This is a genomic window from Ureibacillus massiliensis 4400831 = CIP 108448 = CCUG 49529, assembly GCF_000772965.1.
In the GTDB taxonomy this organism is placed as follows: Bacteria; Bacillota; Bacilli; order Bacillales_A; family Planococcaceae; genus Ureibacillus; species Ureibacillus massiliensis.
The window spans coordinates 1-54,340 of the sequence record NZ_JPVQ01000025.1 but is presented as its reverse complement, the minus strand read 5'-3'; the positions used below and the strand labels follow the sequence as shown (position 1 = coordinate 54,340).

Sequence of the window (54,340 nt, the reverse complement as noted above, 5' to 3'; positions counted from 1 at the left end):
TTGTGAGAGGGGCGAAAATTAGTTAACTTATTTTCCCTCTACTCGATTACTTTCGATTTTCTTATTGCTAATAAATTTTGTGAAATAAATAGTAAGTACAGGTAATTCGATTAAGTGCCCAACGACCAATGCTAAAGGTATTAATGTTGTTTGGGGTAAACTTTTCTTTAATAGTCATGTTTTATATATATCCCTAAATAAATTTAATAAGTAATATTACCACTTACATATAATTAAAGTACATTAGCTAATTTTTATAGTCTTATTAAATTAGTAAATATTAATATATAATAACTTACTTTAAATGAAAGCAATGAAGTTAAGGAGATTTAAAAATTGGTTTATTTTATAGATTTTATTTTATTAGGAATAGTATATGTTTTCTTAATTCGAAAATGGAAAAAAGTAAAGAATGGAAAAAGTGTAGCGCTTTTTTCAATTATGTATTTTTATATGGTGTTAGTATTATATGTTACTGTGATGCCTTTTACTATCCCATTTAGCGGTACAAACGATTGGTTTATGGAGACTGCCAATTTTATGCCATTTAGAGATTTAAGGTTAAAGTATGATGGTGCATTTCGCGAGATTTATTTAAATATCCTTATGATGTTTCCTTTTGGTCTATTATTTCCCCTCATTAAACAGAAGGGTTTCGTAAAAACAGTTTTTGCAACTTTTCTTTTTAGCTTTTTTATCGAAAGCTACCAATTGTTAAGTGTATGGTGGAACGGTGTACAAATGAGGATTTTTGACGTTACGGACTTGATTACCAATACACTTGGAGGAGCGCTAGGGTATATTGCATACAAAATATTTAGAGCTATGGTTAGAAAGTAAGCTGTTTATTTTGTATATAGTTTTAAAGAAGAACTAACGAGTCAAGTGAGTGTTATAATAAAAGATTTCAAATAAATAAAATAAGTAAACGGAAACGAAAGTGTTATTTTAGTTAAAAAATGAATTTTTAAGAATATTATTGACTCAAAGCAGAATTTGTCGTAACATTTATTTATGATATACAATTCATAAGTCGCAAGTTTTAAATAGTAAGGAGAAGTAACTCTCTTCTTACAAACCTTTAAGACTTAGTGCAGCAATATGAAAGCAAATAGAAATCTATTTGTTTCATAGACGCATGCGCTAAGTCTTTTATTTGTTTTTTGAGGTTTATAAATTGCTACATAGTGTGAAATGCATATTTACCTTTCTAATTAGAGTCATATAGTTTTTCCAAAATTGTTATTTCTAAATATGTTAAATCAATAAAATGAAGCATTATCAAATTTAAAGTACAGCTTCAAGTTAATGAAAAAGTTGTACAAATAAGGAGAGTGTGGATATGGAGTCTTCTAGAATTAAAGGTTTCTTTAAACTATCGATTGAAGAACGATTTGAAATTGTAACGATGGATAAAGGTTTAACAGAAGAAGAAAAAGCAATTCTATCCGGTAAGTCACCTTTTCCTATGACATTGGCAAATTCTATGGTGGAAAATGTTATAGGACAATTTAGTCTACCGATAGGAATTGCAGCAAATTTTAAAGTTAACGGGAAAGATGTCTTTATTCCAATGGCGACCGAAGAGCCTTCTGTTATTGCCGCTGCAAGCAATGCTGCGCGGACTTCTTATGATTTAGGAGGAATTTTTACGTCTTCAACAGGCTCCATCATGAGAGGACAAGTACAGGTTTTGGATGTTGTGGACCCTCACGCAGCAAAGTCAAGAATCTATGAAAATAAAGATAAAATCATTGAAACATGTAATTTGAAGGATCCAACTCTTGTGCAGCTTGGTGGAGGAGTAAAAGATGTAGAAGTACATCTTATTAATACTGTGAAAGAAACAATGCTTGTCATTCATTTAATCGTTGATACAAAGGATGCAATGGGTGCAAATGCAGTTAACACAATGGCTGAACATGTATCACCTTTAATCGAAAAAATAACTGGTGGTCGAGTTGTATTACGTATCATTACTAATTTAGCAGATAAGCGTTTAATCCGCGCAAGAGGTGTATTTTCAACGAGGGATCTTGGTGGAGAAGAGGTTGTTAAAAATATAGTAAGCGCCTATGAATTTGCTGATGCAGATCCTTATCGTGCTGCAACGCATAATAAGGGAATAATGAATGGAATTACTTCCGTTGTCCTTGCAACTGGTAATGATACGAGAGCGATAGAGGCTGGCGCTCATTCCTATGCGGCAAGAACTGGAAGATACCGTTCACTAACTACATGGGAAGTAAATCATGAAGGAAATTTAGTTGGTTCGATCGAGTTACCAATGGCGGTTGGAATCGTTGGAGGAGCAACTAAATCACATCCTGTAGCAAAAGCGGCTTTAAAGATAATGGGTGTTACATCCTCTGAACAATTAGCCGGAATGATCGCAGCGGTAGGGTTAGCAGAAAATTTAGCAAGCTTACGTGCTTTGTCAGCAGAAGGTATTCAATCGGGACATATGCGATTACATGCAAAAAATTTGTCCTTAATGGCTGGTGCCACTTTTGAAAATATAGATTTAATTGTACAAAAAGCCTTTGAGGAAAAAGATATTCGATTTGATCGAATTCTTGAAATTACAAAAGAAATTCAAAAGGAGGGGTGAGTCATGGTTTCACAAATAGATAAAAAGAAACCTGAGCTTGAAGAGTCTAAGGGGGAACATAAAGAGCAATATGTTGAAATTTTAGGTGACACCATTTCTGGAAACCAATTAATTACAGCCATTATTTTTAGTGTTTTAATCAGTTTGGCTGGATTTTTAATTGGTCAGTGGATTTTCCCACAAATAGCAGATGAGCAAATGGTAGATTCCTATTCTTTGTTGTTAGGGATTGCGGGTACAGTGATCATGCTTGTTATTAATTCATTTATTTTTAGACCAAAAAGAATATTAGTAGATGAAGAAATTTCGTATGAAAACATGGAAGAAGTGTTTAGTAGTTTACAGCTAGACATTGATGAAGAGCTCCGCTTAATTGAAGAAGATCCTACTACGAAAAAGGAACTAGAAGATTTAGGCGTTTTATCGATTTTCAACAGTAAAAGGAAGGAGGATTAACAGATGAGCGTTTTTATCATTGCATTTTTACTTGCAGTTCTTGGCGGTGTATTGTTTTCGATTCTTGGTTTTATTTCTGGTACCGATGAAACTGCAACCCTTGTCCCAACAACATTAATTGTCGTTCTATTAGGCGCTCCTCCTGAAGGTGTTCTTGCATTTTTCTTAGCGGCAGTACTTGCAAAGCATTTAACCCATTCGGTACCTACTGCGTTAATGGGTATTCCAGGTGACACATTAGCTGTTCCTTTACTTGACCATGCAACAACTCTTAGACGTATGGGGATGCCCCATGTAGCATTGAGAAAAATGCTTTCAGGTGGAATTATCGGTGCATTTATCGCTTTACCAACAGCAGTATTATTAGGACAATTTTTAGGTCAATTTGCAGATTTCTTCACAGCATCATCCGGAATTATCTTTACGTTAGCAGCAGTTTTAATTGCATATTTTTCTAAAGGGAAATGGGCAAGTGTATTAGTTATTATACCTTTTGCATTTTTCATTAAAAGTGTGGACCAACTTACTTTTGCAGCATTAGATCATCATTTATCTATTAACTTTTTCCTAGGAATTGCAGTTGGGCCTATGGTTTATGATATTTTAATTGCAGCTTCTTCAAGTGCGAGGTTGAATGTGCTACGAGATAAGCCAAAAGAATATCATCTGGCTCCTGAAACAAAATCATGGAAAGGCTATTTTCCCAATCCATTTAAAATTTTAACGAAACTTCAAAAGATACTTACAGCTATAGCGACTTTTATATCATCTCTAACATTTGTTTTTAGTCCAGTTGGAATGACGTCGTTAATGGGGGAAGCTGTTGGTTCACGTATAAAAGGGGCATATAAGAAATCGACAACAAGTCTTTCCGTCATGAATGGTGTAACAGAATCAACATATATTGCAGAAGCACTAATCCCTTTAATTGCATTTGGTATTCCATTGAGTCCAGTTGCTCTTGGACCTGCAGCAGCACTATTTAATGCACCTCCTGTGTTTACAACAGAACCGATCAATAATTTACACAGTTATTTAACATCATGGGACTTCTTCATTTTTGGTTTAATTGGAATTACAGTTGCATCACTCATTGCATATCCATTTACAATGAACTATGCACGTAAAGCAGCAGTATTAGTAATGAAACTTGTAAGTCAAGAAGCCATTGTTGCAATGTTCCTAGGGTTAACGACTTTATTAGCATTTTATGAAGCTGGATTTACTGGCGTCATTTTAACATTTACAGTTGCGATTGTCGGTGGATTACTAAACCGTGTATTAGGATTTGGAGCTGGAGCACAATTTATGGTTTACTATGCATCTGGCTTTATCACTTTACAACTTTTCGGAATTTAAGTTTACAAAATAAACCTCCTAGTAATGAAAAATTATTAGGAGGTTTATTTTTATTTTAAAAGGTATTAAATGTTAGGATTTATTGTCAGTTAATCAAAGAGCTATAGAAAATAAATTAACTACCTCCCACTTCAAACAGCTTGTAAGATTATGAATTGGGGGTAGTTGAATATATTAATCCTGACTATCAAGACAATATTCTAATTTTCTATTAATTGATTTATTCTCTACATACTTGTCCATACTTCATCATATATACAATATATTAAAGCATGAATATACAAATCTAGCAAAATAACGTATAATTGGGGTGTATAAATGGAAAGTAGTAGTAAAAAGAGGGAGGAGTATGACATGGCAGTAATAGAAACACCAGTAAGGCGTTCTAAAAGAAAAGTTGTTAGGAAATCAGCAATTGGAAAAATTAGTAGACCGCTATTAGATGCTGAAAAGGTTTATGCCATACGCTCTATAAACCCTAATTTAAAGACCTATTGTGGTGAGGAGCTTTCTAAAAGAGCTATAAATAGATATGATGAAATAATGAAAATGCTTGGTTTGGAGGACAACGAAGATTAATGGCTAGTCGGAAACAGAAGATTGAAGCAATAAAAAGGATCGCGATGATATCAGGTGCTGAAATGAATGACTTCCACTTAACAGCGGATGTTATTATTCTTGCTGAGGTATTTAGTGATCCTTTTGAATTCAATTCGGTTATAGAGATTATTATTAAAGAAATCGAAGAAACTGTTAAAGACCCTAGTCGTGGTGAAGATTTAAAATGGGATTTAAGAGATTTGAAGAAACTTAAATTTTACAGTGGTTTTAATCAATATCCACAGAAAAAGGACCTTCGTGTAGTTTATCAATTAATTAAGAACATTGTAGTTTACGGATTTGGACATCGATGGTTGCCAAAATCTATAGAGGAAAATGGTGTTCTTTTAGACACGAGCATATATGAAAAGATAAAGCAGAGGGCAGGAATAAGGTAATTTTGGACATATAATATATTCAATTAGCTATCTTTTGAAAAAATCATTTTTAGCATAAAATAAGAAAGATATGCTCAAGTTGTATACATAAGAAAAGTATTGATACGAAATTTCTTCGACCAACCATAGATTTAATCCCACTCCCTTCTATACGGAAGGGTTTTTGTTTTAGATTAAGTTTTTTACTCTATTACTTTAAACTATAAAGCATGCACTTACTAAAATTCTTTGAATATTTATAAAAACTTACAAAAATCTTCCTGAAACCTCCCGATTCTCCGAGAGTGAAGTATCTCCTATCTGCATTTTCAAGAATTAAGTTATCTAAATTTAGTGAACAATATGTCCCATTTAAATCTTGCAATTATGTATTCTTTTACTGGAAATATTGAAATGGCGAAAGAAATTCTTGAACCAAGATGGCTTCTTTTGTATTTACCTGTTTATCTTTTTGCAATTTGGGATAGTTACCGAACTACCGTGGATATGAACAAAGTCTTCATATTAGCAGAGCGGGAAAATGCAAATTATAATTCCTATTCTATTGGAGGTTTGGAAATTAATTATTTAGATAAAAGAAGGCCAGTAATGGCGATAATATGGTCCTTTTTCACACCTGGATTAGGTCAATTATATATCCACCGAGTGATAACTGCTATTTTTATAATGGCCTTTATGATTATTTTTGTTTATTTTTCAAATGTTCTAATAGCTGTTCATTACCTTTTTCTTGGAGAGATTAAACAAGCAACAGAAGTTCTTAACCCCCAATGGTTTTTATTTATCCCTTCGCACATAGGTTTTGCAGTTTATGATGCTTACATTAATACAGTAGAAAATAATAAACTATTTGAAAGTGAGCAACGTAAATTTCTACAAAAGAACTACCAACAATATCGTATTAAAATATCAGCATCAAATGAGGTGAAATAACTTGCAAATATTTTCCACATTTGAACACTCAATTTATATCGAATTAGCAATAACTGCTGTAGAGGAATTAGGGGTACAAAAGGAAAATATTCTTGCTGTACCGCTTATGAACAGGGTTCAAGAAAGAAAATTGTTCGATACTCTTCATCAAGCCGATGGAATTAGTTTGTTTGATAAAGGGGCAGCAATCGGAACAGCATTCTCAGTTATTGGAACATGTATCGGTTTCGTATTAGAATGGGGCCCGATTATTTGGGGATTAATAGGCGCAGCAATAGGATTTATAATTGGATTTATGATTGATTTCATCTTTTATAAAGTCATCCATAAAAGAAAAAGGGTATTAAAGGGAAAACACTCCGAAGTTGTTTTAGTAATTAATTGTCCTAATGAACTAGCGGATAAAGTGGAACAATTGCTATGGGATAATCTTGCATTGGGCGTAGCAAAATTAGAAGGTTAAATCATGAGAAACCTAAAACAACAGCTTGATCTTTACTTTGCACCGGGAGAGCTTGAGCTAATTTATGTGCTGAAGTCATTTCTTTTTAAACACTCGTAAATTTAAAAATTTAATATTGTCTTAAGATATTATTTAACTTCATTTTCATACAATCAATTAATTCAACTGGACTTTTAACTAAAGCTTCTGTACCGTAATTAATAAAATACTCAGCAAAATAGTGAAGATCATCCTCTGATATTTCACACTTTAAAAAACCAGTACCATTTTCTCTTAATTTCAATTCGCTATTAGGCCAGCTGAAGTTATTAAATTTTTCAATACCTTTACTCGTGAATTCAACATATAATAAGTTTTTTTATCTTTATTTATAAGTGTAAAACGGTTATTTAAATTAATATTTTCTAAGTTAATAGATTGAGTCTTTCCATCATATTTCAATTGTTTTATCCTGTCACATCGAAAAACACGATAGTCCTTTCTTAAAAAGTCATAAGCAGGACAATACCATTTTCCGTCCCTCGCGTAAATTCCAATAGGCTGTATACTTCTATTAGTGGATTTATCACTTGCTTCATAGTCTATATTAATGACAATCTGTTCTATGGATGCTTCTAATAATTGTTTTAGAAAAGGGATTTCATCTTTTTGGTGAATAGCGTAAAAATCAACTCGGTTGATCATCTTATCAATAGAATCTCTTACATCTCCTGAAAGATTTAAGTAAAATTTCTTTTTAATAGATTCATATTCAGTTTCAAAGGGTAGGGAAATGTAATGTCTTAATGCATGAATCGCAAAGAACATAGAAATTGCTTCATGTTCGCTAAAGGCAATTGGTGGTAAAATTCTTTCATTTAAAACTTGATACCCACCGTGAGGACCTATCTCAGAATATAAAGGTACTCCCATTTCACTCAATTCCTGCATATCTCTTAAAATGGTTCTCCTCGAAACTCCAAACTCCTGCGCTAATTCCCTTACAGTAAACCGCTTTTTACGATTTACCATCATAATAAGTTCGTTTAATCTTTTAGCTTTAGACATTTCTACCTCCAATAAAAAGAACGGTGACATTAGTTGTCACTATTATAGTTTATAATCTCCAATAGAAACAGAAAAATATCTGAATGTGGAGGTAAATAAATGTACGTAACGATTAAAGATTTTTTACAGGAATGGAATAGGGAAGCGCTGTTAACTGAAAAGGTTTTAAAAGATTTAACAGACGAATCATTAAAACAAAAAGTTTATCCAGAAGGCAGAACTTTAGGAAGAATTGCTTGGCATTTGACGACGACAATTCCGGACTATTTAGCAGAATTTGGCTTGAACATAGAGGAAGTAGAAAATAAAGAAAATGTTCCAACATCAGCCTCGGATATTTATAGAATTTTTAAAACGATTAGCGCGGTTGCAGCTAAAACTATAGAAGTTCAATGGACAGATGATGATTTAAAGAAAGTGCAAATTGCATTTGGAAGAGAAGAGTCAAATGCTCAAATTTTAATGGGGCTAATAAAGCATAATATTCATCATCGAGGTCAAATTACGGTACTAATGCGTCAAGCAGGCATTAAACCTTTTGGCGTGTATGGACCTCCTAAAGAAGATTGGGTCCATTTAGGGGTGGAAAATCCACCACTTTAATATTTGGTGTTCATCTCATAAGAACATATTTCTTGAATTAATAGACACTTAAAAAGGGGAATTAAATATGAATTTGACAATACTTAATAGCATTAGAACGAATAATTTTAATGATAACAATCTTATGCAAAAGATTTCAAAAATGTGGAGTGAAGCATCAAATTTATTAAACAGTCGAGATAAAGTGCTCTATGGTTTGTACTATAACTACGAAAATGATTATAAAGGGGACTATACTTTAAGCGTTGCGATTGAGGACATTGAAAACGAATCGTCGATTAGTATTCCAAATACACCATATAAGATTTTTAAAGTGGAGTCATCAGATGAATTTGGCATACTAAATACTTGGAAAGAAATATGGCGTCTTGAGGAAAAAGGAATTCTGGAAACAGCATACTTATATGATTTTGAAAAATATGATCCAAATGGTCAAATCGAGATTCACATTGCAATAAAATAGCTAATAAGGTAACGGAGTTCGCATTATCACATGAGATCATTTTTGTAAGTATCGTCTGATGACAGTACTTACAAAAATGATTGTTTTCAATTGCTAGTAAGTATTATTGATATTTTTTCAGTCATGAATTATACTTAATTTATACCAATATTTTCAAAACACGATTATACAATACATACCTTTCAAAGTGATGTAACGAGGCCATAGCTAAAGTAGAAGTAAAGAAAGGGATGGCATACTCGACATAGCTGTAGACGTTCTAAAAGATAAGTTGAATGCAAAGATATACAACATTTAGAAAAGAGTGAGTTTTAAATGTGGATTTTAGAATTACTCCGGATTTTCATTATAATTATTTTTCTAGGTGGGTTATTATATTATCTTCTGACGAATTTTTATGATCTATTTGATATCAATATTGAGAATTCACTATGGCTAGTGTATATAGCTATTTTTATCATCATTTTTGTAATCTATAGAAATATTTTTCAGTTTAAAGGATGGGCTAGAGCTGGTAGTAAGAAATTACCAGTTCAATTTACTGTTTTATTATTAAGTATTGCTATTCTTTTATTAATCTTTGTCTTCATTTGGGAAAAATTTTATCGTTCGTGATACTAATGCGACGATAAAAAGGATGAAAACATGAAGGGAATCTTGTGTTAAGTAGTTAATTATCTGGATACTTTGGATAATTAACTACTTTATTAAATTATCACAACAAAGTCATGAAGATAATAGAAAGGTTATGTACCAATTAGTATATATTAGTATTCTTATTTTATGTTACTATAGTAATATATTACATAGTTTTAGTGGATCTACGTCAAGATTTTGGACACACAAAAATTAAGTTTTTGTTCGATGCAACAACCATTCATGGAGTGTTCCACACCCCAATTAGCTTGTCAAAGTGAAAAGAGCCTTTGACAAACTAACTGGGATGTGGAGCGAGAAACCCATGGATGTTGCACCTGGAAAATGTGAAGAGAGGGATTTCTTTCACCTCTAAATTATGATGCGGCACGGCACAATTTTTCGAATGCATCCGGTGTTAAATAACCAATGCTGCCATGAATTCGTTTGCGATTATACCAGCCTTCAATGTACTTGAATAAGGCAATTCTCGCAGTCTCAAAGCTATCATACTGCGTTTGATAGACTTCTTCTTTTTTCAGTGTTGCGTGAAATGATTCGATACAAGCATTGTCGTAAGGACATCCCTTTCGACTAAATGACGGGATCATCTCATACTTCTTTAGGCGTTCCTGGAACGCTTCACTTGTATATTGGGTGCCTAAATCTGTATGCACAATGAGTCCTGGTCCAGGTTGCTGAGCTTGTACGGCATTTTCTAGGGCTTCTAGTACAATTTCTGTTGTCATTTTACGTGAGAATTTATGACCGATTACTTTTTTAGTATGAAGATCAAGTACCGATGCCAAATAACACCAGCCATGACGAATGGTATGAATATACGTGATATCAGCTACCCATTTTTCGTTGATGTTTGTCGTTGTAAAGTCTTGTTCGAGTATATTTTCACGTTCTTCCACTGGTTTCTGTGTTGGCGTCGGACGGTACTTTTTTGTCGTGTTTGATTGAATGCCTGCTCTTTTCATGATGCGTTGAATCCGATTAATCGTGCCAGTGTAGCCTTCGTTCTGAAGGATGACAAAAATCTTGGGTGCACCATATCGCCCCTTACTTTCTTGGTGAATGACACGAATTCGTTCAAGTAGCTGCTCATTCGCCACATGATAGCTGTTCGGTTGCTTATGAAAAGATTGATAATACGTACTTTTAGGCATCTTTAAAACACGACACATCAGCTGTACAGGATGATGTTCGCTTTCACTTGTAATATAGTCGATCAGTTCTTCGTTATCTATTTTCTCGCGAATATGGTCATAGCCTTTTTTAGGATTTCAAGCTCCTGTTTTAATCGAAGATTTTCCTTCTGGATGGCTTCAACTTCTGCCACAGTTAATTCTTGTGTACCTTCAATGGGAGAATATTGCTTAATCCATTTATAAATTGTGACTTCAGAAACACCATATTCGCTAGATAATTCACTGACACTTGTACCAGAGTGATAAAGCTCGATAACAGTTTGTTTAAATTCTTGATTGTATCGTTTTTGACTCATAAAACAGACACGTCCTCTCATTAGTTCAATAATAGTAACTTAATCGAGGTGTGTCCATACATCTATACTACATTCATTAGAATTTAAGGAGTGCATATGAAAGAATGAAAAAATTTCAATTAGTACAATTATCGGCTTGTCTGCGGTCCTTACACTAGGTGCATGCAGCAGTGAGGAACCAGAGAAAAAAAAAGACAAACGTAAGTGTTGAACAGTCAGAAGGCCAGTACGGTACTTACAATGTTGAAATGGGTAAACCATTTGAAGCTGTTCGTTCAACTTATAATGATCAGTCAAAAGCCAATGTAACTATCAGTAACTTCAGAATTGAATCTGACTTGAATGCAGAGGCAGAACAGAATGAAAAATATGATTACGCTGTTTTTGATGCAGTTGTTGAGAGTACAGGTGATGAGATTAATGATGATTTCATGCAAGAAGTTAGTTTCACATTTTACGATGAGAACGGAAAAGAAATTGAATCCTATGCACTTCGTGAAACTCAAAAAGTCACTTTTGAGCCTGCTGATTTAAGACCAAACGGCAAGAATGAAGGTACATTTGCGCTTGCCATACCTAAAGGTTCAGTTCCAAAAGAAATTCTGTTTGATACAAATTGGACGAGCGCAACTGGTAATACATACAAATATGTAATGCTTATAACGGGGGCCCACCAACAAAACGCGGAAAACATACGCTAAGCAAATTTAGACATGAATAAAGCCGATTCTTCCCACGCTAAGGAATCATCAGCTTTATTTTATAGGATAGGAGGACAAAGTGAATCTAAAATTGCTACTTTCTTCATATCAAAGGTGTATTTTCCAAGAAAATTGATATGGTCCTATCTTTTTTGTCACTTTAGGAGGTAATTCGCATTGATTTCAAGTGTTATTTTGCAACTATGGGTACCGTCAGGAAAATGCGGATTTACAACGCTAAGCCCATTTAAATACAAACTAAAAAAATAAGGTCACAAGTGGTTAATTTTTTATTCATCTGTCCGTTTTGAATAAAGTGAAATTGTATTTTACAGCAGATATAGTTAGATCATTGATATACCATACCTTAGACATTATTCCTTAGTCATTTTGTCTGAAGTACCTTGTTCATTGAGCTAAGTTTTTCATTTATCGAAGCTTCAATTGGTGGATGTAATTCTCCATCGTCAAACCTATAATCTAAAATATATATTTTAAAAAGAAAACTACCTATCATAAAGAGAATTAGTAAAGCTACGGCAATACACCCCCAAAAGGTTCCTTTTATAATAGTTCTAAAAGCTTTTGATTCGAGAATCCTATCTACCCAATTCAAATTTAATTCCCCTTTTCTCATTACAACCATGCCCTAGTCGCTTGTACGTGCCTTATTTGAAAAAATAAAAGATTAAATAGCTATTTATTGTATTGTAGTTCAATCGATGTCAATAAAAGTAATTAAAATATATGTAATTTTATTATAATCAAAATATCAAAAAAATCAAAATTTAAACCAATTTGTGTAAATAAAATCAAATCTAAGTAATCATTACACAACAGATGTATTTAAACTTAATCTTCAGAGTCACCCTATAATGTATGTATTTAACGAGATATCTAGATATATAAAGGGAAGAACACTTTTTTCTATGTTCTTCCCTTTTAAAGTAAATTATTTTAATTTATCTATTTTTTGAGCTATATCACCATTTATTACATCAACATCTTTTCCGTAAACTTGCTTTGCATATTCCCCCATAATATCCGCCAGGAACACTTTATCGTCACTTTGAATTTTTTCTAAATCATTTAAGTTGAAATCTTTGATTGTACCTTCAATCATTGTATATCCTTCTACTGAAAGATCTAAACCATTTGTTACATTATTGAAATATTCATCATGATATAAATCTCCATTTTCTGTTGGAACGCCTCCAATTGTCACCCATTCACTTGTATTGTTATCTATAGCTTTAATCTCAAAATCACTGATTTCAATACCATATTTATTAGCAAGTTGTTTAACCTCTTGTTCTGATAATGCACCGTTAAGTGTTATTAAAACTTCCACGTTTTCTTTCTTTAATTCCTTGACAAGCTCTCCTTGAAGCTTTTTATACTCATTTAAATCTTCTAAATTATTTATATTCTTTGTTACTCTTAATTCATTCTCAACTTGATTATCTTCGGATATTTCAGAGACTTCGCTCACATCAACACTTTTATTTTTCAATAGGGTTTTATTATTATTTTCTATTAGTTCACTTGCATCTGCCGTATTTGAAGCAAAATCATTATTTATATTGTCTAATAGTGCTGATGCCCCATAAGAGTAATTTTTTTCATGAATTACGTCATAATGAACTGCTTGATACTCCCAGTTAAAGTCTGAATCAGGACCATAGGCAGAACGTTGTTGTGTAAATCTGAATTTCCCACTACCACTCCTTTTATTTGAATCATACCAGGATGTGTGGAAATAGTAATTTGTATTAGCCCTTAAATTTTCATAAGGTTCGGTTTCGGTCGCTTCAATTTCTTCGCTAAGACCATTTTTATTATCATCATCTCGATCAAAGGATACATTAGGAATATTGGAAGCATACCAACCTGTATGGCCAATTTGATCATTAACATTTTTTATTTCAAATGTTTCATGATAATCAATATTAATTTTTTGAATTTGAGATGAATCAAACTTAATATCATTCCAATAGCCAACAGGTGTATAAGCATCCCCTTGATAAGAACCTGCAGTTGAACCTTTTACAGACCAATCAAATGATGCACCCACTGAAGAGTTTTCATCAAATATTGCAAATGCTGGTACTGCTGACGAAATGAATAATGCTGCTGTTATTGGCACAAGTATTTTTTTTGAAACTTTCTTTGGTATTTTAAACATAATATCACTTCTCCTTTAATGTTATTTTATTACATTTTATAGATTCTCTTAATAATATAGAAAACCCTTTTAATTTACATTTAATTTACAAAAAAGTGATACATTAACCTGCGAGGACCTGTGATCATACCAATAATTTACATCACCAAATGTAGATTTATAAACTAGGTTGGGGTACCGTCAGGAAAAGTAGTCTGTTATTTTTGCTTACTGATTATTGGTTTACATATATTTTTTCGAAGAGGACGTAGATTATCAACTGATTCAGATTCCTACATAGTCACCTGTCAAAGTAATGTGTTCACAGCATAATGGTGAAAGAGTATCAGCGAAACACTGAAAACATATGTTAAAGTATTGTTCAGAAACCCATCAATTAATGAACATGTAATAATAAAACTAGTTTTCTACCTTTCTGTATTCAATAATTGTTCATAAACTCTGTAAACAAATCTATGTTCATATATTCCCCTACCATTAAGTTATGTTACAATAAAAACAGAATAATCAAAAAAGGGTGAAATGAATGAAGGTAGGTTATGCGCGTGTTTCCACAGGCATTCAAAATTTAGATTTACAACTAGATGCGCTTAAAGAACATGGTTGTGAAGAAATATTTACAGATAAGATCAGTGGGGCTAAAGATAAACGACAAGGATTAGAAGATGCTCTCCGTTTTGTGCGAACTGGTGATACTTTAGTAGTTTGGCGTTTAGATCGATTGGGGAGAAATATGCAGCATCTTATTAAAATTGTCAATGATCTCAATGATCAAGGCGTTAGTTTTCATAGCCTGCAAGAAAACATTACGATGGATAAGGCTAGCGCTACGGGACAGCTTATGTTTCATCTCTTTGCGGCTTTTGCTGAATTTGAGCGCAATCTTATTCACGAACGTTCGGCAGCCGGACGTGCTGCCGCAAGAGCCAGAGGACGATTAGGAGGAAGACCGGAAAAGTTAGATAAGAAAGAATTAGAAATATTAAAGACGCTAGTGGCAAGTGGAACACCTATTACAGATATTGCTCAAATGTGGGGAGTTTCAAGAACAACTGTTTATCGATACCTAGAAAAGAAATAAATTGAACTTATGAAGGGACTGGAGGAAATGGTATTAAGAGGAAAAGAACTGCTTACAGGCGATCAAAGAGCAGAATTTGTAAGAATTCCGGCTGATATGACTGAACGGGAACTAGAAACCTACTATACGTTTTCGCAATATGATTTGGAAATTATTAAAAGACATAGAAGAGATCATAATCGTTTAGGATTTGCTGTCCAATTATGTGTATTGCGCTATCCTGGATGGTCTCTCACAGATGTTGAACCTATACCAGAATATGTAATCCAATATATAGCAAAACAAATAAATGCTAATCCTGATTCCTTTTCTTTATATGCCCAACGTGACCCAACCAAGTATGAACATATGGAAGAAATTCGACAGGTATATGGATACCAGAATTTTTCTGTAAGTACATATCGGGAGTTAGCTCAGTATCTTTTGAAACATGCTCTTCAAAATGGCAATTCCATGTATCTACTTCGAACTGTTCAAGAAGAACTCAGAAATCGAAAAGTAATTCTTCCGGGAATGACTACAATAGAGCGACTTGTGTGGGAAACCCGTCGGAGAGCAGAGGAAAAGATTTTTAAAACCTTAATTACCAATCTTTCACTGTGGCAAAAACATAAATTGGATAAACTTATAGATCCCTTTGTAGAAAGCAAGAAAACGCCATTAGCATGGTTGAAAGAACTTCCCGGCCAGTCATCACCTGATGCCTTTCTAAAAGTAATAGAGCGTTTAGAATATATTCGAGAGTTGAAACTTCCATTAAACATAAATGAAGTTCATCCTAATCGGTTACTCCAATTATCTCGTATTGGGGCACGTTATGAACCCCATTCATTTCGTAGGTTCAAAGAAAATAAGAAATATGCCATTCTTGTAGCATATCTAGGAACACTAAGTCAGGACTTAATTGACCAAGCAATTGAAATTCATGATCGGCAAATGATGATTTTACAATCGAAAGGTCGCAAAACACAAGAGGAAATGCAAAAGGAAAATGGAAAAGCAGTTAATGAAAAGGTTATTCATTTTGCAGATATTGGGGCTGCGCTTATTCAAGCACGAGATGAAGGACTTGATCCATTTAGCACCGTTGAAAAGGTAATGCCTTGGGATAAAATTGTTACCTCTGTTGAAGAAGCAAAAAAGTTAGCACGACCAATGGATTATGATTACCTTGACTTGCTAGAGAATAGATTTATTTATCTAAGAAAGTATACTCCCACTCTTCTTAAATCATTAGAATTTCATTCTACAAATGCAGCAGAACCATTATTACGTGCATTAAAAACATTGAATGAGATGAATGAATCAGGAAAAAGAAAAGTACCAGATGGAGCCCCATTAGATTTCGTCCCAAAACGATGGGAAAAGCATGTGTACGATGAGGAAGGAACAATTAATCGACATTATTATGAAATGGCTGCCCTAACGGAATTAAAAAATCATATTCGTTCAGGGGACGTATCTGTAGTCGGTAGTAGGCTTCATAAGGACTTTGAGGAGTACCTTGTTCCTAAAAATGAATGGACTACAACCAATCTTAAAGATACTAGATTGGCAGTTCGCTCATCAGCAGAGGAATACCTTAAGGAAAGAAGGAAAGCTCTAGCTGAACGCTTTACATGGGTTTCAAATAACCTTGATAGTCTTGAAGGAGTAAATATAGAAAAAGCAAAACTTAGGGTAGATCGTTTGGAAAAGGATACCCCAGAAGATGCACGAACTTTCAGTTTATCCTTATATAATATGCTTCCAAGAATCAAGCTAACTGATCTTTTAATGGAGGTAGCGCACTGGACAGGGTTTGACGAAATGTTAATACATGCTTCCACCAATCGCCCTCCAAAGGGAGAAGAAAAGGTCATTTTGATGGCTGCACTGATGGCAATGGGAACGAATATTGGATTGACTAAAATGGCAGATGCTACACCTGGAGTTACTTATCACCAGATGGCCAACGCCGCACAATGGCGATTGTATGATGATGCTATAAATCGAGCACAGGCAACTTTGGTAAATTTTCAACATAAGCTTGCTCTAGCCTCTTATTGGGGAGATGGCACCACATCTTCATCTGACGGAATGAGAGTACAAGTTGGTGTTTCATCGTTGCACGCCGAAGCAAATCCCCATTACGGGACAGGGAAAGGGGCAACCATTTATAGGTTTACAAGTGATCAATTTTCGTCTTTTTATACGAAAGTCATTAATACAAATGCGAGAGATGCAGTCCATGTCATCGATGGGTTACTTCATCATGAAACAGAACTAAATATTGAGGAACACTATACTGATACAGCGGGTTATACCGATCAAGTTTTTGGTTTAAGTCATTTGTTGGGATTTCGTTTTGCACCAAGGCTTCGTGATCTATCCGATGCTAAACTATATACCATTCAAAAACCAAGTGATTTTCCTGATCTAGAAAAATTACTTCGTGGACGGATTAACATAAAGGTTATTCAAGAAAACTTTGATGATATCCTCCGTTTAGCCCATTCGATTAGAGAAGGAAAGGTGTCCGGTTCACTTATTATGGGGAAATTAGGATCATATGCAAGGCAAAACAAGCTAGCTACTGCATTGCGAGAAATGGGAAGAATCGAAAAAACTATTTTTATCTTAGATTACATATCTAATGAAACACTTCGTAGGCGTATTCAACGAGGATTGAACAAAGGGGAAGCAATGAATGGCTTGGCAAGAGCATTATTCTTTGGAAAGCGAGGTGAGTTACGAGAACGAGGACTGCAAGACCAACTTCAACGTGCGAGCGCTTTAAACATTATAATTAACGCCATTAGTGTATGGAATACTGTATATCTTACCGAAGCAACAAATTTGTTGAAGGAAAAAGGAAATTTGCGAGAAGACTTACTAAAACATATTTCACCATTGGGATGGGAGCATATCAATTTTCTTGGTGAATACACCTTTGATACGAAGAAAATAGCTAGTTTAAATTCACTCCGTCCTCTTATCCGATAAAATTAAAGCCGATGATTCCTTAGCGTAGGAAGAATCGGCTTTATTCATGTCGAAATTTGCTTAGCGTATGTTTTCCGCGGTTTGTTGGTGGGACCCCATAACGGAATAACGAAATCTTAACGCCCTTGATTAGTTCAAGGGTTTTTTTGAGCGTTAACCGTTAACTAATCCATGCTAGAGTACGTAACTTGGATAATTATTAGGGAACATAAATAATACATTTCGCTTTCTTCATTTTCTAGTTTACATAATATCTATTATAGTAAGTTGAATCTCATTATTAAAGAATACTTTTAATATTGAGACGAAATTGAAATGTGCAAGGACAAATAGATATGGACACCTGAGACAAATGGTTTTGGACACCGAAAGTTTCCATATAAATCGTCTTGAAAAATAATGAAAAAATATGCGTTTCAGATTGTATGGAATCTTTTTATTGTAATATTTGCTTGTCTTAAAGCTATTTTTCTTTATTTTTTAGTTAAATAGTTTTAGACAACTTTGACAAATAGTTTTGGACACCAAAAATTTCCTGTTAAAATTTTGCGTAATCATAATAAATTTGACGCTTTCTGTACGAAGACAAGTACGACAAAAAAATCTAAACTACTTCCCTGACTTAATTTTGGCGATAATAATGTACAAGGACATAATTTTATATACAAATTTAACAAGAAAGTTTGTACAACTCTCTAATGGTAGAATTTATGACAAAAAAGTCTGTACAAAATAGACAAGAATCTTTGTACAAACTTTTTATAAAGTACATCAAATATTGTGGATCTATAATAATTTTAATGTTGGCAATAATTTTAATCATGATGAGTTCTTATGAAACTTCTAAGAAAACTACTGTGCCTAAGACTACAGAAAACAGAGTAGGTATCTAGCTCTTTTGCTTATCATGTATAAGAATATCTTTTCAAAGATGGTTGCTTCTGATTTAAAATAAACTTGTATTTGGGAACGTTTTTTACGTTTATTTAGTATACTTTATAAAAAGTTCTTGTCAGGGAAGTAAGGAATAAATTAGTGGAATTAGATTGAATTTTTCTTATTTCGATTTTTTAGTAACCAAACCAAACAAAAATTGAGAAAACCAAATAAACCAAGTAATATTTGAATTAAGCTTAATACAAAAAAAGCTGATGTTGGTAAGTACCATTCTCCCAAAATAATAGTTGGTATAACAGTGCACAAGAAAAATAAAGCTCCCATAGTGAAGGTTATTGTAAATATTTTGTTATCTTTCTTTATAAATCCATAAGTTGAAGCTATGCCATTTCCAATCCCAAAAACAATTACCCCAAATAAAGCTAAACTCGACCAATTATTAAATGGCATTACGCCTATCCACTCTTGCGGAAATGTATGGAAAACCCCTCTTTCTAAAAACATTAACACTGCCAAATAAAAAGCACCCAAAGATAATAATAAATTATAAGCGTTTAAAATATTTTTTAGTAGCATTTTCCCTATCCCCTTTCTATTAATTTAACAATATTAAATAAAAAAGTTCCCGAAAAAATGTTTGTTGCATTAACCTGCCCGATAGTGCAACAAACATTATCATTTTCTTTTACTTAACAAGAGGGTACAACTTCATTTTACAATCCAGCAATTTATACTTCTTGTTGAAAGCGTTAGGTATGTTTTGCGTATCATGTGTAACGAGTACAATGGTTTTATTATTTTTTTTCGCAAATTCTACAATAAAATTCATAATATCTTGAGCTAAATCCTGATTCAAAGAAGAAGTGGGCTCATCTAATAACAGAACACTCGGGTCGTTAATTAAGGCCCTTGCTATTGCAACTCGTTGTCTTTGCCCACCTGACAAAATACTCACTCCCTTATTCAGGATATTATCTATTTTGAGATTTTCAGCAACTTCTTGTATTCGACTTTGGCGTTCTTCACGCTTGTATTTCTTTGAGTAATATAGTGGTATTATTATATTTTCGTATACTGATGCATCTTCAATTAAAATGTAGTCCTGAAAAACAACCCCAAACATTTCATTCCGTAATACGGAAAGCTGCCCGCTATTGAGTTTTTTAACATCTTGGCCATTAAGTATATATTCTCCATCATAGTCTTTATCTAACAAACCAGCAATGTTCAAGAATGTTGTTTTACCAGATCCAGATTCCCCTGAAATGACAAGAAAATCTCCTTCATTTAGCTTGAAAGAACATTCATGCAAAACTTGTGTTTCTGACTCAGTGTTCTTATTGTAGACTTTTGATACATTTTCTAGATATAGTAAACTCATTTCAATAATCTCCTTTCAAGGACATCAATAGAACTTGCCTTATTAGCACTAGATATAGGAGGACTTCGAAAACAACAAAAATTAGTAATAGAATAACTAAAGTAATCCAAAATATAGGATTGATTTGAAATCCATTTAGAAAAGATACGATTAAGAAGCAAACTGAAATAAGCGTGAAGATAAATACTGAATTACGAACAAAGATGTGTTTTAGTGTCGCACCAGAAATGAGGTGTATAGTATATTCACGATAAAGTTTCTTGAATAGGCTATTATACATGATGATAAATGCTATAACTAAAGACGCAATAAGAAGCGCTACGACTGGATAAACAAAGAGTAAGATAAAGCTTACTTCTTTACTTTGATTACTGTTTGACTGCAAGAACAAGAAGCTATCTTCAAAAATTGCTTCAAACTGATTAACTAATCCTTCTTGTTTATCTAACTCACTGAACCTTACATTCTTTACTAACTCAATAATTTTCAATCCATCGTTGAGCTCAATCCATTTGTCCAACTGGTTAGTTTTTAGTAGAATTATAACTATCTCATCTTCGGGAAAATACTCAAATATCTTTTCATCAAATCCACTAAAATCAGTTGATTCAAATGTAGTTTGTTCTGGGAAATGCACATTAGCAAAATTAATTTTTTGTTTAATATCAGATTTTGCATATATCTTAGCGTATAATTCTTCATTGAATGCGTTGCCGATAACAATTACTGTAGGAAAACCAATCTGATTCGTAACTGTCTCCGAATAGAAGAAAGACTCTCCTCCTGTATTTAACAATTGGTTAATTTCATTAACGAGCTGTGCATTGGAAGACATATCATTTGCAATAGGAACTACAGTATATCCTTTTGAAGATTCTCCTACATTAAAACTATTATTTAGCTCACTCAGTAAAGAAGAAGATGCAGAAATAATGATCAGACATATTAGAAGAATTGATGTTTCAAACACAAGAAATAATTGTCTATTTTTAAACATATCTCGGAAACCAAGGATTAATGATTCAACCATAATACAATCTCCTCGTTAAATTTTCAGCATGTTTATAATTTATATAGAGATTGACCGATGTAAGAATTAAATTACATAGAAGCATAAACACTTGAATTTTCAAGAAATTCACTAAACTAAGATGATTGACACCTATAAATTCAAAATACAAAATAATTAAACATACTAAACCAGAAATAATTAAACTAATCCACAAACAACGACAAATAAAAATGCAAAGTTTGTACTTACATACCATTCCCCAACAAAATGCCAAGGCGGGTGCACAAAGCTAAATACAAATCCTCCTACAATCATTCCCCACCCTACAACAATCATTGAACCCCAACGTTGTAATAATTTAATCGGTTGGATTGTATAAAAAGCAAGGCCAAAAGCAGATAGTAATCCCCAAATTAAACCTTCTTTTGAAATTGCTAAACTATTCACATTTCCATGAGTCACAAGTAAAAATGTACCGATTAATGCTAATAAAACAGCTGTTATTTCTTTAAATCTTGGCATACGCTTTGCTAGTAAAATAAAATAACTCGTTACAAGGGCGGGTCCTAAGTATTGTAAAACTGTTGCTGTAGCAGCATTTGAATGATTTATTGCTGCTAAATATGTATACTGTACCCCGATCATCCCAACAATTCCGAACAATAATATTCCTAGTACATCCACTTTTTGTCGCCAAATATCAAAAATACGTCTTCCTTCAAAACGATAAGCGATAAGAATTAGAAGTACACCAGCTGATAATAATCTAACAGTTGTTAACCATTCGGTACTTATATGGAGTGACTGAAATAGATATTGAGATACAGTACCAGATACTCCCCAAAATGTAGCAGCAATTAGTACTAATAAGATCCCCTTGCCGCGATCATTTATTGCCATGTTGTTTCCTCCATTTGTTTTTGCAGAATGACATAATGTTAGTATTTTTTCTAATTTTTTTCAATAATAAAAATAATTTTGTTAAAAAAGGACTCAGAATGACCTGAGTCCTTTAAAAACTTATTCGTTGTTTTCTTTTGGCAATACTTTCACCAAAACTAAATCTCCATCATTAGATACATCTATTTTCAATGAACCATTTGAATATCTGTCTGCTTTTGTGAAGCTTGAAACGGCTAATGTCTCTTCAATGTGTTTTGCTGTTGTAATTTTAATAGTATCATCAGAATCAACGGCAATCACCGCATAAATTCTATGTGGATTTGCTTTTAATTCTTTGAGAGTTACGACTCCCCTTTTTGCTCTACTGCTTATTTCAATTTCCGAAACGCTCATCCGTTTTACTGCTCCACGATGAGTAATTACCATAATATCTTGTTCCGCACTTTTATTCAGCATATTAACAGAAACTAAATGATCATTATCTTTTAAGTTCATCCCTTTAACGCCGCCTGTTTTAACCCCTGTAACTGGTATTTCTTCAATATCAAAGCGCAAAGAATAACTTAAATAACTCGTTAATAATACCTCTTTATTATCTGATATTAAACCTGCAAAAATCATTTCGTCATCATTTTTAAGATTCATTGTTCTAACTGGTTTTGAATATCTAGTAACGGCATATTCACTAAGAGGGGAACGTTTTATTTGTCCACTTCTAGTCGCTGTTAAGATAAAGGTATTTTCTTGATCAAATCGTTCGATCCCTATTACTTCAATGATCTCTTCAGAGTCCTCAATCGGCACAATACTTGAAATGTGCTGTCCCAAATCCTTCCAACGAATATCCGGTAATTCATGTACAGGCTGATAAATATAGTTACCTTTATTCGTAAATAAAAGTAGGTGATGCTGTGTATTTAAAGTGGCCTCATAAAGAAGGTAGTCGGATTCCTTCATTGCAAAATCTTGTCCATTGGAAGCCGCATGAGAGCGAATGCTTGTACGCTTCACATAGCCATCTTTTGTTACAGTTACAACGACATCTTCACTAGGTACTAATACATCTAATGTAATTTTAATCTCTTGAATTTCAGCCTCAATATCAGAACGGCGTGGTTCAGCAAATCGCTTTTTAATATCGAGTAACTCTGATTTAATTACCTTAATCAATTGTTTTTCATTATTTATAATCTCTGTTAGCTCAATGATTGTTTTACGTAAGCTTTCATCTTCTGCACGAAGCTCTGTAATATCTGTATTTGTTAGTCGATATAATTGTAAGCTTACAATAGCTTCTGCTTGTGCTTCTGTAAAATCAAATTGTGCGATCAAGTTATCTTTAGCATCGCGTTTATCCTTCGATGCACGAATTGTCTTAATGACATCATCAAGGATCGATAATGCTTTCATCAATCCTTCTACAATATGTAGACGATCCTTCGCCTTCTGTAAGTCATATTCTGATCGTTTTGTTACAACTTCCTTTTGGTGATCAATATATGAATCTAACATTAAAGGTAGAGTCATCATTGTTGGACGACGATTGTGAATAGCAATCATATTAAAGTTATAGTTAATCTGTAGCTCGGTAGATTTATATAAGTAATTTAATATCCCTTGTCCATCCACATCTTTTTTCAGCTCGATCACAATTCGAAGTCCTGTTCGGTCGGATTCATCTCGAATATCAGCGATACCCTCTAGCTTTTTTTCAACACGTAATTCGTCAATTTTTTTAACAAGATGTGCCTTATTGACGTCGTACGGGATTTCTGTCACTACAATCTGTTCTTTGCCACCTTTAATTTGTTCAATAAAGGCCTTTGAACGAATAATGATCTTCCCTTTTCCTGTTTCGTATGCTTTACGAATACCTTCAGCTCCTTGAATTATGCCTCCTGTAGGAAAATCTGGTCCTTTGATAACGGTCATTAATTCATCGATAGAGCATTCAGGCTTTTCTAATCGCATCAAAGCTGCATCGATTGTTTCAGCTAAATTATGGGGAGGAATATCAGTTGCATAACCTGCAGAAATTCCTGTTGCCCCATTTACAAGTAAATTAGGAAATCTAGATGGTAAAACAGTAGGCTCCATATCCTGATCATCAAAGTTTGGAACAAATTCAACTGTTCTTTTCCCAATATCTCGTAGCATTTCTGAAGCAATAGCTGATAGTCTAGCTTCTGTATAACGCATTGCTGCTGGAGGGTCACCATCAACAGAACCGTTATTTCCGTGCATCTCTATTAGCATATGGCGAGCTTTCCAATCCTGGCTTAAGCGAACCATTGCTTCATAAACAGATGAGTCACCATGTGGATGGTAATTACCGATCACATGCCCTACTGTTTTTGCAGATTTACGAAATGGTTTATCGTGAGTATTTCCTTCATGGAACATTGCATAGAGTATTCGACGTTGAACGGGCTTTAAACCGTCGCGTGCATCTGGAATAGCACGATCTTGTATAATATATTTACTGTAACGACCGAACCGATCGCCCATCACTTCTTCTAAAGGTAATTCTTGAAATCGTTCGGCAGTAGTCATCCTTCTGTTTCCTCCTCATGCTGGATGAAGTCGGCTACTAATGTTGTATTATCTTCTTCCATCCCAAAATCAACGTTTGATTCAATCCATTTTCGGCGGGGTTCAACTTTATCACCCATTAATGTGGTTACACGTCTTTCTGCTCGTGCACCGTCTTCAATTGTTACGCGAATTAAAGTTCTAGTTTCTGGGTTCATAGTAGTATCCCATAATTGGTCAGCATTCATCTCACCTAGACCTTTGTAGCGTTGGATAATATACCCTTTACCTACTTTTTTGATCGCTGCTTGGAGTTCCTTTTCAGTCCATGCATATTCAATCACTTCTTTTTTGCCGGATCCTTTTGAAATTTTATAAAGTGGTGGTAAAGCAATATACACTTTCCCAGCGTCAATAAGTGGACGCATGTACTTATAGAAGAACGTAAGTAATAAAACCTGAATATGTGCTCCATCTGTATCCGCATCGGTCATAATAATTACTTTGTCATATGCAGCATCTTCCACAGTAAAATCAGGTCCAACGCCTGCGCCTATCGTATGAATGATTGTAGAAATTTCTTCATTTTTCATGATGTCTGATAACTTTGCTTTTTCGGTATTAATTACTTTACCGCGCAAAGGTAATATCGCTTGAAAAGAGCGATCACGCCCTTGTTTTGCTGAGCCACCTGCAGAATCACCCTCCACTAGGTATAATTCGTTTTTTGCAGCATTACGCGATTGTGCAGGAGTTAACTTACCAGATAAAAGTGTGCTTGCTTTCTTTTTCTTCCCACTACGTGCATCTTCTCTAGCTTTTCTTGCAGCTTCTCTAGCTTGTCCAGCACGAATAGCTTTTCGAACTAAATTCGCAGATAGCTCTGCATTTTCCTCTAACACATAAAGTAGTTTTTCTGAAACAACAGAATCTACAGCTGAACGTGCTTCGGTTGTACCTAATTTACTTTTCGTTTGACCTTCAAATTGAAGTAGACTTTCAGGTATACGAACTGAAACAACAGCAGATAAACCTTCTCGTATATCGGATCCTTCGAGGTTTTTATCTTTTTCTTTTAGTAAGCCGGTTTTACGGGCGTATTCGTTAAATACTCTTGTTAAAGCAGACTTTGCGCCTGTTTCATGAGTACCTCCATCACGTGTTCTTACATTGTTTACGAAAGATAAAATGGTTTCTGTATAACCATCATTAAATTGAAATGCAAATTCAACTTCAATATCATCTTTTGTACCTTCAACATATTTAACTGGATGCAAAACGTCTTTTTCTTCGTTTAAATATTCAACGAAAGCCTCGATTCCATTTTCATAATGGAAAATTTCATGTTGCCCTTCTCCACGCTCATCGAAGATTTCGATTTTTAAACCTTTTAATAAAAAGGCAGATTCCCGTAAACGTTCAGCTAAAGTATCATAATTATACTTTGTAGCTGAAAAAATTGTATTGTCTGGAAGGAAGCGAACGAGCGTTCCTGTTTCTTTTGTTTTCCCGATTACTTCCAATGTTGTAACGGGGTTACCACCGTTTTCAAAACGTTGGCGATAAACTTGTCCTTCTCGGTAAATCGTTACTTCTAAATATTTTGATAAAGCGTTTACAACTGATGATCCAACCCCATGTAAACCACCGCTTGTTTTGTATCCGCCTTGTCCAAATTTACCACCAGCATGCAAAATCGTGAAAATGACTTCAGGTGTTGGTTTTCCTAGTTTATGCATACCGGTTGGCATTCCACGACCATAGTCGCGAACACTAATGGAATTATCTTCATGAATTTTAACGATGATATGCGATCCAAATCCAGCAAGTGCTTCATCAACTGCATTGTCTACAATCTCGTAAACTAAGTGATGAAGGCCTCGACTATCAGTAGATCCAATATACATCCCTGGTCTTTTACGAACCGCTTCTAAACCTTCTAATACTTGTATGGCATCGTCATCATATGCGATCCCTGGCTGATTAATTGCCAAGATAAATCCCCTCCAAAAAACAAACATCCGTTCTATTTCTATTTTTATCGTACTGACTTTATGTTTAACTGTCAATAATTAACACGTCAAAGTAATTTTAATTGTATCAAACTCCAGAGGCTTTACACAAATAGAACTTTCATTGAGAATTTATTGTACCTAAAGAATCATATATGAGTAAATAATAAATACGACCCATTTAATCATTATCAACTTAATTTATTCACGATAATTTTTACTTTTTCCTTCATATTCATTCACTTTTTATTAAAAATTCTTTTGTAAGATTAAGTTATAGAAATTAATCAACACTAAGCATGATAAATGTAATGTCTTTTCTAATCGGTTAAAATGTGCTTCCGAATAGATTGGAAAAGGTGTAAAATATTAATGCTACATACTAGTACCAACTATAAATTTTGAAAGGAACAATCTATGGTTATTGCAATTATTTTAATTTGTGCTTATTTACTTGGGTCAATTCCATCCGGTTTGTGGATTGGAAAAATTTTTTACAAAACGGATATTCGTGAGCATGGCAGTGGAAATTTAGGTGCAACTAACAGCTTCAGAACATTAGGAAAAAAAGCAGGAATTGCTGTTACAATAATAGACATTCTGAAAGGAACTGCCGCTACACTATTACCCTTCATTCCGTATTTTTCGGATTCAGCAGTTCATCCATTAATCTTAGGAGGAATAGCTGTATTTGGACATATGTTCCCTATCTTTGCTGGATTCCGAGGAGGTAAAGCTGTTGCCACATCTGGAGGAGTACTGCTTGGTTATTCTTGGCCATTTTTTATAGTATTGATACTAGCGTTTATTATTGCATTGAAAATATCAAAAATGGTTAGCTTCTCTTCAATGGTTGCTGCTGTAGTTGGTCTTATTTATAGCATTGTAAATATGATTATCAATCACGATTATGCATTATTTATATTAATCGTTCTTCTGGCTTCGTTTATTTTTTATAGACACCGCGCAAATATTAAACGAATTAGAGAAGGTACAGAACCAAAAGTTAAATGGTTATAGGATCAAAACAAAGGGGATGGGCAGGTTGGAGATCTTTGTAACAAAAGAGGCATTTGTATGGTTTCAAAAAGAAATGGAAATAAAACATGGTGATTACATTAGATTTTACGCTCGTTACGGTGGGTCATCACCTTTTCATGAAGCATTTTCACTTGGTATGAATCGGGAAGAACCGAATGAAATAGGTACTGAAACGGTAATAGAAAATGTACATTTTTATATTGAAAAAGATGATGAATGGTTTTTCAATGAACATAATTTATATGTTACAATCGATACAAAAAATGACGAAATTGCATATGAGTATAAAAAGTAGTTCTCACAATAGTTAAGTAATGGAAGCGGTCAATCCAACTGGAATGACCGCTTTTTTATATTTAAAATCTGTTTACATTAACAATTTCTTTATCAAATCCGAGGGCTATGACCATATCATTATAGGCAACTAAAACTTCATCGTATAAAATATTAATTTTATCCTCATCTACTTCACCTTCGATATCAAATCTCGCTGCATGAAATTCATTGCCAAAAAGCGTTAATTTTTCTTGGAATGCTTTTACTTCAGCTGATTGTTTCACTTCTTCATTTGCATATGTATATACATTAAATGAATGTTGATTGGCTGTGAAGCGTTCGATTAAACTTGCTCGATCTTTCCCCTGTTTCCCTGCTACCCATCTTAAATCTTTCATATGATTTAATACATTTCTACCTTGTTGAATAAGCATTTCAAGAAAGCTATTTGACACTGCCATTTAATAACACCCTTTCTTTCCTAATAAATCGTTAATTACTAATTACATTTTATCACTTTTAAATAATGAGTACATAAAATGTGATTGTCTAAAAAAGAGCCTTTGTGAAGTAACAGAATATAATAAAACCAACCTTCGATTTTAAAGGTTGGTTTGCACGTTTCAATATTAATAAAGCATTTGTAGCAATCTACTATCTACTAAATTAGTATCTATAGGACAAACTTCTGAATCATGCCCATATTGCCACGCCCAAACATTGGCATCGCATTCTGGAGTAGCAGGGTTGTAATCAGGTGCATCTTCTACATTTGTTACGCCTAGATCAGGTTCTGCACTCCAAAGAACTGCCTGATTAGAAATCTTTTTATCTAATTGGACAGCCTCACAGTATGCAGTAGTAAAATTTCCCTCAGTTGAATCAAAATAAAATCCTGGTTTATAGTCACTGTTGTATAAGTAATTTACTAATCCTCTTATCCATGCACTATCTACTTCAAAAAATTGCTCAACATTCATAAAAATTGGACTTCCTTTTTGAATTCCGAGCCTTTTTGCGTGATATGCAGCTGTCATAGCAACAACACGACCTTGGTTTGCCCCTACTGCCCTTCTAAAGTCATTGTAAATTGGTAGTATTTTTGTTCCACTATTATGAAGAAGTGAAATCTCTTCTTTCGTTAATCCTTCAGATGAACCTTCAACTCTAGTTAAATATCTACCCCAATATTCAGGTTTTCCATAATTATTTAAAACACAGTCGTATAAAGACCTTGTTACAGCTTGAGATGAATCTACACCCCAATGAAAAGTAACCATTACATACCCTCTTTTCTTTTCTTATCTCTATACATATATATTTTGTGAATTTAATTAAGTGACTGATTATGTGGAGCTTTTGCAGAGTATGAATGACGTAATTTATCAAATTTCTTTATCTCTTTGGGCTTTCGACGCATATATTAAATGTAATCGAAAAATGACGAATGATTGTGCTTTTTGAAATGGTCTCTCTGTTTATTCAAAATATTAAAGGAGTGTAAGTAGTGACATTAAATTGGACAAAAGACGATATTCAAGATCAATCGGGTAAAGTAGTGATTGTAACAGGGGCAAATCGTGGTATAGGATTTGAAACTGCACAAATACTTGCAGAAAAAAATGCGACTGTCATATTAGCAGTTAGAGATTTACATAAAGGAAGGATTGCAAAAGAAAAAATAATATCAAATTTTCCTAATGCCAAAGTAGACGTGATGTATTTGGATTTAAATGATTTGGCAACGGTTAATAATTTTGTAGATGAATTTAAGGGGAAGTATCACTCTTTATCTATACTTATTAATAATGCAGGGATCATGTCACCTAAGCAACAGTTAACAAAGAACGGGTTTGAATCACAGTTTGGTGTGAACTATTTAGGACATTTTGCATTAACAGGATTATTATTAGATTTATTAATCAAAACAAGTAACTCGAGAGTCATATCAGTAGGTAGTTTAATAGCTCACAAGACAAAAGTAGAGTTCGGACATTTTAAGGGAACAAAGAAATATAATATGGCAAAGTTTTATGCACAAAGTAAGTTAGCATGTATGTATTTTGCAAAGCAATTACAGTCCTATTTTACTGACAATCGATTAAACGTATTAAGCATTGCCTGCCACCCTGGCATTGCGAAAACTAACATTTTTAATCGTCAATCGAGTAGAGCTAAGAGAGCTATTACAAATTTAGGGGTTAAGCTTATAGGACAGGAAACTCAGGGATCTGCATTACCTATTTTATTTGCTGCAACAGATGAGACGTTAACGGGTGGAGAATATATTGGACCATCCAATCGAAGAAAAGGAGACCCTAAGAAACTCGACATTTTAGATCAACTATATAAAAAGCATGTTGCTCAAAACTTATGGGATGTTTCTGAAATGTTTTGTGGAGTTAAATATCCTTTAAAAGTAAAGATATGAACCAAAACCCGAGGGCAGTCTTATGCTCTCGGGTAAATGCTAATTATCGATTATTTTCATAAACTATTTTACCGGCAACAACTGTTTTGATTGCCTTTGCTTGTAACATATCTTCGGAAGTCCCTTCGAACAAGTCCTTGTCAAATATCGAAAAGTCCGCATCATAACCGACTTTTATTAAACCTCTTTCGTGCTCTTTACAAATCGCATTTGCACTTCCTAAAGTATATAATTGGACTGCTTCGAATCGACTTAATTTTTCATCCGGTAAATAACCTTCATGATCATCATTCGGCCTTTTGCGTTCCACAGCAGCATAAATTGTTTTGATTGGATCAACGTCCTCAATTGGTGAATCGGTTCCATTTGCACACATAATGCCGCGGTCTAACAATTTTCTCCAAGCATAGGCCCATTCTAGACGTTCTTTACCTAGTCGTGCCTGAACCCACGGGAAATCTGAAGGGACAAACAGAGGCTGAATATCAATAACAATTGATAGTTTTTTTAAACGTTCAACTAAATCCTCACGTAATATACATCCATGAATTAAACGGTCTCTCTTTCCTTCTTGAACAGGGTACTTTTCTAACGCTTGGATAACTTGTTCAGCCCCAGCATCACCGATTGCATGAATAGCTACAGATTCATGATATTCACGTGCCATTTTAAGATAGGATTCAAGCTCTTCATTACTTTGAATCAACATACCGCTATTATTTGGATCGTCTGCATAAGGCTTTGACAAAGCAGCTGTCGAACCTCCTAATGCCCCATCTGCAAATAGTTTCATTCCTCCAGGTTCAATAAATGGCTCGTCGTAACTTATGTTATCCTTCATCATTTGCTCAAAAACGAAATTGTGACGTAAAAGATTCACTCGAAAATGATGCTTTTCACCAATTACGCGTTTATATGCAGTTAATGGATTCATATAATGACCAAAGTAGCTCATATCTTCTGAATGGCCACCTGTTAATCCTTTAGATAATAAATCATCAATAGCGAGATTAAGTGTCTTTGATAAATAATCAATATAGGCTTCACCTTCTTTTGGAATGGCAGCTTCTACTAAGTCCTTTGCCCTTTCAATTAAACGGCCATTTAAGGTGCCATCAACATTTCTACCGATTTTTCCACCGTCAGGATCCTCGGTAGCTTCGGTAATTCCAGCAATTTCTAATGCTTTTGAATTAACGAGTACTTGATGATGACAAATCCTTGTTAGCATCATTGGTTTATTCGTAATATTATCTAATTGTTCTAAGGTTGGAATTTTAGAATCGGAGAAATTATTTTCATTCCATCCTTCTCCAAACAACCATTGATCTGATGGTGTATGCTTGGCAGCTTCTCGTAATAATTCAAGCATTTCTTCTAAGGAGGCAGCGGTTGATAAATCTAAACGGGATATTTTTTCTCCATGAGAGATAATATGAAGATGACTATCTACAAACCCTGGATACATTGTAGCGCCGTTTAAGTCATATTTCTCATCAGCCTGTGATTCTAATACTGTGGCAGCGCCTATTGCAACAATTTTTCCGTCTTCTACTAGTACTGCCTCAACGGTTTCATTTTCCTTCTCCATTGTATAAATTTTACCACCATACCAAAGTTGCTTCATAAGTAATCTCCTTTTTTGATTTAATGATAATTTTAATGTCACATCTAAATGAAAAAGGCAAATCAAAGGAGATTTGCCTTATTTTACAATCTTACAATTTGAAAGCCTGAGATGCTTGCTTTAGTTCATCAGCCATAAGAGCTAATGTGTTTGCAGAGGCTGCGATTTCTTCCATCGTACCGTTTTGCTCTGCCGTTGCTAAAGCGATCTCTTGTGTATTATCTTTTGCTGTATTTGAAATGTTTGTTAAGTGAATAATATCTTCAACCATTTTATCGGAATGCGTTTTAATTTTCATACTTTCGTTTAAAATATTATGCATTTTATCGGATACATTTTCTATTGATGTAACAATTTTATCGAATTCTTGTCCAGCTTTTTCTACTAATGATTTTCCATCATTTACAGCTAAACTTCCATCATTCATCGCATTAATTGAAGTGGAAATTTCCAATTGAATTTGTTTAATCAATTCGCTAATTTGTCCAGAAGCTTGGCTTGATTGCTCTGCTAATTTTCTAACCTCGTCAGCTACTACTGCAAAGCCTTTACCGTATTCCCCTGCTCTAGCAGCTTCGATTGCAGCATTTAAAGCTAGTAAATTGGTTTGTTCTGCGATATTCGTAATGACTGATATAATATCGCCAATTTCAGTAGACTTTTTCCCTAATGCGTTAATTGTTGTTGTTGCAACGTTTGTCTTTTCATCTATAATTTTCATTTGATTGATCGAGTTATCAATTACTTGTGTCCCTGTTTTTGCAGCGATTACTGCTTTTTCTGCAATTTCATTTGTTTCTTCGATATTTGTAGAAATTGTAGAAATACCTTCCGAAATATCTGTTACAACATTTTTCGTCTTTTCTGTAATGTTAGCTTGTGATTCTGTGTTAGAAGCAATCGTTTGAATAGATGCTGCAATTTGTTCTGTAGATTGGGCTGTTTCTTCAGAGCTTGCCGTTAATTCTTCAGAGGCACTTGCTACCTGTTCAGAAGCTGTTTTAATGTCTGTAACAAGATGTTTTATATTTTCAACCATGACATTAAAGTTATGTGAAAGCTCTCCAAGTTCATCATGTGTTTTAACTGTTAAAGGTCTTACTGATAAATCACCGCTCGCCACCATATTCATTCGATAAGCGACTGAAATAATTGGTCTTGTAATACTACGTACGATGAAAATAGACAAGATAATAATGAGCACTGCTGTGATCCCAATAATAATAAAAGAAGTAACGGATATAGCTGATGTTTCGGAAAGAATGTCTTTTTCAGGTATTTCAATATTTAATCCATAACCCACAGAACTAATAGGTGCTGAGGCATATAAATATTTTTCATTTTTAAAGTTCACAGTGGAAATTCCACGTTCTACTAAACTATTATTTAAAACAGTAGTTAAATCGTTCCCAACTTGAGTTTCGTTAATTTGAACACCAAGAATTTCTTCGATAGGTGAAACTTGAACAACTCCTTGACTGTCAAGGAGAGTTAATTTAACATTTTGACGGTCTTCTTCATCAAGCGTTAATAATGTATTTACTAAAATTTCAAAATTTGCAGATCCAGCTAGAACACCCACGACTTCTCCCTCATCATTTTCAATTGGTGTAGCAGCAACTACAATACGATTTCCTGTTGCTTTTGAAACTAAAACATCGGAATAGTTGGATTCACCGTTTAGTGCCTTTGGTACATAAGCTCGATCGCTATAATCCGAACCAACACTATCAGGCATAGAATGGGCGATAACGGTTCCATCTGGATCGATAGTAAACATCGTTTCAAAAACTTCTGAACGTGCTTCAAGCATCTGTAAATATGGAATGATATTATCGGCATCCATTGATTTCATTACGTCACTTTTTGCGGCTATTTCCATTTCGGACATTTGAGCATTAAACCATTGATCCACAGATTCAGCTTTTGTTTCAACAAGCCCTAGTAGTGATTGTTTTTCTTTTTCTATTAAAATATCACTATTAATTTTTTGAATAATAAATGTGACTACGAGTAATGGAATAATCGAAATAGCGAAAAACCATATAATAAAACTAGTTCGAATGCTCCTTTTACGTATAGAGTCTTTTTGTTTGTTCATGTTGATCCCCCTTGTTTTTGGAAAAAATGTGTCGAAATTATTAAAATTATTTAAATAAATTATAACAAAGTAAATATTTTGAATAAAGCATAGCAAAATACTTATTTTTTCATATTTTTCTGTAAAAAATTAAGTCAGCAATCTGAAAAGATTACTGACTAGAGAAAATTATTAATTTCATCTAAAATTTCCGATGCTCTACCCTTTATTTACTAGAGTAAATGAGCATTTATGACTATTTGTATTCGAATTGATATAGGTTATCTTACCTAATATTTTAGTTCCGCATTTTTCATGTACTCTGATTCATCAATTGTTTTAACGAATTTAAATAAATGACAAAGGATTACTACTATTATCGATGTAGTAATCCTTTAATCCTCTAAATTCCTTAATATATATTCATTTTCCTTAGATGTAGTGATTTGTACTGTAATGAAACCAGGTCCATAATAAGTCCTAATTACAAAAGGGATACCAATTGTATTTTGAAATACAAAATCTAAACCCCCAAAGGAAACAGTTGCATCCCTACCCTTTGGCACATAACCAACATCTTTTGAATGATGGTGTCTTTCAATAATTTCAACCCCTAGCTTATCGACAGCATTAAATAGTGTAGAAGAGGTTTGACAAATACCTCCACCGATTCCCATTACAATCTTACCTTGAATGATCTCCGGCGCTTCCTGATAGCCAGAAGCTACGTCTCTTGGACCTACAGTATTATTAAATGAAAAGAAATCACCACTTCCAACGATTGTATAATTAATTGCAGCTGCAGAAAGTTCGATATTTTTACTTCTTCCGATTCGATTCGAGTTAAAAATTGTTGTATAGGAAGCAAGTACAACTTCATTTAAAAAAGGTACATCTTCTTTTTTATAGCCACTTTCTGTAACTTTTAATGGAATAACTACGTCTCCACCAGTAAATGATTGTTGAAGAATTGCATCTACAAGAGCTTCCTCTTTGACGGTAATCATTGGTCTACCCTTAATAATTTTACCAGTAGATGGGTCAAATTGATCTAATATCATACTTTTGTTAAAAGCAGCTTTCGCTTGGGAACCGTTTGCGAGCTCTTTAACAGTTTGACGTACTTCTTCTGTAAATTGATTAAATTCAAGCTCCAATTTATATGGTCCAGGCGTGATCGTTTCGACAATTTCTTTAGTATTTGGATCAATTAATTTTATATCGGAAGGTGATGAAACATTATCTTGTGTATTTAAAGTTTCGTCTTCTACAAAAGAAGTGTATTTTGATATTTCCTCATTACTCGCTATTTCATCATTACAACCAAATAAGAAAAATAGCAAGGAGAACATGTGCAAAGTTAACAAAAAGTATCATTCCTTTTTTATAAAAAAGATGGTACTTTTAATTTCCCTTAAAATTTAGAAATTATGATATGAAAAATATTAACGTTGCATCTTTATTATTCGAATACACCATTTCTTATGATTTGTACATCTACATCTATATTCATTTTTGATTTTGGAAAAAGTTCCGCCCATTTTTCTCCATCGAGTTCAGGATCCCTTACAGAACCATGATAAATTTCGCCAAATCCAAAAATATCGGCCTTAAGATCTTGTGTAAATTTTAAAATACGCTCTAGCTCGCTTTTCATTTTTTTACTCATTTCTTCTTCTATTTTTTTTAATACCATTGCGTCTCCAATAGAAAGATCTTCACTTAATTCTAATAATCTACATTTCACTTTTAACTGAATATCAAATTCTGGTGTATCAGGGTTTGTAACTTTGATTGTACGGTTCGATTTAATGGAATCAATAGCAATTTGTATATTACTCTTAACATCAAAGGCATCCCCTGGTATTTCTAGTTGTAATGTTCCATATTCAAATTTTTTGCGGAGCATTTGAACGTAAAACACATTATCGCCATCATTTAATTGTCCAACCATTTTTGTATTATCAAACAATGCGATACCTGAAATTTGAATCTCGTCTTTCCCTTCAAGTTTTATCAAAGGTAATACCATATTTTTAAAGGAAGAGTAATGATCTCTTAACACTTCATGTCCAGTAGATGAAACTGTTAATTCTTGTTCTATATTATGGTCAAGTAAATTAAAAACATGTTGTCCCACATCGGAAACATTTTCATAGGGTGCAGTAATTAACGATTTTGCATCACCATCAACAACAGCTAAATACACACTACTACTCATTTCAGAATTCATCATGATTGTATGAAGTGTATCATTCAATCCAGCCTCTGCAAGATCTTTACTTAAAAGAACAACACGTAATTGTCCAGCCATTACTTGTTTTGAAGTATTGAGGTTCACTTTTACCCTTGTTCCTTTACTTGTTGCCGCCGTTTCAGATTTTGTTAATACAACACTTTCATAATCCTGATTTACTGTTCTTATTGCAGTAGTTGCAGTTACCTCATTATCATTTTCCAAATCATAGCCGATTAATATTGCTAAACTTATCCTCTCTAAAATTTTTTGTTCTGCACATCCAACAGTAAATAAAAGTAGTGTAATGGACATGGCATAAAATAATGTTTTTTTCATTTTTGATTCACCCGATGCTTACGGAATTTTTTACTTATCAATGTGAAAATGAATAAAATTAATGGGTAAATAAATACGATATAAAAGGATATATTTCCGAAAATATTATTTATATGATTGATTTGTGTTCGTGTATTAACGAGAGAAGTACAAATTACAATAATAATTGAAAAAATAACATAGAACCATCTAGGATTAGCTTTAAAAATGTGAAAGGTGCCTCGATAAGCGGCCCACATGTATAAACAAAGGTTTGGTAAAATAATGATTAACCATAAACAAATTGTTATAATCTCCACCCTCTCAACAAAGGGTAATTTAATGATACTAAACATGGTTAAAGTGGCCCAAACAGTTCTTGATAGTTGTTCGCCACTAAAGTAAGTTAATGCGACTAACATAAGCAATAGATATAACCCTAAAGTGGTTAACAATGCGAGTTGACTGAATTTATTTACCTTTTTTCTTTCATTATCCTTTACAAAAGGATAAACAATATTTAATATCTCGAATCCTACAATTGTAAATGACATCGCGTAAGAACCTTTTAATATCGATGTAAAGTCTTCAAATATTGGCAATAGGTAATTTATATTTGAATAAGTGAGTGGAAAAAATAGTATCGGCGGAATCCACCATATAAAAAAGAAACTAATGACGCAAATTCCAACGATTACTCGAAAGCCTCCTGTAAATGCATAAATAACAATGAGTAATAATGAAATCGTTAATAAAAAAGAATTTAAATACGGAAAAACCCAAGTGTTTATTACTTCAATATAATTTTTTGATACAGTAAAGAAAGCAAATGTACAATATAGTAAATAAATAAAGTTGAAGAAATTCCCTATAATTTTTCCGTAAACTTGTTGATGAATCTCATAAAGATCAAGATTTTGATAAATTTCTAAAGTCTTTATCATGACAAAGATTATAAGATGTGCAAATAGAAAAATAAGAATAACTGAAATCCATGCGTCTTGCTTTGCTTCCTTATAGATTACTCTTTGAAACCCGTGAATCCCCACCCCAACTTGACAGGCAATAATAATATAAAAGAGAAGAAAAGCATTAATCGTTTGATTTTGCTTTGCATCTATAGTTTTACTCAAACCAACCACCTTCTCTTTTAATTTATTATTAGTTTTTCTTCATATTTGATTGATCCTGACTATTGATAGCTCTTTTATTGATAAAAGGTATTGGGAAACGTACTAAACTATCTGTCAAATCCTTCACCCGTAGTGGGTAGAATGGTGACATATAGGGCGCACCCAAGCTTGTTAATCTTAATAAGTGAATTGCTAAAAAACAAAAGGCAATCATGATACCATAAAAGCCCCACATACCTGCTAACAGCATAATTGGAAATCTTAAAATACGAATTACATTTCCCATCATATAATTTGGAGTAGTAAAAGAAGCTAAAGCGCAAAGTGCAATGATAATGATTAAAATATTACTAGTAATACCTGCTTGGACGGCAGCTGTCCCAATTACAATACCGCCAACGATACCTATTGTTTGTCCAACTTTTGTTGGTAATCGTGCTCCGGCTTCACGAAGTAACTCAATAATAATTTCTAATATTAGGGCCTCAATGATTGGAGGAAACGGTACAATTGCCCGGGATTCACTCAATGGGACTAATAGAGGCTGTGGAATGATTTCATAATGAAATGTTAACGAAGCAATATAAATAGGTGTTAAAAAGATTGAAAGCATAATGGCGAAAAATCTTAGTAAACGAGAAAAAGTTGCGATAGGCCATCGTAAGTTTTGATCCTCTCGACTTTGAAAAAATTCAATGAATGTGTAGGGACATATGATGGCCATAGAACTTCCGTTCACTACGATGCCAATTTTCCCTCTAAGTAACCCATCACAGAAACGATCTGGACGTTCTGTCAATAGTATTTGAGGAAAAATCGATTTCGAGCTATCATCGATTAGTTCTGCTAAAACTGCACTATCAATTAAATCATCAATTTCTAAATCCGTAATTCTTTGTCGAACAGTATTTACTTGCTCATCAGATGCAATTCCTTTTATGTAGAGCATAGATAAAGATGTCTGCGTTTCTTTTCCTAATGTATATTTTTCATTACAAAGTTTTGGATTTGTTATAAACCTTCTTACCAAAGAAACATTTGTTGCTAAACTTTCATTAAAACCAACTTGAGAACCGATTACTTGAGATTCATTTTCAGGAGTAGATAATCCTCTTGTTTGATATGAAGAGATTTTTGCAACAACAATTTCGTTCGTTCCATCAAGGTGAATTAATGCTGCCCCAATTAACATTTCATTTATACAATCATCGATATTATCTAAAACATTGACTTCTGATATAGGTAAAATATCCTTGATATCATTAGCATCCTGTACCGTTGCCGTTTTTAACTCTGCAATAATTTGCCCATTTAACGTTTGGCTATCGATTAGAAAGTCTACATAAACGATCGTTATGTTAGTTGTTACGAATTTAATGATTAAATCTGATGGTGTATTTGTCTTTTCTTTTATCGTTTTTATGAAATCATCTTTAGACATTCCTGTTTTAACTTGGGTATCGACTGATTGATTATTAGATGGTGATGTCGGTTTATTTTCACTTGTGTTAGCTGTTGCTGATTTCGTTGGAAGTGTTTCTTTAGAGCTTTTATTTTGTATAATTGAAGGTTGTATTTTCTTCTTATTTTTAAAAAAATCAAACATTGACAATCACCCCAAATCTATCTTGATATTAGAATTAACTAGGAATGATTTATCTATACTCCCCATCCTTAACATCAGCCTATTTTTTACTTTAAGACGATAATTCTAGATGAAAAAAACCTTTCAAAAGAGATAATGTTCTCTTTTGAAAGGTTTTCCTATGTCGTTTTTTGATATAATTTTTGTTTTGTGCTTACTTGCTCATAATATTTATCAAAATCAGTAAAATGCATTGTTTCTTTATCTCCTAAACCGAGGAATCCGAATTTAGAAAGACTTTCGTAAAAAAGCTGATGTACATTTTTTTGTAAGGTTTTATTAAAATATATCATCACATTTCGACATAATATGACCTGGAATTCGTTAAAGGATCGATCGGATACTAGGTTATGCTGAGCGAACACGACATTTTTCATTAAATTAGAGTTAAATTTAACCCCTGTATCCGTTACCTTATAATAATCTGAGAATGCCCTATTGCCACCTGATTGTAGATAATTTTGAGTATATTTTTTCATATGTTCAAGAGGGTAATAACCTCTTTTAGCAGTTTGCAATACTTCCTGGTTGATATCAGTTGCATAAATTTTTGTTTTTTCATAAAGACCTTCTTCTTTTAGGAGAATAGCCATTGAATATACTTCTTCACCTGTTGCACAACCGGCATGCCATATACGAATCGAAGGAAATGTTTGTAGAAAAGGGATGACATTCTCACGGAATTCCTTCCAAAATGATGGATCCCGAAACATTTCCGTTACATTAATCGATAAATCATCAATTAAACGATGTAAACATGCATTATCGTGTAATAATTTATTTAATAATTCTGTAATGGTTGATAATTTTTCAGAATATACTCGATGCAATATACGTCTTCTTAAAGATGGATAGGCATAATCTCTAAAGTCATATCCACACCATTCATATACGCCGTTTAGTAATAATTTAATCTCAAGTTCTTCTAATTCTTCATGAGGCTTGTGATGTGATAAAAATTCATTAAATATCATCTGAATTTTTCAATCCTTTTACTATTAATATAGCCATACTTTGATTAATGAAATGAGTTGATCTGGTTCAACGGGTTTAGCAATGTAGTCTGATGCTCCAATTGATAGGCATTTATCTCGATCCTCTTTCATCGCTTTTGCCGTTAATGCAATAATTGGCAAATCCTTAAATTTTGATTTTTCTCTGATTCTTTTTATTGCTTCGTATCCATCCATTTCTGGCATCATAATATCCATCAACACCAAGTCGATATCATTATTTTCATCTAGCATTTTAATACCATCTGTACCATTTTCAGCAAAAATAACATCACAGCCTGTTGTTTCTAAAACACTTGTCAAAGAAAATACATTTCGAACATCATCATCTACTAACAATATTTTCTTGCCTTTAAGATGCATTTCATATAGATTAGATGGCTCAATTTGCGAATTAGCGGTTTCATTCGAATGCTCCAATTCGTTTAAATAGAACTGTAATTCAGCTTTAAGACGTTCTGGTGAATACTCATTTTTAATAATAATCGTATGCGTATATTTACTTAAGTGCATTTCTTCTTTGCTTGTTAAATCTCTACCTGTATATACAAATATTTTTATTTGGTCAAATTCATCTAATTCTTTTATTTTATCAAGCAATTCAAATCCGCTTGTGTCTGATAAACCTAAATCTAAAATAATACAGTCGAAATCATTCACTTTTAGAAGTTCAATTGCTTTTGCTCCAGATGGTACTGCCTTTATAACGAAGTCCATTTCACCGATTAGTTCCATTAAACTATTTCGTTGGTTTTGATCATCATCGACAATTAAAAGTCTTTTTATTTGTTGATGGTCTTTATTTTTTTGCATGTGAGTTAATTCTAGTTTATTTCTCTTATTTGACTTAGCCTTTGGTTCCACGTCTTGTTTTTTCGGACTTTCTTCTAACATAGTTACCGCTGCTTCATTATAAACCTCATCTTCATTTTTAATTACACTTTCGTAATTACCAACATAGAAAGTAAACTTACTTCCCTTATCTTCTTCACTTTCTACGATGATTTCGCCACCTAATAAAGATGCGAGCTCTCTTGAAATAGATAAACCTAATCCTGTACCACCAAATTTTCTACTCGTTGTACCATCTTCTTGTTGGAATGCTTCAAAAATAATTTGTTGTTTATCTTTAGCAATTCCTATACCCGTATCCAAAACGGTAAATGCAAAAGCCTTTTTATCGTTATAGTTTTTATACGAGATAGCTAATAGAACTTCCCCTTGTGTTGTGAATTTAAAAGCATTAGATAGTAGATTATTTAGAACCTGTTGAATACGATCACCATCATTAAATATGGTATTTGGCGTATTTTCATCTACGACTACATTGAATTTTAAGTTTTTAGTTTCTGCTATCGGCTTGAAATTACTTTCAACGAATTCAACAATACTTACAATCTTTACTTCATAAGGTAATATTTCAGTTTTTCCAGATTCAATTTTTGCTAGGTCTAAAATATTGTTAATTAACTTGAGTAAATCATTTCCAGAAGAATAAATTGTTTTTGAGTATTCTATTTGTTTTTCAGAAAGATTACCATTTGGATTATCAGCTAAAAGCTTTGATAATATGATTAAACTATTTAAAGGTGTTCGTAATTCATGAGACATGTTTGCGAGGAATTCGGATTTATATTTTGAACTTAAGGCCAGCTGCTCTGCTTTTACTTCGAGCTCGGCTCTTGCATTTTCAACTAATCGATTTGTTTCTTCAAATTTAATATTTTGCTCTTCAAGTCGATTCGCTTTCTCTTCTAATTCTGTATTTGTCTCTTCTAATTCCTCTTGTTGTCTTTGTAATTGTTCTTCAGATTTACGAAGTGCAAGCGTTTGTGCCTCTAACTCTTCGTTTGTTGCTTTTAACTCTTCTTGTTGATTTTGAAGCTCTTCAGATTGAGCTTGAACTTCTTCCATGAGCATTTGAGACTCTTCAAGCAATTTCGCTAGTTGAATCCTACTTATAACACTATCTAAAACTATGCCTATATTTTTCATCAGTTCTTCAAGGAAGTTTTGTTGTACTTCTGTAAATGTATTAAAGGAAGCAAGTTCAATTATAGCCTTTACCTCATTTTCAAATACAATTGGGATAACATAAATATTTGTCGGGGCTGCTTCACCTAGGCCCGAAGATATTTGAATATAATCTCTAGGTACATTAGTTAAGATTATTGGAGTTTTTTCAAATATAGCTTGTCCAATGATTCCTTCCCCTGGTTTAATAGTTGACAATATATGCTTTCTTTCTTTATATGCATAAGTTGAAATGAGCTTGTAATTCTGATCAGGATCATTAATATCTTTTACATAAAACACAGCATGACTTGATTCAACTAATGGAACTAATTTTGAAAGTAGCGTTTGACCTAACGCTTCAATTTCATATGCACCACTAATACTAGTAGTAATATCAGTAATATTTGTTTTCGTCCATGTCATATCTTGTTCTTTTGTAATTTGTTCCACTAATGTTGACGTCATTTTATTAAAAGAAATCGCAACCTGGTCAATTTCATCATTTTTCAACACTGGAACAGGTGTATCTAACTCTTTTTTTCCATTAGCAATATCACTCATCAATTGTGAAATCATACCGATTCTTCTACCAGCTTTAATAATTGTATTGCCAATTGGTATGATAATAATAAGGATACCAACTCCAATTAGGATGGAAGTGTACAAAAGACCATTTTCAAATGAACGGATGGAATCCATCATCGATGTGCTTAAGTTTGAATCTAATGCCGCAGTAATTTCAGCAATCGTTTCAGAAAATCTAGTTTGTGTATCATTTGAATTTTCTTCTATTGATAAAATCGCTTCATCTTTGTTTCCTTCTTGAATGAAAGAGATAACTTCCTCTGAATAAATTTTGAAATCAGCATTAACCGCTTTTAATGAATCGATCATTTCGAGCTCCTGTTCGGATGACGCTGCTAATTCTAATTCCCTAATATTCTGTTCGATATTTTCCAATTCGATTTGTGTTTGTTGCATTTCATAATTTACAGTTTCTTCGTTGTTAGACATTACCATGTTCCGAAGATGTATGCCTGCATCTTTTACATCTGCTCTGATTTGACTTGCGAGAACGGATTTATTAAATTTTGATTCAACCTCATTGCTTACAGTATTTAAATGGTTATGCTGTGAAACGCTCGATACTACTAGAAAAATTAATACTAACGGGATAAAGCATAATCCCATTAGTAGTTGTGATTTTATCTTCAAGTGCTACACACCTCAATTTTTATATGAAAATGTCTATATTTTTTCAACTTTTATACAAGCTTCATATACTTTTGATATAACTTGTACTCTGTCTGATACGCCAAATTTATGAAGAATATTTGTAATGTGATTTTTAACTGTATGTTCACTTATAAATAACCGTTCTGAAATCTCTTTATTACTTAATCCTTCAACAATTAATCGGAAGACATCCTGTTCTCTATTAGATAACGAATAACTATTTTTTAATTGTTGAATAGCTAATTGAATGACATCACTATTCAATTGATCTTCTTTTTTTGTAATTCTTTCAGTACTTTCAAACATTACTATAACGGAAGATTCATTTAAACGATTAGTTATAACTTGTCGTTCGTTACTTTTTACATATTGAATAAATTGATCAGATTGAACAGGTGGGCTAAAAATATATCCTTGAACTTCTTCACAACCAATCGTTTTTAAATGATCTAGCTGTTGAATTGTTTCGACGCCTTCAGCAATTACACTCATATTAATTTTATTTGCTAGAAAAATAACGGATTCGATAATTTCTTTACTATTATTGAGGTTAATTGGTAAATCATCGATAAATGATTTATCGATTTTGATAGAGTCAAATGGGAAATTTCTTAAGTAGGTCAATGAGGAATAGCCAGTCCCAAAGTCATCAAGACTTAGTTTAATTCCTAGTTCTTTTATCGACTGAAGTGTTTGTTGGACTGCTTCTTCATTTCTTAAGATTACAAGCTCAGTGATTTCAAACTCAATGTTGTTTGAGTCAATCTTGTATTTATTAAAAATATTGATAAAGTTTGCAAGGAAATCTTTTTCTATAAAATGCTGAGCAGATAAGTTTATCGCGATTCTGATATTCTGAAGAGATAATTCATTTTCTTTCCATTGATTTATTTGCTTACAAACATTTTCGAAAACCCATTGATCAATATCGATGATTAATCCTGTTTCTTCTGCAATGGGTATAAATTCTTCGGGTTTTATCGCACCCCAAACAGGATGGTTCCATCTGATTAAAGCTTCAGCACTTGTAACATCTCCAGTCAGCAAATTCACCCTTGGTTGATATACTAAATAAAATTCGTCTCGCTCGATAGCTTTTCTTAAATCATTTTGGATAAGAAATGATCGATAAGAATGAATGTTCATTCCAGAATGGTAAACATTATATTTATTTTGCCCTTGTTCTTTTGCGCGGTATAGGGCAGCATCAGCTTTTTTGATTAATGTAGTAGAATCTTCTCCGTCAAAGGGAAAAACAGCTAACCCAATACTTGCTGATACATAAAATTCATATTGTCCGATTATAAAAGGTGCTTTAAAGGAATCTAGGATTTCTTCAGCAACTTCGACTGAAATTTCGCGATTCGTATCGGGTAATATAAAATAAAATTCATCACCACCCACACGAGCAACAAAGTCATGTTGTCTAACGGAAGTGGATATTCTTTTTGATACTTCGAGAAGTAAATTATCAGCAATCATATGACCTAACGTATCATTGATCTGTTTAAATCGGTCTAAATTTAACAACATTACACCAAAAGGCTGAAGACCAGTTTTCGCATCTGAAAATTGATTTACTAAAGTATCATAAAATTTTCTTCGATTGGGTAACTCGGTTAATGAATCGTAATAAGCCATATGTTCAATGACTTTATTTTTTTGTAATAAAGTTTCTGATTGGTGTTCAAGTTGTTGCTTAAGTTTATGAATTTCTACAAATCTCTCTACCTTTGAAGCTAGAATCATAGGATCAAAAGGCTTCAGAATATAATCGATTGCACCGACAGAATAGCCCATAAAAACATGTTCTGCATCTAAATAATTTGCTGTAATAAATAAAATAGGAACATGCTTCGTTTTTTCACGCGCTTTAATAATTTTAGCTGTCGTAAACCCATCAATACCAGGCATTTGAACATCTAATAAAATAAGAGCAACATTATTTTTTAATAAATATTTTAAAGCCTCGTCCCCTGAATTTGCCTTAATAAGATTGTATTCTTCGTTTTCAAGAATTGCTTCTAAAGTAAGTAAATTCTCTGGATGATCATCGACTAGTAGAATATTAATTTTTTCATTATTCATATAGCAAAACTCCATCCATAAGTTTATCTAAAAGTAGTACTTTAAGAATAACATAACTATGGAGAGTAAGGGAGTAGGATATCATAATACTCTAAAAAAGAATTCGACAAAATACGGGACTTTAGTAATGTGAATATTATAATATTTGTATATTAAAATATATAACTTAATATAATAGTTAAAATTATAATATTTAAGTTAATCTGTTATCTTTCGGCTCTTTCTATTGGATTGCATCCCCTGGAGTGGGATTAACCTCTTCTACTTACGTAAGACTAAAATGTATATTTGGTTCCAATTTCGATTTGTTTAATAATTTTTGAAACTCTTCTTCTGAAATGGGCTTGCTAAATAAATAGCCTTGAATTTCTTTACATTCAAGTTTACGTAAAAAATCATATTGCTCCAAAGTTTCTACCCCTTCAGCAACGATATTCAAATCTAATTCTTTTGCCATGAATATTAAGGATTTAATAATTACTTCAACATCTTTTTTATAATTGATTTGTTGTATAAAGGAGCGATCAATTTTAATCGTATTTATAGGAAAATCTTTTATATGTGATAAGGAGGAATAACCTGTTCCGAAATCATCCAGGGCTACTTTTATACCAAGTTCATATAATTGATTTAATGTATTTACAACTGTTTTTTCATAATTTATTAAAGAAGATTCCGTTATTTCAAGTTCGATATATTTAGGATCCACATTATATTGCTTTAAAATACTGGTGACAGTAAGAAAACAGTCCCTTCGTAAGAAACGTTGAGCAACAATATTTACAGAAATGGGAAGAGTACGGAGCTGCATTCTTTCCCAATCTGCTAAATACTTACACACCCTTTCTAATACCCAGTCACCAAGGTCATTTATTAAGCCAATATCCTCTGCAATTGGTATAAATTCATTTGGCGAAACAAATCCCCAAACCGGATGTTCCCATCGAAGAAGCGCCTCTGCACTTATCAATTTTTTTGTACTAGTATCGACACGTGGTTGAAGATATACTTGTAATTCATTATTTTTAAAAGCATTACGTAGTTCTCGTTCAAGTTTATGATTTTTTTTATTTCTATGAAAGAATGGTAAAGACATATATATCCCCCCTATATGAGTCCTTAAGCTATTTATTTAAAACAAGTTGTATTAAACAGTCTGATAAAATTCTAGTTTTAGTGTAATGAGTTTGTGGATGGAAGTGTATCACCCCCCGTTCTTATTTAAGTAGGAAGTGAGTCCTATTTATTTGAAATATAAAAAAACTACTGATATCCCAAGTATAGGAATAATCAGTAGTTTTTTGTTAGACCATCGTGTAAGTATTGCCACCCAAGTCTTTAGAACGGTATAAATTGTTATCTGCAATTTTAAACAATTGGTCAATATCCTTTGTATCAGAGGGATAACAAGCTATACCGATGCTTGCTGTAATATTTATTTCATTTCCATTAATGTACATTGTCTCAGCTATATTTTTTAAAATACGTTCAGCAATAATTTTCACTTCCTCTAAATCATTGATTTCGGGAATGACTACGGTAAATTCATCTCCACCAATTCTTGAAATTGTATCTTTACTTCTTAATGAGTATTGTAAACGATTGGCAAATTCGATGATTACTTTATCACCAATATCGTGACCTAATGTATCATTTATATTTTTAAACTTATCACCATCTAATACAAATAGAGTTGTGTGCTTACCAGTTTTATCACTCGTTACCATAGCTTGTTGTAATTGCTGTTCAAAAAGCCTTCGATTCGGTAAACCAGTTAAATAGTCATAAAAGGCCATTTTCTTTAATTTGGATTCCTTTTGTTTTAATTCAGATATATCATCTGAAATGACCATGATTTTTTCTACTTCTCCACTTTCATCAAAGAGAGGCACAAATTGTGAGTCTAACCACAGTGCGCTTCCCTCACGGTGCAAATGTCTTATTTCGATATCAATCGGTGTTTTCAACTTGCGTACTTTTTCTAATACATCTTCTAAAAGTAATAAATCATCTTCGTGGATATTACTATAGATTGATTTGCCCATTTCCATCCATAATGGTATACCTAGTATTTCTTCAATGGAAGATGAACAGTAGGTTACTTTCCCCTTTGGTGTAATGATTTTTACGATACTTTTTGAATTTTCCGCAATAATACGGAATCGTTCTTCACTTTCCCTTAAGGCTTGTTCAGACCTTAGTTTTGTTGTGACATCTCTTAACATGACAATTGTGGATTTTTTCCCTTTTTCTCGTATAGTGGCTGTAGTTGTTTCAGCATAGATGATTTCGTCTTCTAAATTCATGAATTTATAAATGGACGGTAAGCTTTTACTACTAGTCTGAAAAATCCCGTTTTCTCTTTCACTTGGATGTAATATTTCTTTAACGGGCTTCCCTACGATAAAGCTTCGTTTTTTCACTTTTATTAAATGTTGAGCAGCTTTATTTAAGTACGTAATAATTTCTCCATCGATAATGAATAAAGGTATTGGAGATGCATCTAGAAATTTCATGTACTTCATTTGATTTCTTGATAGTTCATGAATTAGCTGTTTTTCATTTGTAATATCTTTATAAGTTGCAATGGCTAATGTTTTTCCTTTATTTACACGTCTATATGTTGCTAATACTTGAATTGTTGAACCATCCTTACGTCTTCGAGATGTTTCAAATTGAATAAACGCCTTCTCTTCTCGTAAGTGACGCAAAAATTCATTTGTTTGCATGATTTGTTTATTCAAATAAATATCCGATAATGTTATCTTTTCGCATTGATCATATAAAAACATGTTGTTGAATGCTGGATTAGTTTTCATGATTTCCCCATCGTGTGCAATCATGAAAATACCATCAGTTGAATACTCCCATACTAATTCCAGTTCACTTTTAATTGTGTTGATTTCTACTTCATTTTTCTTACTTTCTGTTATATCTCTAAGAATGTTTGTAATTGCAATTACTTCCCCAAATTCATCAAAAATAGGTGAAAGAGTAATACTTATATCTAACAGTTCCCCATTTTTCTTTTGTCTTTTTACATGTAAGTCTTTAACAATATTCCCTTTAAAAGCTTCATCATATAAAGAATCTGAGTCTTTTTTTAGCCAATCTGGGATTGTTGGGTTATCCTGTTCCAGCACCTCTTCATCTGTATAATCAAAAATATTTGTAAATGCTTGGTTAACGATTTCAATTTTCTTTTCAAGATTCATAATTATAATAGCGTCGGAATTATATTTGATAAATGATTCAAGTTGGTTATTTGCTTTTTTTAGTTTTTCAAGGATTAATTTTTCTTTTGAAATGTCCTTTGCTATGCCATAAACACCAATTACATTGTCATTAATATAAATAGGTACAAATTTCAACTCTATCGACAATTCATCACCGTTTTTATGATAAATCTTTGTCTCAAATTTTACATTTTCTGATTCAATTGCAGATATTAGATGCTGGGTTATATTCGAAATCTCATTCCTCGGTAAAAAATGAACAATGTTTTTACCTATCAGTTCTAAAGGTGTATACCCGATGATGTTAGTTGTTGCTTCGTTTGACTCTAAAAAATATCCGTCAGTATCTAACATAAAAATACCGTCTTCATTTTGTTCCACTAGAGATAAAAGTCTTTGATCATTTTTCTCAAGTAGGTCCTTTGAATGCTTTAACTCCGTTATTTTTTTAGAGTAATCGGTCACATCTCGAACAACGGTGACAATTAAAAAATGTTCTTTAAATTGAACAGGCGTAAGAACGGATTCGTATATTCTTTGTTGATTATCTATTTCTACTTCATCACTAAAGGTTACGATTTTATTTTTCTTATAGCATTTCTCATAATATCTTTCTAAAAAATGTGCTTTTTCGGGTGTTAATAAATCAAAAATGGACTTCCCTACCAAATCTTCCTCAACAATAAGATGTGATTTTCCTGCATTATTTGTAAATAGATAAATGTATTCATCTTCTATTACTTCTAAAATATAAAATATATCTTTTACTGAATTAATTGCGCTCATTAATATACCTGATAATTGACTAAAATCTTCATAAACTGATTTTATAAAATCATGTTTCATTCATTGATGCTCCGTTCGTTTATTAATATTTCTTGAGGTGCTTATTAATATTAAACAAACTTCATAAAAGAAGTATCACCTTAAGTTCTTATTTTTAATAGGAATTAGTTCCTATTTCCAAAAAGAAAGAAGTAATCCCAATTTTATAGGATTACTTCCTTTTCTTCTTTCATTAAAAATTCAGCTGATAATTCATATCCGCGCATGTAATCGGGAGAACCAGGAAAATATTGCATAAAGCCATGTATATTTCCATCAAAGCGAATATGTTTTATAACTGCTCCTGCTTTTTCAATTTTCTCAGCGTACAATTCACCCTCATCACAAAAAGGATCATATTCAGCAGTGAAAATAAGTGTTTCAGGCATTTTACTTAAACATTTTTTATCTGTTTCCAGTAACGATATTGGTATTAAATTAGTCGCAAATTGCATGAGCTTTAAAATATCTACACCATACTTTGCATTATACATTTTTCTTGAAAGGTATTCACTTTTCTCAACCTCATTAGTAAAATCAATAATTGGATAAAATAGTAATTGATTAGAAAGGATAAAATCATTTGTTTTTATCGATTGGATAATGATTGAAGTAGCCAAAGTAGCTCCAATACTATCACCACAAATGGACACATTGTCCGGATTGCCTCCAAATTTCTGTGCGTTCGAAGTAATCCATTTTATGGCATTGTAACATCCATCGAAAGTAGAGCTTACGGATTTTTTTAATAATGGCTTATAATCAATTGAAATTACCTTATATCCAGAAAAGGAAGCAAGCATTCGGCAAGCGATGTCTGAAGATTCCCAATCCCCGCTTATAATTTCTCCACCATTTAGAAAAACTAACAATGAATAATGAGGCATGTCCTTTGGTGTATAAATTCTTATTGGAAGATGAAGTGAGGCGAAGTCGATTTGCTGATCTTCGATTTGAAATACATCCGGCCTTCTTTCATTTGGAGGACTTTCGGAGTGAATTCCATTTGTTCTGTCATCGGGTAATTGCTCAAAATGCTGTAATATATACGAATGAATGGGCATAAAATTCTCCTTTCTTTTTTGGTTTAAAAAAACTGCATCTCAAAAACGAGAGATGCAGTCCGAGTTTTTGTTTAATGATGATGTAATTTGCTTTTTATCTCATTGGTGTCCGTATCACTAAATTTGGATGTACCTTTGCCGCCCGTTTTAGCTAATAATTCATAAACCTCATTATAAGATAGACCAGATTGGGCGTTTAGTTTCTTAACTTCATCAATGTTCGTACCTGCAACAGTAAATTGTTCATTATCATGTTGTTTCATTCATTTGCCTCCAAGTGGATTCTGAGTTTATTTTGCTTCAAATGAAGTAAATTATTAATGGTACTTGCCTTAACGAATGACTACAATTACCATTTTGTAATGAATAGGATGTAATAAAAACGAAAAAAATAAAAACACCAAACTGTTAAAAGCTTGGCGTAATGTTATTCATGGACGTAATATCTTCAACAAATTTTAATTCTGGAACAAACTGAGACATATGTTCTTGCATTTCTTGATAAATGTACTGGGAATTAGTTAAGTCATTCTCCGTCAATTGGTACATTGGGATAATTTCGTAATCTCTCCAATTTGTAAATTTCACATATGTTATTAATGATTTAGGATTGCCTATTTCAATTAATACGTTTTCTGCTCCATTTTTATCGTAGGTAATTGTTTTTGTTACATCAAGTTGTAAAATGGCACCGATTTGTCTATATAATTCATCTTGAGCTGAAATAAAGTTACCTAATGAATGGGCTACAAAGGTTTTATTACCATTCATACCATCATACCATTTCGCTGGTTGTAACACATGAGGGTGATGGGCAAAGATAATATGGGCTCCACTATCAGAAGCTAATTGTGCGATATGTTCTTGATAATCATTAAACATTCGTGAATATTCATTTCCATAGTGAAGATTTACGATGACAACATCGGACATACTTTTTGCTTTTATAATATCCTCTTCCAATTTCTCTTCATCAATATAATTCACTAAATATTCTTTTCCTTTAGCTGTTTTTAATCCATTTGTTCCATAGGTGTACCCTAAAAAAGAAAAGACTATATTATTAACAGTTATCGTTTTAATCGTTTCAGAATCTTCTTTACTTGCTGCTGCACCAACATATGTCACACCAAGGCTATTCCAATAGTTGGTTGCATTAATTATCGCTTCTTCTCCACGATCTAATGTATGATTATTTGCCATTGTCACTACATCGATTCCTGCATCTTTTAATGCATCAGCTACTTCATATGGACTATTAAATTGAGGATAACTTGATAAGCCGAGTTCTTGTCCACCAATAATACTTTCTGAATTAGCAACCGTAATATCAGCACTTTCTAAATAAGGTTTTACTCTTTCAAACATTTTTGTGAAATCAAATTTACCTTTTTCAACGAGTGCGTCTTCATAAACTGAGTTATGAATTAATATATCACCAATTGATGATACGGATGCTGTATAAATTTCAGGCTCCTTCGGTTGCTGTACAATTTCCTCTTCATCCGTTTTGTCTACTTCTATTTCTGAATTTGGGTATTGATGTTCTTGTTCATTTGTATTACATGAGGTTATGAAGAAAAGAAGGAGAATTGCTAAAAACTTTCTTATAATACTTTCACTCCTTAATATTGAATAGCTTTTATATATTTAGTATTATACCAAATTAACATATTATTTAAATCTATTTATTACTATTAATCTCTACATATGGAAATTAAATTATTGTCAGTTAATTTACGTGGATTTGTAATATTAGGCATTTGTGCCACTATCACCAACTATTTTTCTCCTCATATTCTATAGGAAAAACACCTAGGGGGGAGAATATGCTAGTCGAGTTAACTGCTCTTCATTGGATTTACGTACTTTTTATCGTCTTAATTATTGGTTTTATGGTAATGCGTCGCGATACAACACTTATTTCAACGTTAGGTATTTTTCTTATTGCTATTGTTGCAACAGCTGATTTTACGGCTTCGGTCAGCGGTGTGTTTAAAAGCTTTGTATTTGCAACAACCGAACTTCTTTCTACAATACTAATCATTTGTATTATTGTGGCGATGAGTAAAGTTTTGCAAAAGACCGGGATTAATGAAGTGATGGTTACCCCATTCACAAAGATTTTTAAAACACCTGGTCTAGCGTTTTGGACAATTGGGATTTTGATGATGGTCATTTCCTGGTTTTTCTGGCCATCCCCAGCAGTAGCACTATTAGGTGCTGTTATGCTTCCAGTAGCAATACGTGCAGGTCTTCCAGCATTAGGCGTTGCGATGGCGATGAACTTATTTGGTCATGGAATTGCCCTTTCAAGTGATTTTATCATTCAAGGTGCACCAAAATTAACTGCTGATGCTGCAGGAATCCCCGTTACAGATGTTGTAATGGCAAGTATTCCACTAGTTATTGTTATGGGTGTCGTTACAACGCTGGTTGCATTTTTCTTACTAAAAAGGGATATGAAGCGTGGTTCAATGGAAATGGTTGGAACCTTTGATGGTGAACACGTAGAAGAAAAACCCGAAGATTTATTGTCATTAAGACAAAAACAAATATTCGCCGTATTAATTCCAGTTGCATTTATCCTGGATGTTGTTGCAATGGCAGTCTTTAATTTATCTGGAGGCGACGCAACGGCAATTGTTGGTGGTACAGCAATATTTATTTTATTAATATTGTCAATGTTTGCTTATAAAAACGATGGTTTAGAAAAAACAACTAGCCATCTTATTGAAGGATTTCAATTTGGATTTAAAGTGTTCGGGCCGGTGATCCCTATTGCAGCCTTTTTCTATATGGGTGATGCTGGATTTACGTCAATTATCGGAGAATTTTTACCAACTGATTCACAAGGTATTGTCAATGATCTTGGTATCGCATTAGCCTCTGTAGTACCATTGACAAGCGAAATTGCAGCGATCACATTAACAGGAGTGGGAGCAATTACAGGACTTGATGGGTCTGGTTTTTCGGGTATTACTTTAGCAGGTTCTATTGCGAATTTGTTTGGAACAGCAATTGAAAGTGGTACCGCAACTTTAACAGCACTTGGTCAAATTGCAGCGATTTGGGTTGGTGGTGGTACACTCGTTCCTTGGGCATTAATCCCTGCAGCAGCCATTTGTAATGTTAGCCCCTTTGAATTAGCAAGAAGAAATTTAATTCCTGTTGTTGTTGGTTTAATTGTAACAACGATTGTCGCGATGTTTATCATTTAAAAGCAAAAGATAGTGAGAGGAATTCAGACTCACTATCTTTTTTTGTGTGCCGGGCATGTCCGTCAACTAGGTGATGAAAGTTC

General features: G+C 33.2%; 42 protein-coding genes and 1 pseudogene. 17 read left to right on the top strand and 26 right to left on the bottom strand.

The window, feature by feature from the left end:
- Positions 1-336: 336 nt before the first annotated feature.
- From CD30_RS12985 to CD30_RS12950, 8 genes are all read left to right on the top strand, one after another.
- Positions 337-840, top strand: coding sequence for a VanZ family protein (locus tag CD30_RS12985; protein ID WP_036177687.1), 504 nt, complete (start codon positions 337-339; stop codon positions 838-840).
- A 502-nt stretch (positions 841-1,342) separates the two neighbouring features.
- Positions 1,343-2,611, top strand: a complete 1,269-nt coding sequence (locus CD30_RS12980) for a hydroxymethylglutaryl-CoA reductase, degradative (RefSeq protein ID WP_036177685.1) — start codon at positions 1,343-1,345, stop codon at positions 2,609-2,611.
- 3 nt (positions 2,612-2,614) lie between these two features.
- Entirely contained in the window at positions 2,615-3,067 is a 453-nt protein-coding gene (locus CD30_RS12975; protein WP_052126206.1) for a hypothetical protein, read from the top strand.
- Positions 3,068-3,070: 3 nt separating this feature from the next.
- Positions 3,071-4,426 carry a tripartite tricarboxylate transporter permease gene (locus tag CD30_RS12970; RefSeq protein WP_036177683.1) on the top strand — a complete coding sequence of 452 codons (1,356 nt, stop codon included), beginning with the start codon at positions 3,071-3,073 and terminating at the stop codon, positions 4,424-4,426.
- 354 nt (positions 4,427-4,780) lie between these two features.
- Positions 4,781-5,005 carry a hypothetical protein gene (locus CD30_RS12965; protein WP_036177681.1) on the top strand — a complete coding sequence of 75 codons (225 nt, stop codon included), beginning with the start codon at positions 4,781-4,783 and terminating at the stop codon, positions 5,003-5,005.
- Positions 5,005-5,424 (top strand): hypothetical protein, encoded by a 420-nt coding sequence (locus CD30_RS12960; protein WP_036177680.1) that lies wholly within the window; start codon positions 5,005-5,007, stop codon positions 5,422-5,424. The genes CD30_RS12965 and CD30_RS12960 overlap by 1 nt, the downstream gene beginning before the upstream one ends.
- A gap of 393 nt (positions 5,425-5,817) precedes the next feature.
- Positions 5,818-6,357 carry a hypothetical protein gene (locus CD30_RS12955; RefSeq protein WP_328286138.1) on the top strand — a complete coding sequence of 180 codons (540 nt, stop codon included), beginning with the start codon at positions 5,818-5,820 and terminating at the stop codon, positions 6,355-6,357.
- Between the two features lies 1 nt (position 6,358).
- Positions 6,359-6,820, top strand: coding sequence for a hypothetical protein (locus CD30_RS12950; RefSeq protein ID WP_036177679.1), 462 nt, complete (start codon positions 6,359-6,361; stop codon positions 6,818-6,820).
- 109 nt (positions 6,821-6,929) lie between these two features.
- Here the strand turns inward: CD30_RS12950 and CD30_RS12945 are convergent.
- Positions 6,930-7,867, bottom strand: a pseudogene (locus CD30_RS12945) (helix-turn-helix transcriptional regulator).
- A gap of 99 nt (positions 7,868-7,966) precedes the next feature.
- Here CD30_RS12945 and CD30_RS12940 point away from each other — a divergent pair.
- Entirely contained in the window at positions 7,967-8,470 is a 504-nt protein-coding gene (locus CD30_RS12940) for a DinB family protein (protein WP_036177678.1), read from the top strand.
- 67 nt (positions 8,471-8,537) lie between these two features.
- Positions 8,538-8,933 carry a GyrI-like domain-containing protein gene (locus CD30_RS12935; protein WP_036177677.1) on the top strand — a complete coding sequence of 132 codons (396 nt, stop codon included), beginning with the start codon at positions 8,538-8,540 and terminating at the stop codon, positions 8,931-8,933.
- 1,013 nt (positions 8,934-9,946) lie between these two features.
- Here CD30_RS12935 and CD30_RS12925 read toward each other — a convergent pair.
- Positions 9,947-11,082, bottom strand: a protein-coding gene (locus CD30_RS12925) for an IS3 family transposase (RefSeq protein ID WP_408056778.1) whose coding sequence is annotated in 2 segments (ribosomal slippage) — positions 9,947-10,848 and positions 10,848-11,082 — 1,137 coding nt in all. Because the reading frame shifts where the segments join, the coding sequence is not laid out codon by codon here.
- Between the two features lie 170 nt (positions 11,083-11,252).
- Between CD30_RS12925 and CD30_RS12915 the strand changes: the two genes are divergently transcribed.
- Entirely contained in the window at positions 11,253-11,783 is a 531-nt protein-coding gene (locus tag CD30_RS12915; RefSeq protein WP_036177671.1) for a hypothetical protein, read from the top strand.
- A gap of 385 nt (positions 11,784-12,168) precedes the next feature.
- Here the strand turns inward: CD30_RS12915 and CD30_RS12910 are convergent, their stop codons facing one another.
- Positions 12,169-12,399 carry a hypothetical protein gene (locus tag CD30_RS12910; RefSeq protein ID WP_036177669.1) on the bottom strand — a complete coding sequence of 77 codons (231 nt, stop codon included), beginning with the start codon at positions 12,397-12,399 and terminating at the stop codon, positions 12,169-12,171.
- Positions 12,400-12,735: 336 nt separating this feature from the next.
- Positions 12,736-13,968, bottom strand: a complete 1,233-nt coding sequence (locus CD30_RS12905; protein WP_036177667.1) for a hypothetical protein — start codon at positions 13,966-13,968, stop codon at positions 12,736-12,738.
- 526 nt (positions 13,969-14,494) lie between these two features.
- On the opposite strand from CD30_RS12905, the gene CD30_RS12900 reads away from it, so the two are divergent.
- Complete coding sequence (locus CD30_RS12900) at positions 14,495-15,049, top strand: recombinase family protein (protein ID WP_036177664.1); 555 nt, start codon at positions 14,495-14,497, stop codon at positions 15,047-15,049.
- Positions 15,050-15,076: 27 nt separating this feature from the next.
- Entirely contained in the window at positions 15,077-18,034 is a 2,958-nt protein-coding gene (locus CD30_RS12895; protein ID WP_036177663.1) for a Tn3 family transposase, read from the top strand.
- Positions 18,035-19,075: 1,041 nt separating this feature from the next.
- Here CD30_RS12895 and CD30_RS12890 read toward each other — a convergent pair.
- From CD30_RS12890 to parE, 6 genes are all read right to left on the bottom strand, one after another.
- Positions 19,076-19,507, bottom strand: coding sequence for a hypothetical protein (locus CD30_RS12890; RefSeq protein WP_036177661.1), 432 nt, complete (start codon positions 19,505-19,507; stop codon positions 19,076-19,078).
- A 109-nt stretch (positions 19,508-19,616) separates the two neighbouring features.
- A complete protein-coding gene (locus CD30_RS12885) occupies positions 19,617-20,312 on the bottom strand; it encodes an ABC transporter ATP-binding protein (RefSeq protein ID WP_036177659.1) in 696 nt (231 codons plus the stop codon).
- A 1-nt stretch (position 20,313) separates the two neighbouring features.
- The gene (locus tag CD30_RS12880) at positions 20,314-21,342 is read right to left on the bottom strand and encodes a hypothetical protein (RefSeq protein WP_036177657.1); all 1,029 of its coding nucleotides are present in this window, start codon (positions 21,340-21,342) and stop codon (positions 20,314-20,316) included.
- Positions 21,343-21,522: 180 nt separating this feature from the next.
- Entirely contained in the window at positions 21,523-22,224 is a 702-nt protein-coding gene (locus CD30_RS12875; RefSeq protein WP_036177701.1) for a DMT family transporter, read from the bottom strand.
- A gap of 120 nt (positions 22,225-22,344) precedes the next feature.
- The gene (gene parC, locus CD30_RS12870) at positions 22,345-24,780 is read right to left on the bottom strand and encodes a DNA topoisomerase IV subunit A (RefSeq protein WP_036177655.1); all 2,436 of its coding nucleotides are present in this window, start codon (positions 24,778-24,780) and stop codon (positions 22,345-22,347) included.
- Complete coding sequence (gene parE, locus CD30_RS12865) at positions 24,777-26,753, bottom strand: DNA topoisomerase IV subunit B (RefSeq protein WP_036177653.1); 1,977 nt, start codon at positions 26,751-26,753, stop codon at positions 24,777-24,779. The genes parC and parE overlap by 4 nt, the downstream gene beginning before the upstream one ends.
- A 435-nt stretch (positions 26,754-27,188) precedes the next feature.
- Between parE and plsY the strand changes: the two genes are divergently transcribed.
- Positions 27,189-27,791, top strand: coding sequence for a glycerol-3-phosphate 1-O-acyltransferase PlsY (plsY, locus tag CD30_RS12860; RefSeq protein WP_036177651.1), 603 nt, complete (start codon positions 27,189-27,191; stop codon positions 27,789-27,791).
- A gap of 25 nt (positions 27,792-27,816) precedes the next feature.
- Positions 27,817-28,107 (top strand): HesB/YadR/YfhF family protein, encoded by a 291-nt coding sequence (locus CD30_RS12855; protein ID WP_036177649.1) that lies wholly within the window; start codon positions 27,817-27,819, stop codon positions 28,105-28,107.
- Positions 28,108-28,168: 61 nt separating this feature from the next.
- Here the strand turns inward: CD30_RS12855 and CD30_RS12850 are convergent, their stop codons facing one another.
- Positions 28,169-28,549 (bottom strand): hypothetical protein, encoded by a 381-nt coding sequence (locus CD30_RS12850; protein WP_036177647.1) that lies wholly within the window; start codon positions 28,547-28,549, stop codon positions 28,169-28,171.
- Between the two features lie 168 nt (positions 28,550-28,717).
- Complete coding sequence (locus CD30_RS12845) at positions 28,718-29,368, bottom strand: glycoside hydrolase domain-containing protein (protein ID WP_036177645.1); 651 nt, start codon at positions 29,366-29,368, stop codon at positions 28,718-28,720.
- 227 nt (positions 29,369-29,595) lie between these two features.
- On the opposite strand from CD30_RS12845, the gene CD30_RS12840 reads away from it, so the two are divergent.
- Positions 29,596-30,519 (top strand): oxidoreductase, encoded by a 924-nt coding sequence (locus CD30_RS12840; RefSeq protein WP_036177643.1) that lies wholly within the window; start codon positions 29,596-29,598, stop codon positions 30,517-30,519.
- Positions 30,520-30,562: 43 nt separating this feature from the next.
- Here CD30_RS12840 and CD30_RS12835 read toward each other — a convergent pair whose 3' ends face one another.
- The 14 genes from CD30_RS12835 to CD30_RS12770 all read right to left on the bottom strand — a co-directional run bounded on the left by CD30_RS12835 (position 30,563) and on the right by CD30_RS12770 (position 52,479).
- Complete coding sequence (locus CD30_RS12835; RefSeq protein WP_036177641.1) at positions 30,563-32,146, bottom strand: amidohydrolase; 1,584 nt, start codon at positions 32,144-32,146, stop codon at positions 30,563-30,565.
- 91 nt (positions 32,147-32,237) lie between these two features.
- Positions 32,238-34,247: a methyl-accepting chemotaxis protein gene (locus tag CD30_RS12830; RefSeq protein ID WP_036177639.1), complete on the bottom strand. Its 2,010-nt coding sequence runs from the start codon at positions 34,245-34,247 to the stop codon at positions 32,238-32,240.
- Between the two features lie 374 nt (positions 34,248-34,621).
- A complete protein-coding gene (locus CD30_RS12825) occupies positions 34,622-35,593 on the bottom strand; it encodes a VanW family protein (protein ID WP_235802060.1) in 972 nt (323 codons plus the stop codon).
- 95 nt (positions 35,594-35,688) lie between these two features.
- Complete coding sequence (locus CD30_RS12820) at positions 35,689-36,801, bottom strand: Ger(x)C family spore germination protein (RefSeq protein ID WP_036177637.1); 1,113 nt, start codon at positions 36,799-36,801, stop codon at positions 35,689-35,691.
- Entirely contained in the window at positions 36,798-37,922 is a 1,125-nt protein-coding gene (locus CD30_RS12815; protein WP_408056777.1) for a GerAB/ArcD/ProY family transporter, read from the bottom strand. The genes CD30_RS12820 and CD30_RS12815 overlap by 4 nt, the downstream gene beginning before the upstream one ends.
- Before the next feature lie 19 nt (positions 37,923-37,941).
- Positions 37,942-39,519 carry a spore germination protein gene (locus CD30_RS12810; RefSeq protein WP_052126202.1) on the bottom strand — a complete coding sequence of 526 codons (1,578 nt, stop codon included), beginning with the start codon at positions 39,517-39,519 and terminating at the stop codon, positions 37,942-37,944.
- Positions 39,520-39,677: 158 nt separating this feature from the next.
- Positions 39,678-40,532 carry a CheR family methyltransferase gene (locus tag CD30_RS12805; protein WP_036177635.1) on the bottom strand — a complete coding sequence of 285 codons (855 nt, stop codon included), beginning with the start codon at positions 40,530-40,532 and terminating at the stop codon, positions 39,678-39,680.
- Positions 40,533-40,556: 24 nt separating this feature from the next.
- Positions 40,557-43,802: a response regulator gene (locus tag CD30_RS12800; protein WP_052126201.1), complete on the bottom strand. Its 3,246-nt coding sequence runs from the start codon at positions 43,800-43,802 to the stop codon at positions 40,557-40,559.
- Between the two features lie 33 nt (positions 43,803-43,835).
- A complete protein-coding gene (locus CD30_RS12795) occupies positions 43,836-45,911 on the bottom strand; it encodes an EAL domain-containing protein (RefSeq protein ID WP_036177633.1) in 2,076 nt (691 codons plus the stop codon).
- Positions 45,912-46,176: 265 nt separating this feature from the next.
- Complete coding sequence (locus CD30_RS12790; protein ID WP_052126200.1) at positions 46,177-47,007, bottom strand: putative bifunctional diguanylate cyclase/phosphodiesterase; 831 nt, start codon at positions 47,005-47,007, stop codon at positions 46,177-46,179.
- Between the two features lie 208 nt (positions 47,008-47,215).
- Positions 47,216-49,993: a PAS domain S-box protein gene (locus CD30_RS12785; RefSeq protein ID WP_036177631.1), complete on the bottom strand. Its 2,778-nt coding sequence runs from the start codon at positions 49,991-49,993 to the stop codon at positions 47,216-47,218.
- Between the two features lie 143 nt (positions 49,994-50,136).
- The gene (locus tag CD30_RS12780; protein WP_036177629.1) at positions 50,137-51,036 is read right to left on the bottom strand and encodes an alpha/beta hydrolase; all 900 of its coding nucleotides are present in this window, start codon (positions 51,034-51,036) and stop codon (positions 50,137-50,139) included.
- A 71-nt stretch (positions 51,037-51,107) separates the two neighbouring features.
- On the bottom strand, positions 51,108-51,299 hold the full coding sequence (locus CD30_RS12775) for a hypothetical protein (RefSeq protein WP_036177627.1): 192 nt from the start codon (positions 51,297-51,299) through the stop codon (positions 51,108-51,110).
- Between the two features lie 145 nt (positions 51,300-51,444).
- Positions 51,445-52,479 carry a CapA family protein gene (locus CD30_RS12770; RefSeq protein ID WP_268871091.1) on the bottom strand — a complete coding sequence of 345 codons (1,035 nt, stop codon included), beginning with the start codon at positions 52,477-52,479 and terminating at the stop codon, positions 51,445-51,447.
- A 386-nt stretch (positions 52,480-52,865) separates the two neighbouring features.
- Between CD30_RS12770 and CD30_RS12765 the strand changes: the two genes are divergently transcribed.
- On the top strand, positions 52,866-54,257 hold the full coding sequence (locus CD30_RS12765) for a membrane protein (RefSeq protein WP_036177625.1): 1,392 nt from the start codon (positions 52,866-52,868) through the stop codon (positions 54,255-54,257).
- Positions 54,258-54,340 lie beyond the last annotated feature (83 nt).

Excerpts from the sequence above, each read along its gene's own strand:
- CD30_RS12980 (WP_036177685.1), top strand. The coding sequence starts at position 1,343 with ATGGAGTCTTCTAGAATTAAAGGTTTCTTTAAACTATCGATTGAAGAA.
- CD30_RS12975 (WP_052126206.1), top strand. The coding sequence starts at position 2,615 with ATGGTTTCACAAATAGATAAAAAGAAACCTGAGCTTGAAGAGTCTAAG.
- CD30_RS12970 (WP_036177683.1), top strand. The coding sequence starts at position 3,071 with ATGAGCGTTTTTATCATTGCATTTTTACTTGCAGTTCTTGGCGGTGTA.
- CD30_RS12965 (WP_036177681.1), top strand. The coding sequence starts at position 4,781 with ATGGCAGTAATAGAAACACCAGTAAGGCGTTCTAAAAGAAAAGTTGTT.
- CD30_RS12960 (WP_036177680.1), top strand. The coding sequence starts at position 5,005 with ATGGCTAGTCGGAAACAGAAGATTGAAGCAATAAAAAGGATCGCGATG.
- CD30_RS12955 (WP_328286138.1), top strand. The coding sequence starts at position 5,818 with ATGGCGAAAGAAATTCTTGAACCAAGATGGCTTCTTTTGTATTTACCT.
- CD30_RS12940 (WP_036177678.1), top strand. The coding sequence starts at position 7,967 with ATGTACGTAACGATTAAAGATTTTTTACAGGAATGGAATAGGGAAGCG.
- CD30_RS12935 (WP_036177677.1), top strand. The coding sequence starts at position 8,538 with ATGAATTTGACAATACTTAATAGCATTAGAACGAATAATTTTAATGAT.
- CD30_RS12905 (WP_036177667.1), bottom strand. The coding sequence starts at position 13,968 with ATGTTTAAAATACCAAAGAAAGTTTCAAAAAAAATACTTGTGCCAATA.
- CD30_RS12900 (WP_036177664.1), top strand. The coding sequence starts at position 14,495 with ATGAAGGTAGGTTATGCGCGTGTTTCCACAGGCATTCAAAATTTAGAT.
- CD30_RS12895 (WP_036177663.1), top strand. The coding sequence starts at position 15,077 with ATGGTATTAAGAGGAAAAGAACTGCTTACAGGCGATCAAAGAGCAGAA.
- CD30_RS12890 (WP_036177661.1), bottom strand. The coding sequence starts at position 19,507 with ATGCTACTAAAAAATATTTTAAACGCTTATAATTTATTATTATCTTTG.
- CD30_RS12885 (WP_036177659.1), bottom strand. The coding sequence starts at position 20,312 with ATGAGTTTACTATATCTAGAAAATGTATCAAAAGTCTACAATAAGAAC.
- CD30_RS12880 (WP_036177657.1), bottom strand. The coding sequence starts at position 21,342 with ATGGTTGAATCATTAATCCTTGGTTTCCGAGATATGTTTAAAAATAGA.
- CD30_RS12875 (WP_036177701.1), bottom strand. The coding sequence starts at position 22,224 with ATGGCAATAAATGATCGCGGCAAGGGGATCTTATTAGTACTAATTGCT.
- parC (WP_036177655.1), bottom strand. The coding sequence starts at position 24,780 with ATGACTACTGCCGAACGATTTCAAGAATTACCTTTAGAAGAAGTGATG.
- plsY (WP_036177651.1), top strand. The coding sequence starts at position 27,189 with ATGGTTATTGCAATTATTTTAATTTGTGCTTATTTACTTGGGTCAATT.
- CD30_RS12850 (WP_036177647.1), bottom strand. The coding sequence starts at position 28,549 with ATGGCAGTGTCAAATAGCTTTCTTGAAATGCTTATTCAACAAGGTAGA.
- CD30_RS12845 (WP_036177645.1), bottom strand. The coding sequence starts at position 29,368 with ATGGTTACTTTTCATTGGGGTGTAGATTCATCTCAAGCTGTAACAAGG.
- CD30_RS12835 (WP_036177641.1), bottom strand. The coding sequence starts at position 32,146 with ATGAAGCAACTTTGGTATGGTGGTAAAATTTATACAATGGAGAAGGAA.
- CD30_RS12830 (WP_036177639.1), bottom strand. The coding sequence starts at position 34,247 with ATGAACAAACAAAAAGACTCTATACGTAAAAGGAGCATTCGAACTAGT.
- CD30_RS12820 (WP_036177637.1), bottom strand. The coding sequence starts at position 36,801 with ATGAAAAAAACATTATTTTATGCCATGTCCATTACACTACTTTTATTT.
- CD30_RS12810 (WP_052126202.1), bottom strand. The coding sequence starts at position 39,519 with ATGTTTGATTTTTTTAAAAATAAGAAGAAAATACAACCTTCAATTATA.
- CD30_RS12805 (WP_036177635.1), bottom strand. The coding sequence starts at position 40,532 with ATGATATTTAATGAATTTTTATCACATCACAAGCCTCATGAAGAATTA.
- CD30_RS12795 (WP_036177633.1), bottom strand. The coding sequence starts at position 45,911 with ATGAATAATGAAAAAATTAATATTCTACTAGTCGATGATCATCCAGAG.
- CD30_RS12790 (WP_052126200.1), bottom strand. The coding sequence starts at position 47,007 with ATGTCTTTACCATTCTTTCATAGAAATAAAAAAAATCATAAACTTGAA.
- CD30_RS12785 (WP_036177631.1), bottom strand. The coding sequence starts at position 49,993 with ATGAAACATGATTTTATAAAATCAGTTTATGAAGATTTTAGTCAATTA.
- CD30_RS12780 (WP_036177629.1), bottom strand. The coding sequence starts at position 51,036 with ATGCCCATTCATTCGTATATATTACAGCATTTTGAGCAATTACCCGAT.
- CD30_RS12775 (WP_036177627.1), bottom strand. The coding sequence starts at position 51,299 with ATGAAACAACATGATAATGAACAATTTACTGTTGCAGGTACGAACATT.
- CD30_RS12765 (WP_036177625.1), top strand. The coding sequence starts at position 52,866 with ATGCTAGTCGAGTTAACTGCTCTTCATTGGATTTACGTACTTTTTATC.